The 57,060-nt window shown below is 66.1% G+C and carries 51 protein-coding genes (2 of these 51 running past the window's edge); 28 read left to right on the forward strand and 23 right to left on the reverse strand.

Features of this window, described 5'->3' with window-relative positions:
• Window positions 1-320: the beginning of a PQQ-dependent sugar dehydrogenase gene (locus HGI30_RS00850; protein ID WP_168905974.1), read on the reverse strand. Its footprint begins 883 nt before the window's first position; only the first 320 of its 1,203 coding nucleotides appear in the window; its start codon is at window positions 318-320; its stop codon lies off the left edge, out of view.
• A gap of 85 nt (window positions 321-405) precedes the next feature.
• On the reverse strand, window positions 406-1,125 hold the full coding sequence (locus HGI30_RS00855; protein ID WP_168905975.1) for a DUF8817 family protein: 720 nt from the start codon (window positions 1,123-1,125) through the stop codon (window positions 406-408).
• Between the two features lie 157 nt (window positions 1,126-1,282).
• Between HGI30_RS00855 and HGI30_RS00860 the strand changes: the two genes are divergently transcribed.
• A complete protein-coding gene (locus HGI30_RS00860) occupies window positions 1,283-1,993 on the forward strand; it encodes a MerR family transcriptional regulator (protein WP_168905976.1) in 711 nt (236 codons plus the stop codon).
• A 141-nt stretch (window positions 1,994-2,134) separates the two neighbouring features.
• Here HGI30_RS00860 and HGI30_RS00865 read toward each other — a convergent pair whose 3' ends face one another.
• Entirely contained in the window at window positions 2,135-2,575 is a 441-nt protein-coding gene (locus tag HGI30_RS00865) for a collagen-like protein (RefSeq protein ID WP_168905977.1), read from the reverse strand.
• Window positions 2,576-2,588: 13 nt separating this feature from the next.
• Window positions 2,589-2,915: a hypothetical protein gene (locus HGI30_RS00870; RefSeq protein ID WP_168905978.1), complete on the reverse strand. Its 327-nt coding sequence runs from the start codon at window positions 2,913-2,915 to the stop codon at window positions 2,589-2,591.
• Window positions 2,916-3,292: 377 nt separating this feature from the next.
• On the opposite strand from HGI30_RS00870, the gene HGI30_RS00875 reads away from it, so the two are divergent.
• The 9 genes from HGI30_RS00875 (at window position 3,293) to opp4C (ending at window position 15,845) form a co-directional block, all read left to right on the forward strand.
• Window positions 3,293-4,099: a TerC family protein gene (locus HGI30_RS00875; protein WP_168905979.1), complete on the forward strand. Its 807-nt coding sequence runs from the start codon at window positions 3,293-3,295 to the stop codon at window positions 4,097-4,099.
• 247 nt (window positions 4,100-4,346) lie between these two features.
• Entirely contained in the window at window positions 4,347-5,063 is a 717-nt protein-coding gene (locus HGI30_RS00880; protein WP_168905980.1) for an ABC transporter ATP-binding protein, read from the forward strand.
• Window positions 5,056-6,657 carry a hypothetical protein gene (locus tag HGI30_RS00885; RefSeq protein WP_168905981.1) on the forward strand — a complete coding sequence of 534 codons (1,602 nt, stop codon included), beginning with the start codon at window positions 5,056-5,058 and terminating at the stop codon, window positions 6,655-6,657. The genes HGI30_RS00880 and HGI30_RS00885 overlap by 8 nt, the downstream gene beginning before the upstream one ends.
• Before the next feature lie 125 nt (window positions 6,658-6,782).
• Window positions 6,783-10,028, forward strand: a complete 3,246-nt coding sequence (locus HGI30_RS00890) for a DUF7507 domain-containing protein (RefSeq protein ID WP_168905982.1) — start codon at window positions 6,783-6,785, stop codon at window positions 10,026-10,028.
• Between the two features lie 248 nt (window positions 10,029-10,276).
• A complete protein-coding gene (locus HGI30_RS00895; RefSeq protein ID WP_168905983.1) occupies window positions 10,277-11,164 on the forward strand; it encodes an alpha/beta fold hydrolase in 888 nt (295 codons plus the stop codon).
• Entirely contained in the window at window positions 11,161-11,949 is a 789-nt protein-coding gene (locus tag HGI30_RS00900; RefSeq protein ID WP_168905984.1) for a DUF1684 domain-containing protein, read from the forward strand. Before HGI30_RS00895 ends, HGI30_RS00900 begins: the two co-directional genes overlap by 4 nt.
• Window positions 11,950-12,202: 253 nt before the next feature.
• Complete coding sequence (locus HGI30_RS00905; RefSeq protein ID WP_168905985.1) at window positions 12,203-13,828, forward strand: ABC transporter substrate-binding protein; 1,626 nt, start codon at window positions 12,203-12,205, stop codon at window positions 13,826-13,828.
• 35 nt (window positions 13,829-13,863) lie between these two features.
• A complete protein-coding gene (locus tag HGI30_RS00910) occupies window positions 13,864-14,838 on the forward strand; it encodes an ABC transporter permease (RefSeq protein WP_168905986.1) in 975 nt (324 codons plus the stop codon).
• Window positions 14,835-15,845, forward strand: a complete 1,011-nt coding sequence (gene opp4C / locus HGI30_RS00915) for an oligopeptide ABC transporter permease (protein ID WP_235680275.1) — start codon at window positions 14,835-14,837, stop codon at window positions 15,843-15,845. Before HGI30_RS00910 ends, opp4C begins: the two co-directional genes overlap by 4 nt.
• A gap of 485 nt (window positions 15,846-16,330) precedes the next feature.
• Here the strand turns inward: opp4C and HGI30_RS00920 are convergent, their stop codons facing one another.
• A complete protein-coding gene (locus HGI30_RS00920; protein WP_168905987.1) occupies window positions 16,331-16,516 on the reverse strand; it encodes a hypothetical protein in 186 nt (61 codons plus the stop codon).
• 104 nt (window positions 16,517-16,620) lie between these two features.
• Window positions 16,621-17,139 (reverse strand): hypothetical protein, encoded by a 519-nt coding sequence (locus HGI30_RS00925; protein ID WP_168905988.1) that lies wholly within the window; start codon window positions 17,137-17,139, stop codon window positions 16,621-16,623.
• Between the two features lie 227 nt (window positions 17,140-17,366).
• On the opposite strand from HGI30_RS00925, the gene HGI30_RS00930 reads away from it, so the two are divergent.
• Both HGI30_RS00930 and HGI30_RS00935 read left to right on the forward strand, forming a co-directional pair.
• On the forward strand, window positions 17,367-17,846 hold the full coding sequence (locus HGI30_RS00930; protein WP_168909650.1) for a DUF6530 family protein: 480 nt from the start codon (window positions 17,367-17,369) through the stop codon (window positions 17,844-17,846).
• Entirely contained in the window at window positions 17,843-17,986 is a 144-nt protein-coding gene (locus HGI30_RS00935; protein ID WP_168905989.1) for a hypothetical protein, read from the forward strand. Before HGI30_RS00930 ends, HGI30_RS00935 begins: the two co-directional genes overlap by 4 nt.
• Window positions 17,987-18,066: 80 nt before the next feature.
• On the opposite strand, the gene HGI30_RS00940 is transcribed toward HGI30_RS00935, so the two are convergent.
• A complete protein-coding gene (locus tag HGI30_RS00940; protein ID WP_168905990.1) occupies window positions 18,067-19,071 on the reverse strand; it encodes a BadF/BadG/BcrA/BcrD ATPase family protein in 1,005 nt (334 codons plus the stop codon).
• Window positions 19,072-19,096: 25 nt separating this feature from the next.
• A complete protein-coding gene (locus tag HGI30_RS00945; RefSeq protein WP_168905991.1) occupies window positions 19,097-20,371 on the reverse strand; it encodes a 6-phospho-beta-glucosidase in 1,275 nt (424 codons plus the stop codon).
• Window positions 20,372-20,647: 276 nt separating this feature from the next.
• Between HGI30_RS00945 and HGI30_RS00950 the strand changes: the two genes are divergently transcribed.
• The 15 genes from HGI30_RS00950 to HGI30_RS01020 all read left to right on the forward strand — a co-directional run bounded on the left by HGI30_RS00950 (window position 20,648) and on the right by HGI30_RS01020 (window position 36,591).
• Window positions 20,648-21,514, forward strand: a complete 867-nt coding sequence (locus HGI30_RS00950; protein ID WP_168905992.1) for a MurR/RpiR family transcriptional regulator — start codon at window positions 20,648-20,650, stop codon at window positions 21,512-21,514.
• 1,315 nt (window positions 21,515-22,829) lie between these two features.
• A complete protein-coding gene (gene murQ / locus HGI30_RS00955; protein WP_168905993.1) occupies window positions 22,830-23,744 on the forward strand; it encodes an N-acetylmuramic acid 6-phosphate etherase in 915 nt (304 codons plus the stop codon).
• 71 nt (window positions 23,745-23,815) lie between these two features.
• The gene (locus HGI30_RS00960) at window positions 23,816-25,261 is read left to right on the forward strand and encodes an ABC transporter substrate-binding protein (RefSeq protein WP_168905994.1); all 1,446 of its coding nucleotides are present in this window, start codon (window positions 23,816-23,818) and stop codon (window positions 25,259-25,261) included.
• Window positions 25,262-25,362: 101 nt separating this feature from the next.
• Window positions 25,363-26,271, forward strand: coding sequence for a carbohydrate ABC transporter permease (locus HGI30_RS00965; RefSeq protein WP_168905995.1), 909 nt, complete (start codon window positions 25,363-25,365; stop codon window positions 26,269-26,271).
• Between the two features lie 18 nt (window positions 26,272-26,289).
• The gene (locus HGI30_RS00970; RefSeq protein ID WP_168905996.1) at window positions 26,290-27,150 is read left to right on the forward strand and encodes a carbohydrate ABC transporter permease; all 861 of its coding nucleotides are present in this window, start codon (window positions 26,290-26,292) and stop codon (window positions 27,148-27,150) included.
• Window positions 27,151-27,252: 102 nt separating this feature from the next.
• Window positions 27,253-28,239, forward strand: a complete 987-nt coding sequence (locus HGI30_RS00975) for a GNAT family N-acetyltransferase (protein ID WP_168905997.1) — start codon at window positions 27,253-27,255, stop codon at window positions 28,237-28,239.
• Complete coding sequence (locus tag HGI30_RS00980) at window positions 28,236-28,943, forward strand: PIG-L deacetylase family protein (protein WP_168905998.1); 708 nt, start codon at window positions 28,236-28,238, stop codon at window positions 28,941-28,943. Before HGI30_RS00975 ends, HGI30_RS00980 begins: the two co-directional genes overlap by 4 nt.
• Before the next feature lie 3 nt (window positions 28,944-28,946).
• On the forward strand, window positions 28,947-30,095 hold the full coding sequence (locus HGI30_RS00985) for an exo-beta-N-acetylmuramidase NamZ family protein (protein ID WP_168905999.1): 1,149 nt from the start codon (window positions 28,947-28,949) through the stop codon (window positions 30,093-30,095).
• 21 nt (window positions 30,096-30,116) lie between these two features.
• On the forward strand, window positions 30,117-31,061 hold the full coding sequence (locus HGI30_RS00990) for an N-acetylglucosamine kinase (RefSeq protein ID WP_168906000.1): 945 nt from the start codon (window positions 30,117-30,119) through the stop codon (window positions 31,059-31,061).
• The gene (locus tag HGI30_RS00995; RefSeq protein ID WP_168906001.1) at window positions 31,055-32,242 is read left to right on the forward strand and encodes an anhydro-N-acetylmuramic acid kinase; all 1,188 of its coding nucleotides are present in this window, start codon (window positions 31,055-31,057) and stop codon (window positions 32,240-32,242) included. Before HGI30_RS00990 ends, HGI30_RS00995 begins: the two co-directional genes overlap by 7 nt.
• Before the next feature lie 194 nt (window positions 32,243-32,436).
• Window positions 32,437-34,047 carry an ATP-binding protein gene (locus tag HGI30_RS01000; RefSeq protein WP_168906002.1) on the forward strand — a complete coding sequence of 537 codons (1,611 nt, stop codon included), beginning with the start codon at window positions 32,437-32,439 and terminating at the stop codon, window positions 34,045-34,047.
• 67 nt (window positions 34,048-34,114) lie between these two features.
• Window positions 34,115-34,912 (forward strand): SDR family NAD(P)-dependent oxidoreductase, encoded by a 798-nt coding sequence (locus HGI30_RS01005; RefSeq protein ID WP_168906003.1) that lies wholly within the window; start codon window positions 34,115-34,117, stop codon window positions 34,910-34,912.
• Between the two features lie 161 nt (window positions 34,913-35,073).
• A complete protein-coding gene (locus tag HGI30_RS01010; RefSeq protein WP_168906004.1) occupies window positions 35,074-35,526 on the forward strand; it encodes an SRPBCC family protein in 453 nt (150 codons plus the stop codon).
• Window positions 35,527-35,799: 273 nt separating this feature from the next.
• Window positions 35,800-35,949 (forward strand): DUF1540 domain-containing protein, encoded by a 150-nt coding sequence (locus HGI30_RS01015; RefSeq protein ID WP_084137598.1) that lies wholly within the window; start codon window positions 35,800-35,802, stop codon window positions 35,947-35,949.
• Window positions 35,950-36,153: 204 nt separating this feature from the next.
• Entirely contained in the window at window positions 36,154-36,591 is a 438-nt protein-coding gene (locus tag HGI30_RS01020) for a PH domain-containing protein (RefSeq protein WP_168906005.1), read from the forward strand.
• A gap of 77 nt (window positions 36,592-36,668) precedes the next feature.
• On the opposite strand, the gene HGI30_RS01025 is transcribed toward HGI30_RS01020, so the two are convergent.
• From HGI30_RS01025 to HGI30_RS01065, 9 genes are all read right to left on the reverse strand, one after another.
• Window positions 36,669-37,802: a FecCD family ABC transporter permease gene (locus tag HGI30_RS01025; protein ID WP_168906006.1), complete on the reverse strand. Its 1,134-nt coding sequence runs from the start codon at window positions 37,800-37,802 to the stop codon at window positions 36,669-36,671.
• Entirely contained in the window at window positions 37,799-38,815 is a 1,017-nt protein-coding gene (locus HGI30_RS01030; RefSeq protein WP_168906007.1) for a FecCD family ABC transporter permease, read from the reverse strand. The genes HGI30_RS01025 and HGI30_RS01030 overlap by 4 nt, the downstream gene beginning before the upstream one ends.
• Window positions 38,816-39,038: 223 nt before the next feature.
• Window positions 39,039-40,325 (reverse strand): ABC transporter substrate-binding protein, encoded by a 1,287-nt coding sequence (locus HGI30_RS01035; RefSeq protein WP_168906008.1) that lies wholly within the window; start codon window positions 40,323-40,325, stop codon window positions 39,039-39,041.
• Window positions 40,326-40,745: 420 nt separating this feature from the next.
• A complete protein-coding gene (locus HGI30_RS01040; protein WP_168906009.1) occupies window positions 40,746-41,288 on the reverse strand; it encodes a hypothetical protein in 543 nt (180 codons plus the stop codon).
• An 853-nt stretch (window positions 41,289-42,141) separates the two neighbouring features.
• Window positions 42,142-43,956, reverse strand: a complete 1,815-nt coding sequence (locus tag HGI30_RS01045; RefSeq protein ID WP_168906010.1) for an alpha/beta hydrolase — start codon at window positions 43,954-43,956, stop codon at window positions 42,142-42,144.
• Window positions 43,957-43,969: 13 nt separating this feature from the next.
• Entirely contained in the window at window positions 43,970-45,094 is a 1,125-nt protein-coding gene (locus HGI30_RS01050) for a FecCD family ABC transporter permease (RefSeq protein ID WP_168906011.1), read from the reverse strand.
• A complete protein-coding gene (locus HGI30_RS01055; protein WP_168906012.1) occupies window positions 45,087-46,094 on the reverse strand; it encodes a FecCD family ABC transporter permease in 1,008 nt (335 codons plus the stop codon). Before HGI30_RS01055 ends, HGI30_RS01050 begins: the two co-directional genes overlap by 8 nt.
• Before the next feature lie 7 nt (window positions 46,095-46,101).
• Complete coding sequence (locus tag HGI30_RS01060; protein ID WP_168906013.1) at window positions 46,102-47,121, reverse strand: ABC transporter substrate-binding protein; 1,020 nt, start codon at window positions 47,119-47,121, stop codon at window positions 46,102-46,104.
• Window positions 47,122-47,290: 169 nt separating this feature from the next.
• On the reverse strand, window positions 47,291-48,955 hold the full coding sequence (locus tag HGI30_RS01065) for a helix-turn-helix domain-containing protein (RefSeq protein ID WP_168906014.1): 1,665 nt from the start codon (window positions 48,953-48,955) through the stop codon (window positions 47,291-47,293).
• A 197-nt stretch (window positions 48,956-49,152) separates the two neighbouring features.
• Here HGI30_RS01065 and HGI30_RS01070 point away from each other — a divergent pair, with 197 nt between their 5' ends.
• Complete coding sequence (locus tag HGI30_RS01070; protein ID WP_206109991.1) at window positions 49,153-50,082, forward strand: 3'-5' exonuclease; 930 nt, start codon at window positions 49,153-49,155, stop codon at window positions 50,080-50,082.
• Window positions 50,083-50,890: 808 nt separating this feature from the next.
• Here HGI30_RS01070 and HGI30_RS01075 read toward each other — a convergent pair.
• From HGI30_RS01075 to HGI30_RS01100, 6 genes are all read right to left on the reverse strand, one after another.
• A complete protein-coding gene (locus HGI30_RS01075; RefSeq protein WP_168906015.1) occupies window positions 50,891-51,661 on the reverse strand; it encodes an exodeoxyribonuclease III in 771 nt (256 codons plus the stop codon).
• A gap of 88 nt (window positions 51,662-51,749) precedes the next feature.
• Window positions 51,750-53,027 carry an ABC transporter permease gene (locus HGI30_RS01080; protein WP_168906016.1) on the reverse strand — a complete coding sequence of 426 codons (1,278 nt, stop codon included), beginning with the start codon at window positions 53,025-53,027 and terminating at the stop codon, window positions 51,750-51,752.
• 136 nt (window positions 53,028-53,163) lie between these two features.
• A complete protein-coding gene (locus HGI30_RS01085; protein WP_235680276.1) occupies window positions 53,164-53,886 on the reverse strand; it encodes an ABC transporter ATP-binding protein in 723 nt (240 codons plus the stop codon).
• Window positions 53,883-54,851, reverse strand: coding sequence for a hypothetical protein (locus HGI30_RS22995; RefSeq protein WP_206109993.1), 969 nt, complete (start codon window positions 54,849-54,851; stop codon window positions 53,883-53,885). Before HGI30_RS22995 ends, HGI30_RS01085 begins: the two co-directional genes overlap by 4 nt.
• Entirely contained in the window at window positions 54,848-56,920 is a 2,073-nt protein-coding gene (locus HGI30_RS01095) for an alkaline phosphatase (protein ID WP_168906017.1), read from the reverse strand. Before HGI30_RS01095 ends, HGI30_RS22995 begins: the two co-directional genes overlap by 4 nt.
• A gap of 104 nt (window positions 56,921-57,024) precedes the next feature.
• Window positions 57,025-57,060: the 3' portion of a M15 family metallopeptidase gene (locus tag HGI30_RS01100; RefSeq protein ID WP_235680277.1), read on the reverse strand. 642 nt of this gene lie beyond the right edge of the window; only the last 36 of its 678 coding nucleotides appear in the window; its start codon lies off the right edge, out of view; its stop codon occupies window positions 57,025-57,027.

A 57,060-nucleotide genomic window follows, 5' to 3' on the forward strand; every position in this document is an offset into this window, starting at 1 on the left:
GGCTTCTCGCGGAGCCGTCCCTCCTCGATGACCCGCAGCGCTCCCGGGCGCTCGGTGAAGAAGATGCGGCCGTCCGGAGCGAAGGCGATTTCCCACGGCAAGTCCAGTCCTTCCGCGATCACGGACGGCTCGTAGGGAAAGCGTCCCGCGTCGCCAGCGGCCCCCGAGGGCGGCTGCGCGGCAGGCGCCTCGCTTGGCGAGGCGGCAGGAGGAGGCGAAGCTCCACCGTCCTGCCGAAGCTCGTCGGCCGGGGCGCAGCCGCACAGCAGCAGGACGGCGGCGGCCGCTCCGAATCCTTTGCGGCGAATAGTCGTCAGCAAGTTCCATCTCCTCCTGGCCTGCGCAAGCGGGTAGACCGTTTGCCCTCATTTTACCCGAACGGGCAGGAATCAACCAGCAGCCGGCTCACTCCTCGGCCAGGATGGACTGACGCTGCCGGGAAATACGGCTCCAGTCTTCGGAGGCGGTTCCATGAGCGGCGATCAGCTCTTCGAGCTTTTCGCCGAGCCGCGAATCCGCGGCTTGATGCTGGTGCAGCTGGATATCCATCGCCACCAGCAAGAGCTTTGCCAGATCGAGCTCCTCGACCTCCATCGATGTCAGGTCTGCCGGGAAAAACTTGTTCAGCATGGCAGCCGCTGACGAGACATCCTCCTTGGAATACAACAGATCGTAAAGGATGCCGAAAGAGTCGGAATGCTCTTCGCTGGCAAGGCTCCGAAGAAAGGCGGAAGTTTCGGGGAGCTCCTCGTTCGGCGTGCCGATAAAGAGCGTATTTCCCCCCATATCCGTTAGGATGAACCGCCTATCCTCCTTCAAATGCTTCAATTTGGATATTCTTGGAATTCCGGTACGGGGAACTTTTCCGAGCGACTGTTTAAGCGCGTTCGTGAACTGCTCGTAGACACGATCGACTTGATCCACTCGTACATAGCACATCAGAGGGTTTTCGCCCGGAACCATCTTCTTGCTGCTGTAAAAATGCAGCTCGAGCGAGTCGAGCTGGAGAACCGCGTAGGAATAGGGACGATGGGAGAAGTAGGACAAGGTGAAGCCCAGCTTCTCGTAAAAGGAAACTTGATCCTTCATGGACGGACAAGGCAAAATGGGAATGATCTTGTTCATGCGAATAGGCACCTTCCTTGGGGGAGACTGTACCTTCATCGTACATGATTCGTGCAAATGCTAAGGTGGGGCGGATGGCAATCCGGCGCTGCCTTGCCAAACGGCTGAAAAGCCGTCATGTACTTGAACCTTTCATGATAGGGGGAAAGGAGACGGGATGAGAGGAATCGACATCGCCCGGAGCCTGAACATCAGTACGAGCGCGCTGCGGCACTACGAATCCTGGGGGCTTGTCCCTCGCATCGAGCGGTCGGCGAGCGGATATCGCATCTATACCCGGGAACACGAAGCCTATTTTCAATGCATCCGCGCGTTGATACCCGGGTTCGGCATGGAGCTGGTCCGACGCATCATGCCGCTCGTCCAGCAAGGGAAGAGGCTGGATGCGCTGTGGCTGCTCAACCGGGCCCAAGTCCATCTCCATGCGGAAAAGGAAACGGTGCAGCGAACGGTGGAGATGCTTGGCCTCCAAGCGCTGCATGAACCGTCCCTGCGCCGTGGAAAAAGCGCCTATACGATCGGAGAAGCCGCTGAGGAGGCCAAGGTGTCCGCTTCCGCCATTCGGCATTGGGAGAAGGAGGGACTGATCCGGCCCGAGCGACGGCCCGACAACGGGTACCGCATCTATCGCCCCTCGGACATCCGCAAGCTGCTCGTCATCCGTACGGTTCAAAGAGTCGTCTATTCCCTGGACGTCGTTCGCGAGGTCTTGTCCGAGCTGGACAATCATGACGTGGCTCAGGCCAAGGAAATGGCGATGCAGTCCCTTCATTACCTGGACGGCGCTCTCGTCGAGCAGATGCGGGGCATCGCCTGCCTGCAGACCCTGCTCGACTCGGCGCGCGAAGAAGAAGGGCAGCAGGAATGACCTCGCCGCAATCCGTTCGGGCGGGAGCCCGTTGCAATCGCGTTTCGGGTCCCGCCTTTCCGATCTCGGCAAAGCCCCTGCTGCCGGCGAGAGCCAGGCAGACAGGGGCTTTTGCCGCGGCCAGCGGCCAGGCCGCCTCGGTCAGTAGCAGCTGAACGAGTCGATGCGTCTCAGGTCGAAGCCGGAGAACGTCCAGAACAAGCCGTTCCACCGGAAGCCGGACACCGAGGTGCGGCCGACGAAAATCGGATAGAACCAAAAGCCGGGGCCGTTCGACGGCCAGATATAGGTGTAGCGCAGCACGCAGCCGGAGATGGCGCCCGGGTCGATCGCCAGCGTTCCGACCGTCAGCGGCTTGACCGGGATCGCTTGCGGGGGCGGAGAGGATGGCGGCTGCGGCCCGCCTGCCGGTCCGCCCGGCATTCCGCCGGGACCGGGGAATCCGCCGGGACCGGGAAATCCTCCGGGTCCCGGAAAGCCTCCCGGCAATCCTCCGCCCCCGGGAAACGGGGGCTGGCCCGGCGCCCCCGGGAACAGGCCGCCGAGGCCGCCCGGCTGGTTTTGAGGGAACAATACGGCCATGACAGATTCCTCCTTAGATCAGCGTAATGGCAAGCAGGTCGAACAGGACGAGCGGCAGGATGACGTTGTTGTAGAAGTACGGGTTGGGCGCACCGGGCAGGAAAGCCCTGTGGCCTTCGTTCGACAGCTGCAGGAACAGGATGCTGCGGTCGCAAAGCACGATCTTGCCTTCGTAGACGTCGCCGTCCATCGTCTCGACTTGGACGAGACGGTAGGCGTGCTCCGCGCACAGAGCATGCAGGCGCTGCTTGACGTCGAGCAGCGTTTCGTGATGGGCGGTCTCGCAGTGGTAGACGCGGCTCAGGGCCGGCGATTGCGGACCGGTAGCGTACGGATGCATGGACATGACCTCCGTTTTCTGGGCATAGCCTAGCGTATGCGCTCGCCCAGAAAGAGGTGCCGCTCGGGTTTGAGCGGCTCGGCCGGCGGGTATCAAAAAGAAGAATCTTTTTTTTGCTGAAAGTGAAACCAAGCTTCGCGAGCGGCGTATATCGACCTGATTCGCATCGCTCGGCCTAATTGCATAAGACTCCAAAGGGGAGTAACTGGTACAGTAAAGTCGTCAATCCGAGAGCGAGAGCTCTCCGGCTTTATTGGCAGCGCCGCATCATTTGGCGCTGTTGGTGAGACCTTTGTCCATGAAGCGTCTTTTCTCATGGGCAAGGGTCTTTTTGCCTTCATCCGGGCACATCGTATTTCATTAGGGGAGGAAAGAACATGGATTTTGCATTGCTGATGGAGTACGGATGGGTGCTGCTCGTCCTGATCGCGCTGGAGGGCTTGCTGGCGGCGGACAACGCGCTCGTGCTGGCCATTATGGTCAAGCATCTGCCGGATGAGCAGAGAAAGAAGGCGCTCTTCTACGGCCTGGCGGGAGCGTTCGTATTCCGCTTCGCGTCGCTGTTCGTCATCTCGTTCCTGGTCGACGTCTGGCAGGTGCAGGCGATCGGCGCGCTCTACCTGCTGTTCATCGCCGCCAACCACATCTTCCGCAAGGTCATCGTCAAGAGGGCGAAGCAGGAAGTCGAACCGCACACGGCCAACGAGCCGAAGAAATCCGGCTTCTGGGGCACCGTCATCAAAGTCGAGCTCGCCGACATCGCTTTCGCCGTCGACTCCATCCTGGCGGCCGTCGCGCTTGCCGTCGCCTTGCCGGAGACGACGCTGCCCAAGATCGGCGGCATGGACGGCGGCCACTTCGTCGTCATCTTCCTCGGCGGATTCATCGGCCTGCTGATCATGCGCTTCGCGGCCAACGCCTTCGTCAAGCTGCTGGAGGCGCGGCCGTCGCTCGAGATCGCGGCGTTCGTCATCGTCGGCTGGGTCGGCGTCAAGCTCGCGGTGCATACGCTGTCGCATCCTTCGCTGCATGTCATCCCGCATGACTTCGCCGAGTCGACCGGCTGGAAGCTCGTGTTCTACGGCGTCCTGGTCGCGATCGCCGTCACCGGCTGGTTCATGTCGGGCCGCAAGACCGGCAAGCAAGACGAAGCGAAGCCGGTACCGGCCGAGTTTCCGGAATAAGCTTTCTGGATTCAAGTTGGAGCTCTCCTCGCGCAGATGCGGGAGGAGAGTTTTTTTTATCTGAATTAAAGAGGAAGGACTCGCGAACGGCATCATCGCAGCTTGGGCCTAGCTTCGAACACGTTCAAGAACCGCGCTCCCCTGGCCAGGGGACCGCGGTTCTTTCCATTTCCGATCCTGTTTTCTGCATCGCCGGGCGCCGCTCTTGCGTATTCAACACGATCAGGATCCAGAAGGAGGAATGGACATGAAGCTCGTCCTGGAGCAGATCAGCAAGACGTTCGACAGCAAGCCGGTGCTGAGGGAAGTATCCTACACGTTCGAGAAAGGCAAGATCTACGGCCTGCTCGGCCGGAACGGAGCGGGCAAGACGACGCTGTTCAACAGCCTCAGCCGCGAGCTGAAGATGGACGGCGGCGAAGCGTATCTTGAGGAGGACGGGATCAGGCGGCCGCTGCGCGAGACGGATGTCGGCTACGTCTATTCGCTGCCGATCCTGCCCGAGTTCCTGACCGGGTACGAGTTCGTGAAATTTTACCTCGAGGCGAACCCGCAGCGGCGGGAGGGCGCGGCGGACATCGATATCGATGCCTGGTTCGACCGGATGCGCATCGACGCCCAGGATCGGCACCGCCTCATCAAAGGCTATTCGCACGGCATGAAGAACAAGGTGCAGATGCTGCTCTTCTTCCTCGCCGACCCTCCGGTCATCCTGCTCGACGAGCCGCTCACCTCCTTCGACGTCATCGTGGCGCTGGAGATGAAGCAGATGCTCCGGGAGATGAAGCAGGACCATATCCTCATCTTCTCTACGCATATCCTGCAGCTCGCGACCGATCTGTGCGACGAGCTCGTCGTGCTGAACCAGGGCTCGCTCTCCTCCGTGCCGTCCGAGCTGCTGCGCAGTCCGGAGTTCGAGCAGGAGGTCGCCCGGCTGCTTCAGGACGGATCGGCCGATGAGTAGCGTCTACCGGCTGATTCGCGCCATCCAGGTCGTCTCGTTCGCCAACCGCTTGCTCTATTACGTGCGGCGGCTGCCGTGGATCGGCCCCCGCGTGCCGGAGTCGCTCTATGCCCGCAGCGGCTGGAAGCGGGCCGCCTCCTGGGCGGCGATCGTGCTGGAGCTGATTTGGGCCGTGGCTAACAAGCTGATTTACGTCGGGCTCTGCGTCGTGCTGCCGGCGTTCTGGTTGCGGGATGCCGGACATGCGGCGGATCCGCTGCTGTCCTCGCTCGCGATCCTGCTGCCGCTCAGCTTCTTCACCGCCTGCATCTGGAACGCGCGTGCGCTTGAGCCGAGACGCGACAAGTTCGTCGCCGTCAAGCTCATGCGGATTCCCGGCGAGCTGTACATGAAGGCGACGCTGACGTACCGGTACGTCTTCTTCTTCCTGTCATTCCTGATCGCCCTCGTCCTCCTGCTTCCGTTCGTCGGAGGCTCCATGCTCGGCGGAGCGCTGCTGGCGCTGTCGATCGTGCTGTGGCGGCTCGCGGCCGAGTATGGGCATCTGCTGCTGTTCGAGCGGACCGGGATCGTGCTGATTAAAAAGAACGGCATCGTCTGGGCGTCGATCCTGCTCGGACTCGCGCTCGCCTACGGCCCGCTGCTGCTCGGCATGGAGCCGGACCTGCGGCAGCTCGCCTCGCCGGGCGGTGCCGCCGTCGTCGCGGTGATCGGCGCGGCGGCCGCATGGAGGCTCGCCCGCTATCCCCGCTACCGCGAGGCCGTCGAAGCCGCCACCCGCCGCGACGATCCGCTGCTTGATCTCGGCCGGATGATGGCGGAAGCGAAAAAGGCAGATGTCGCCGTCAAGAAGGGCGACCTCGATGGATCCGCAGCGGCCGGAGGCGGCCGCGCCCCGGGCTCGAGCGGATATGCCTACCTGAACGCGCTGTTCTTCGCCCGTCATCGCCGGCTCGTCCGCCGCCCGCTGTGGATTCGCCTCGCCATCGTGGCGGGAGCGGGGGCGGCCGGATGCGCCGTGCTCGCCGTGCTGCGCCCGGATCCGGGCTCTTGGAATCCGGCTTCGCTGGCCGTCTACCTGCCGTTCGGCCTTTATCTGCTCTCCGCCGGAGAGCGGATCTGCCGGGCGCTCTTCTACAACTGCGACATGCCGCTGATGCGGTACTCCTTTTACCGGGCGGCGGCGCCCGAGCACTTCCGTCATCGTCTCGTCCGCCTGGCCGGCATGAATCTGCTCACGGGAGCGGCCGCGGCGGCCGCGCTTACGGCTGCGGCGGCCGTCGCGGGAGCCGCATTGCCGCTCGCCGAGCTGCTGCTGGTGTGGGCGGTCGTGCTTTCGCTGGCGCTGCTGTTCTCGGTGCATCATTTGGCGCTCTACTATTTGCTTCAGCCTTATACGACAGAGATGGATGCCAAGAATCCGCTGTTCCATGTCGTCAACATGGCGCTCTCGGCAAGCTGCTGGCTCGTGCTGCTGCTGCGCCCCGAGCTTCCCGCGCTGGCGGCCGGCTCCGCGCTGGTGCTGGCGCTGTATGCGGCGGCGGCGCTGCTGCTGGTGCGCCGCTTCGGGCCAAGAACGTTCCGGATCAAGTAAGCCGTCGTCCTGGACGGCCGAAGCAGGCGCCCTTCGACGCGTACTAGGCCAACCCGCCGCCGTCATACGCATAGGAAGATGCACGGCCCGCGGAGCGGCCGGGGACAAGGGAGGGCTCGAAGCGGATGACGGCGATAGGAGAGCAATTCATATTTGACTTCACGGGAGCGCAGCAGACGTGGAATGTGCCGGGAGACGTGGGCGTGATCCGGATCGAATGCTGGGGAGCGCAGGGCGGGACAGCCACGACGCGGGGCATCGGCGGACTCGGCGGCTACGCCGCCGGCACGTTTCGGGTGACGCCCGGCGAGCCGCTCGTCGTGGCCGTAGGCGGTATGGGGGAGAACGGCCGGCTGAACGGGCCGGCGACGGCGGGAGGCTTCAACGGGGGCGGAAGCGGCGGCCCGGGCTTCAACAATTCCGCCTCCGGCGGAGGAGGCGGCGGGGCCAGCGATGTCAGGCAAGGCGGCAATGCGCTGGCGAACCGGATTCTCATCGGCGCGGGAGGCGGCGGCGGGGTCGGCACCTTGACCAGCCCTACGCAGGGCTTTCGGGGAGCTGTGGGCGGCGGCTTGCAGGGTGCGGACGGCACGGGCGACGATACGGCGGCGCCGGGCAAGGGCGGCACGCAGACGTCCGGCGGAGCCGGGGGAGTCGGAGGAAGCAACCGCGGCACGCCGGGAGTCCTCGGTCAAGGCGGCAGCGGCACGGGAAATCAATACGAAGGCGGGGCCGGAGGAGGCGGCGGCTTGTACGGCGGCGGCGCCAGCGGAGCCGGCAACGGCAACGACGGATCGGCAGGCGGCGGCTCATCGTTCCTGGGCGCCGCTTATGACGCGCTGACGACGGCCGGCGTGCAGGAAGGCAACGGCCGCATCGTCATCACCGCCCTCGGCGTGCTGACGTTCGACGTCGTCAAGACGGGCGACCGCAACGAGGCGGCGCCGGGGGATACGGTGCAGTTCTCGATCGTCGTGACCAATACGGGCAATTTCCCGATTGCCAACATCGCCGTGAACGACCCTCTGATCGGCATCAGCACGACGCTGCCGCAGCTCGCCCCGGGCCAAAGCGAAGCCGTCGCGGGCATGTACACGATCCCGGCGCAGGCACCGCCCGGCGTCCTGACCAATACCGCGACCGTCCAGCCGCAGGATATCGCTCCCAAGACCGCGAGCTTCGACGTGCTGATCTCGGAGGCGCCGTCGCTGCTGTTCACCAAATCAGTCAATCGCGCGCAGGCGGCGCCGGGCGATACGGTCATCTTCACGATCCGGGCGCAAAACCTCGGCAACGTCGACTTCGTCAACCTGACGCTGACCGATCCGCTGCTCGGACTGGAGCAGCATATCAACCGGATCATCGCGGGCGAGGAGTTCGTGCTGACCTGGCCGTACGTCATCCCTCCGCTGACGCCGCCCGGCTTCCTGACGAATCTGGCGCGCATCCAGGGCGACAATCTGAGCCCGCAGCTCGTCGGCGTCTCGCTGACGATCGAAGGCGCCGCGCAGCTGAGCGCGGTCAAGACGACGACGCCGAACGTCGTCCGGCCGGGTGATACGCTGACGTATGTCGTCACGGTGACGAACATCGGCAACGTCGAGCTGACGAACGTACGGGTCGTCGACAGCCAGGTCCTGCTCGACGAGACGATACCCGTACTTCGTTCGGGAGAAGCGCGCGAGGTGACGGCGACGTATTTCGTACCGCTCAACACGCCGCCCGGCGTGTATACGAATACGGCCTTCGTCACATCGGACCAGACGCCGATCCCGCTGCCTGCGGAGTCGTCGGCCGAAGTGCTCGCCGTGCGGGCGATCGGGCTCGTCAAGTCCGTGACTCCCGCTGCAGCCGCGCCGGGCCAGACGGTCGAGTTCCTCATTCAGGTCGGCAATCTCGGCAACGTGCCGCTCGGTCCGGTCCGGCTCGTCGACCGGCTGACCGGCCTGGACGAGACGATCCCGGGGCTTGCAGTCGATGAAATCGTCGACGTGGAGGCGCCGTACGCGATTCCGATCGGGACGCCGATCGGCTCGAGAGTGTTCAACTTCGCCGTGGCGACGTCGGAGGGAGCCGACCCGGCCGAGGCCTCGACGTTCGTCGACATCGTAGCGGCCGGGCTTGCGATCGCCAAGTCCGGCGACCGTACGGTCGCCGCTCCGGGCGATGCCATCGCCTATACGCTGACCGTCGTCAATACGACGTCGCTGACGCAGACGAACGTGCTGCTGTCCGATCCGGCAGCAAGCTTTGCCGAGACGGTTCCCGCACTGGCTGCGGGAGCGACGATCACCCGTACCGTGGGCATCGTCGTGCCTGCCGGGGCGGCGAACGGCAGCGTCGTGGAGAACGTGCTGACCGTCTCGTCGGATCAGACGCCGGCTCAGCAGGCGGCGTTCCAGACGGTCGTCCAGACCGTTCCGCCGCAGCAGACGACGCTCTCGATCCGCAAGCGCTCCGACCGGCTGGTCGCCGGGCCGGGAGAGCCGATCCTGTTCACCGCCGAGGTCACCAATACCGGTCCGAGTCCGGCGACATCGATCCTGGTGACCGACATCCTCGCCGGCTATACGCAGGCGATTCCGGCGCTGGCGCCGGGCCAGACGGCGGTGACGAGCTTTATCTACACGGTGCCGCCGGGCACGCGGCAAGGCACCGTGCTCGTCAATACGGTGACGGCCGCCGCGCCGGAGGTGCCGCAGCAGCTGCAGCCGGTGACCGATTCCTTGTCCGTGCTCGTCGCGCTGCCGGATTTCCTGCTGGAGCTCGCGAGCCGCGCCGTGCCCAATCCCGTTCCGTACCGGGGCAGCACGCTGATCGAGATTACGGTCCGCAACATCTCCGGCCAAGCGCTGACAGGGGTGCGCGTGCTGGAGTCGCTGACCGAGTTCGCCACGGTCATCCCGGTGCTGCCTGCGGGCGACAGCCGCACGTTCTCGGTGCCGTTCACGCCGCCGTCGGGCACGCGCGGGGGGACGGTGTTCGACAGCTTCGCTACAGCGTTCTCCAACGAGACGGCGCTGCGCCAAGTGCTCGTGCCGATCGTGGCTGCCGTGCGGAACGACGCGCTCCTGACGGAAACCGTCTCGCCGCAGGTGGCGTCTCCCGGAGGCGTCGTCGTCTTCTCGGTCCGCATCGCCAACACGGGCAACGTGCCGTTCGTGAACGGCGTGCTGCAGCTGCCGCTGTTCGGCCTGCGGCTGACGACGGAGTCGTTCGAGATCGGAGCGGACCAGACGCTTCGGCTGCCGTACCGCATCCCGGACGACGCGCCGGAAGGACTTATCGTGAGCGAGGCGATCGCCTCCTCCGACAACGGCCCGACGCTGCGGGCGACCGCTGCGGTACGGGTCGTGCACGAGGAAGAATAACCCTCAAGCGACCGCTCGCTGCAGTCGCCTCCTTGCGGACAGCAGGCGGCAGGGCGGCTTCAATGCTCGGCGATCATCCGTCCAGGCCAGGCGCCTGGACGGATTTTTTTGTGCGTGCATGGAAATTTAGGGATGCTGGCGGATTGAGTTGACTTGGTTCGTGTTTTTTCGACATAATTTATGAAGATTGCTTTCAGCCGGCGGCTGAAGCTCAAGCCATAACGCAGAGGGATCGTGAAGCGACAAAGATGTTTGCGACAATCAACGGAACGAGGCTGTATTTTGATATGGAAGGCTCCGGCTACGTGCCGGTCGGGGAGCGCATGGAAGCCCGTCCGGTGCTGTTCGCCATCCATGGCGGACCGGGGAGCGACCATTCCGACTTCAAGCCGTGGCTGACGCCGCTGGCGGACCGGCTGCAGATCGTCTATCTCGATCAGCGCTGCAACGGCCAGTCGGAGCGCGTCGATCCGGCGACCTGCACGCTGGAGCAGCTGGCCGACGACATCGAGGAGCTGCGGCGGTACCTCGGCTTCGGGCGCATCCATCTGCTCGGCCACTCCTTCGGCGGCATGGTGGCGCAGGTGTTCGCGGCGCGCTATCCGGACTCGCTGGACAAGCTGCTGCTCATCTGCACCGCGCCGAGCCGGGAGTTCTACCCGGCGGCGCTGGAGTTCGCCTCCCGCATCGCGACGCCGGAGCAGCTCGCCGTCATTCCCGAGCTGTTCGAGGGAAGGATCGAGGACGAGGCGCATCTGATCCGCTGGTGGGACGTCAACTACGACCTTTACTTCCATGTGCGCGACGAGCAGGTGATGCGGGAGACCGGCAACCGCCCGATCGGCTCGATGGAAGTCGCCAACTATACGTTCAAGCATTTCATTCCGCAATATGACGTGCGCGCCTCCTTGCCGGGCTTCGCGATGCCGACGCTCATCGTCGGCGCGCGCCACGACTGGATCACGCCGCTTTCCCAAGCGGAGGAGATGCACCGGCTCATCCCCGGCTCGGAGCTCGCCGTGTTCGAGCATAGCGGGCACATGCCGTTCATCGAGGAGCACGAGGCGTTCCTGGACGAGCTGAGGCGGTTCCTGGACGGGGAAAAGGGTTCGGCTTCGGCGGAGGGACCGCGATGACGAGCGCGATGGACCTGGCCGCCTGGCGGCAGTGGAGGCTCGATTCGTCGACCGGCGACCTCGGCGACTTGTCGCTGATCGCGCTGCATGAGCTCGCGGAGCCGTCGCGCCTCGAAGGACTGCCCGGCGTCTGGTCGCCGGCGGACGGAGGCCTGCTCGCCGAACTGTCGCCCGAGGACGGAGCGTGGATGAACGGCCGTCCGGCAAGCGGCGAGATTCGGCTGGAGGAGGATGGGGCGGCCGTTCGGTTTCCTTCCGGACTCGCCGCCGCCGCGACCTCCCAGCCGGGCTCGCCCCATCTGCTCGCGGTATGGGATCCGCGGGCCGAGCGGCTCGGGCGCTTCGACGGCATCGACGTGTATCCGGAAGACGAGATGGCGGTGTGGACGGGAGTGTTCGAGGCGTCTGCGGACGGCACGGCCGACTTCCGCCACCAGGGCGACCGGGATGGCGCCACGCGCCGCCACGGATCGCCCGGCGAGATCGTCGTGCAGCGCGACGGAGAGACCTTCCGACTCGTGCCGTTCGGCTCGGGAGAAGGACTTGTCGTGACGTTCGCCGACCGGACGAGCGGGCCCGAGACGTACGGACCGGGACGGATGCTGCTCGTCGCCGGGCCGCTGGAGGACGGGCAGCAGGTGAAGCTCGACTTCAACCGCGCTTTCCTGCCGCCGTGCGCGTTCTCGCCCGCTTTCAACTGTCCGCTGCCTCCGCGCGCCAACCGGCTGCCGCTTGAGATTCGCGCCGGAGAGAAAAACGCGCTTTGGAAAAGCGAACAGGCGTGAGCGCCGGATTCCCAGGCGGCTTCGAAACAAAGAAGGACCGGATGGCTGCATGCAGCCCTCCGGTCCTTCCCTGCGCTCGGAGGAAGGAAGAATTTTCTTCAGAGCGGGATGTTTTCGACAAAATAACCCAAAAATAAAGATCATTCGACAAATTTCACGGTTCTTCTATTGACAAGACGTCCAGAAAGACCCGATACTGAATAAAATCAAAGCTGTTTGATCGGAATTAAGGTCAGAAGGGGAGTCGAGAGATATGAAACGAATCGGAAAAGGGGCGCTTGCGCTGGTGCTGTCCGCCAGCCTTGCGCTCGTATCGGCTTGCTCGAACGCGAGCAGACCGGCCAATGAGCCATCCGGAGAAGCTCCGGCTGCCGGAGGCGCCAAATCGGTGACGGTCGGCGTCACCTACGCCCCGAGCAACATCAACCCGCTCGCGCCGGTAGGGCTCGTCTCGACCTATGTCGCAAGCCTGCTGTTCCCGCCGCTGGTCGATCTGGACTCCGACCTGCAGTACAAGCCGATGCTGGCCGACTCGATCGAGACGAGCGACAACAAGACGTTCACAATCAAGCTGAACGAGAAGGCCGCCTGGACCGACGGCAAGCCGGTGACGGCGGATGACGTCATCTTCACGCTCGGCCTCATGTCGAATCCGAAGGTCGCCTCCAACCTGGCCTACCAGTTCGCCATCATCGAGGGACTGGACGACGCCGGCTACCTGCCGGAGGGCCAGAGCGCGATCAGCGGCGTCAAGAAGGTAGACGAGCGCACGCTGACGGTGACGACCAAGGCGCCGACGACGCTCAGCATCTTCCAGGATACGATCGGCAAGAACCTGCTGACGCTCCCGCAGTCCGCGCTCGCGGGCATCGCGCCGGAGGAGCTCGCGAAGAGCGACTTCATGCAGCGGCCGGACGTGACGAGCGGCCCGTTCAAGCTGGCCGAGTACAATCGCGACCAGTTCGTGCGCCTGGAGGCGAACGACGCTTACTTCAAGGGCGCTCCGAAGCTGGACGCTCTGAACTTCAAGGTGCTGCAGGGCAACGCGGTCACCGCCCAGCTGCAGAGCGGCGAGATCGACATGAACATTCCGTCGGCGGGCGTCATCCCGGTCGGCGACTACGAGAAGGTCAAGGGACTGCAGGGCATCCGCACGGTCGAGGCGGCTCCGCTCGCGACGCAGTTCATGTACATCAACGAAAAGGCCGTCCCGGATGCGAAGCAGCGCCAGGCGATCAGCTACGCGATGAACCGCCAGCAGATTGTCGACAAGCTGCTGCATGGCGCGGGCGAGGTCGTGGACAGCTATTTCACCAGCTATAGCCCTTACCGCGACGAGAGCGTGCAGCCGGCCGTCTACGATCCGGACAAGGCCAAGTCGCTGCTCGCCGAATCCGGCTGGGACAGCGGCAAGACGCTGCGGCTGTACGTCCTGTCGGGCGACGCGACGCTCGAGCAGGCGGCCAGCATCGTGGCCGAGAACCTGCGCGCCGCCGGCGTGCAGACGAAGATCCAGATGATGGACCTCGCGACGCTGATCGACAATCTCGTCAAGATGGACTATGACCTCGGCATCCTCACCGTCTCGCTGACGCCGATCAACCCGCTGCCGGACATCGCCTATTTCCTCAAGGAAGGCAATCCGAGCGGCTACAAGAACGCCGAGGCGGAGAAGCTGCTGGACGCCATCGCCGCCGAGACCGACGAGGCGAAGATCAAGCAGTCCTACAGCGACCTGCAGAAGATCATCGCCCAGGACGTGCCGATGCCGGCGATCTATGCGACCAAGGCGCTCGGCGCGGTGAACGAGCGGGTAACCGGAGCGGAGCCGAAGGACTTCGGCATGTTCATCAACGTATATGAATGGGACGTGAAGTAGACGCGAGCGGGCGTTAACGATTCGAGGTGCAGGCATTGCTGACTTATGTGCTGCGGCGGCTGCTGACCGCCGTGCCCGTGCTGCTGGGCGTCACGGTCATCAACTTCATCATCATGCGCATGGCTCCCGGCAACCCGGTGGACATGCTGGTCAGCCCCAAGCTGCCGGCCGCGGCGGCCGAAGCCCGGCGGCTGGCGCTCGGGCTGAACGAGCCGGCCTACGTCCAGTACGGCCTGTGGCTCAAAAATCTCGTGCTGCACGGCGATCTCGGCTATTCGCTCATCACCTACGAGCCGGTGACGCGGATGATCGCCGAGCGCCTGGGACCGACGCTGCTGCTCATGGGCACGGCGCTCGCGCTCGGCCTGCTCGTCGCGGTGCCGCTCGGCGTGCTGAGCGCGACGCGGCAGTACTCCAAGCTCGACTATCTGGCTTCCACCGGGTCTTTTCTGGGCTTGTCGGTGCCGAGCTTCTTCCTGGCTCTCGGCCTCATCTATGTGTTCGCTATCCAGCTGCAGTGGCTGCCCTCGGGCGGCATGACGGAGCTTGGCGGCTCCGGCGGCTGGCTCGACCGGCTGCGCCATCTGATCCTGCCGGCGCTCGTGCTGGCGGCGGCGGTCGCAGGGCGCATCATCCGCTATGTCCGCTCCAGCATGCTGGAGATTCTCGGCCAGGACTATCTGCGCACCGCCCGCGCCAAAGGCGTGCGCGAGACGCTCGTCGTCGGCCGCCATGCGATGCGCAACGCGCTCATCCCGATCGTCACCGTCATCGGGCTGGAGATGTCGGTGCTGCTCGGCGGCGCGGTCGTCGTCGAGCAGGTCTTCGCCTGGCCGGGCATCGGGCAGCTGATGCTGTCGTCCATCATGAGCCGCGACTACTCCACGCTCATGGGGCTGAACCTGATGGCCGCGGTGTCCGTCATCGGCGTCAATCTGGCGACCGACTTCATCTATGCGGCGGTCGATCCCCGCGTCCGCACGAGCTACGAGGGGGAGGGCGCGGGATGAATCTTTTCCGAAGGTATTTCGCCGTTGGCCGGGGCCGGGGTCCGGCGATGCCGGGCCGGGCAGGGCTTGGACCGGATTCGCCAGGTGCGGGTCCGGAAGGACCGGCTGGGCCGGAGCCAGGCACGCCGGGGCCCGCAGGCCCGGAGCTGGCTGCCGACCCCGGCGCCGTGTCGGGCCGGATGTTCCTCCGGCGCTTCCGCCGCCACAAGCTCGGCGTCGCCGGCGCGATCGCGCTCGGCGTCATGGCTCTCGCGGCGCTGCTGGCGCCGCTGATCGCGCCGTACGATCCGGCGGCCGTCACCGACTCGTTCGGCGAGGGGCCGTCGCTGCGCCATTGGCTCGGCACCGATCCGATCGGCCGCGACATGCTGAGCCGGCTCATCTACGCCGCTCGCGTCTCGCTCGCCGCAGGCCTCGGGGCGATGGCGATCGCGGCGGCCGTCGGCACGCTGCTCGGCCTGATCGCCGGCTACGCCGGCGGCTGGATCGACGGCGTCATCATGCGCATCACCGACATCTTCATGGCGTTCCCGTACCTGATGCTCATCCTCGTCGTCGCGAGCCTGATCGGACCGGGTCTGACCAACATCATCCTCATCCTCGGCCTGCTCGGCTGGCCGGCGGTCGCCCGCCTCGTGCGCGGCAACGTGCTCGCGATCAAGCAGGCGGACTACGTGACCGCGGCGGTCGCGCTCGGGCTCAGCCGCACGCGCATCCTGCTGCGCCACATCCTGCCGAACACCGTCGCGCCGATCCTGATCTATGCGACGAGCGGCGTCGCCGGCGCGATCCTCGACGAGGCGGCGCTCAGCTTCCTCGGCCTCGGCGTGCAGCCGCCGGACGCGAGCTGGGGCAACATGCTGGCGAGCGCACAGTCGCTGACCGTGCTCACCTCGCAGCCGTGGCTGTGGGTGCCGCCGGGCGTGGCGATCATCGTCACGGTGCTGGCCGTCAACTTCGTCGGCGACGCCCTGCGCGACGCGCTCGACCCGCGCAACCGGCACTAGCGGGACGCGCCCGACCCGCGCAACCGGCACTAGCGGGACGCGCCAAGGAAGGGCGAGGAGCTTAAGCGCCGCAGGCGCGCTGAATGCGTTCGGCCGCCTGCCGCCCCGCTCCTACCGCGCTCGGTCCTGGCCGCCTGCCGCCCCCGCTGCGCTCGCTCCTGGCCCGCATCTTGTCCGAGCTCTAACGAAACCACACGACGTTATTCGGCCCAAATGGCGTACATCGATCGTTTAACGATATGGAGAGACGCTATCGGCCAGGAAACGGCAGTTTTTCGTCCGAATCAGCAGCGATAGTGCGTGACCGTTTCGTTTGAATTCCAAAACAAGCTTTTTGGGTGAAATAGCGCTTCTCGGTTTCGTTAGAGTCGTCATGACGCGGAAGCTTCCGCGCTGCCACGTGCAGCAAATTTTGATTTTCCTCTATAAAAAGAGCATCGCCTCGGCGCAAGCCGAAGCGATGCTCTTTTTGGGTTGCCGAGGGTTCATCCTCCGGCTGCGAGGACGAGCAGCATGGAGAAGATCCACATGATCCCGCCGAACAGCAGCGACGCCACGAGCTTCAGCCCATCGGACTTGTCTTTGGCGAACAGCTGCAGCATCGCGAGCAAAAAGAAGAAGGCAAGGAAAGGCATGGCGTAAAAGGCGCCGAATATAGCGATGAATTCCACCTGAGCAAGCTCCTTTCGCGCCCCTTTGCCGAAGAGAGAGGGGAGTCTTGAATCGAATATCCTTCCATTTCAGCATAATCGCCTAAATTCGGCAAGTACGCGCGCTACTCGAACCAGCCGGCCACGACGCTCCACCAGCGCTCGAGCCGCGCGATCCAGCGGTCGGCCTGCCGGCCTTGCTGGACGAGATGGATGATCCAGTCCCAGTCCGAGAGGAACTGGATGACGGTCAGCACGAGCATCGCGACGACGAAGCCGAACGTCAGCGTGAACAGCAGCTGCAGCCGGAAGTAGCCGATCAGCAGCCGCGACAGCTTGCGCACCTCGTCGGGCGACTCCGCCGACTGTTCGATTCGCAGCGCCTGCGAGGCGAGCCTCAGCATCCACACGGCGGCGACGACTTCGAGCAGGCCGGCGAGCGTGCCGAGGCCGAAGTTCATCATGCCGACGACGCATTGGAACAGGCCGAAGAAAAGCGTGGCGATCGCGGCGCTCCTCATCCAGAAGGCGAGGCGGCGCCAGTCGCTTTTGGCGGGGGAGGGGGCAGGAGCGCTCGCAGGCGAGAGGCGGCGGAGCGGATCGGAAGCAGAATCAGAAAGAGGCGGCAGCATCGGATCGTTCATGAGAGGCGATGGGCTCCTTCGTTCAGTGGGTTGGGTGGAGCAGATGCAGATGAGCAGGCCGGGCGCCAAGATGAAGAAGGATCTATCTTCATCCGGATGGTCGGATCCCGCAGCCTATGCTTGACATCGGATTTCCCGTTGCCTATAGTAAGAGCAATTCCCTCTTTATTTAGTAAATGACTAAATCATAAACCTTGCTTTCTCACGAAGGAGGATCAGCCGTGAACATGAAGATTCCGACGACGCTGAAGCACAAGCCGGTGCTCGTCTCCGAGAACTACAGCCAGGTCGACGGCCGCTACGCGCCCGACTCCGAGGCGAAGGGGCTGTCGCTCGGCCTCGCGCAGTGGAACGACCGGGGCAAGGTCGACATCTCGGCCAAGGTATGGCGCCATACCGGCGGCAAGTGGTCGCGGCAGTCCGAGGAGCTGCCGCTGCACCGCGTGCTGGATCTGGCGATCCTCGTCGCGAGCGGCATGGTCCACTTCCGCGAGGCCTACCGCCATGAGGGGCTCTACGACCCCGAGCAGCCGGTGCTGGACCGCATCGGCCTGCAGGGAGATGCGATGACGGTATCGGTGTGTACGGACAACGAGCGCATCGGCGAGGACATCCGGCTGTTCAGCCAGGCGCTGAGTGACGACGGCGAGCTCATCGGCGAGCGGCTGCGGGTGCTGTCCGGGCTGCTCAAGGAAATGGGTTATTGAGCAGGCACCGGGAGACGATCGCGCCCAGCGAGCGGCTGGCCGACTGGGCAGGCTGCGTGGCCGGACTCACCCAGGTGCAAAAAAGAGGCTGCAAGCGATTCGCCGAAGCGAATCTAGGCTTGCAGCCTTTTTTCCTCTGATGTAGCCGAGCATCCGGCGCTCCGCGCATCGCTTCCGGCAGGGGCGAAAGAAGCGGTCAGCCGCCAGGCGGCGCCCCCGCTTAGCGCATCGCTTCCAGCACGCGCGCCCGCAGCGTCTCCGAAGCGGGCCGGCCATGGACCAGCTCCAGCGCCCAGAGCACCGCGCCGGACGCCGGCGGCTCCTCCAGCAGCCGGAACCGCAGCTCCGTCTGCGGCAGCAGCGCGCGTGCCTCCTCCATGTACAGCTCGCGGAGGATCGGCGGCGACGCCTTGACCCACACCGAGCCGGCGAGCACGACATCGACCGGGCCGCTCCCGAAGTCGAGTCCGCGCACGCAGCCGGCCGTCGACATCGCCATCTGCCGCGCGGAATGCCGCACGGCCGCCAGAGCCGCGGCGTCGCCCGACGCGGCCGCCTCCAGCAGCAGCGTCGCCAGCTCCGTCGCCGGCAGGGAGCGCGAAAGCATCGCCTCCAGCGCCCGCTCCAGCAGCTCCTCCGGGCCGGCTGCGCCGACCAGACGCAGCGCCGGCGCGGTCAGCGCGGTGCGCGGGCCGACGCGGTACAGCTCGTCGTACGCGAGGCGCACGGCGCGACGGGCCAGGTAGGCGCCGCCGGACTCGTCGCCGGACAGCTCGCTGCCGACGCCGCCGACCTGCAGCCGCCGGCCCGACGGATCGATGCCGCCCGTGCAGGCGCCGGTGCCGTTGATCGAGCAGATGCCCGCGCCGGACGGGCTGCCGGCCTTGATGCCGAGGAAGCTGTCGTTGTCCATCTCGAAGCGGCCGTAGCCGAGCTCGCGGATGACGCGGTCCAGCTCCCGCTTCTGCGAAGGGATGTCGGCTCCCGCAAGGCCGAACGCCGCCGCTGCGAGGTCTGCCGGCTCCAGGCCGTAGCGGCCGAGCAGCTCGCCGGCCTGCTCGGCGAGCGCTCTTTTCGCCCCGGCGTAGCCGTCCTTGAACTGCTCGTGACTGCACGTGCCGGTGCGGAGAGAGCCGACCCTCCGTCCGTCGAGGTCGAACAGATAATAGTCGGTCTTGGTGTTGCCGCCGTCGACGCCGAGCACGTACGAAGGGGTTCCATTCATGGGCGATGCTCCTTTCGTCGCCTGCTCAGGCACGGAATTGCGGGAGGTGCTCGCGATGCGCTTCCTTCAGCTCGTCGAAGCAGGCGCGAGCCGCGTCGTAATCGCCGACGAGCGGGTTCATGAGCAGCGCGCGCATCGCCGCCTCCTCGCTGCCGGCCACCGCCGCCGCTACCGTCTCGCGCTCATACGCCTTGACCATGCGCATGTAGTCGCGGATATGGGCGTTGTCGAGGCCGCGGACCGGGATCGGCTTGGCGCCGTCCTTGCCGATGACCGCCGTGATCTCGACCGCGTCCGTATCCTCCATGAAGTCGAGCGCGCCTTGGTTCAGCAAGTTCACCACATGCTCCTCCTGCTTGTCGTTCCAGATGGCGTCGACGAGGCTGATCGCGACCTCGGAGTAGTTCGCTCCGCCGCGGGAGGCGAGCAGCTCCGGCTTGACGTGGAGCTTGGCGTCCTCGTACAGGCCGAGCAGCTCCTCCTCGATCTCCATGCAGCGCTGGCCGCGCGACTGCTCGGCGTTTTTGAGCAGGTCGAGCTTCTTGTTCTTGAAGTAGTAGTACTCCAGGTACGACGAAGGGATCGCGCCGACCGCCTGCACCAGCTCCTGGCTGAAGCCCGACGCCGGGATGTTCTTCATCGTCTCGCTGTTCAGCCCCTGGGCGAGCGCGTCCTGCAGATAGTCGCGGCCGTCCTGCTCGATGCCGGTGATCCAGCTCAGATGGTTGAGGCCGACGTAGGTGAGGCGCGCCTCCGGCAGCTCCATCTTGGAGCGGATGCTCTTGGTCATGTTGTAGGGCACGTTGCAGAGGCCGAGCATCTTGATCTTGCTGTGGTTCAGGATCGCTTCCGTGAGGATGCCCGCCGGGTTGGAAAAGTTGATGAGCCAAGCGTCCGGACAAAGCTGCTCCATCCTGCGGGCGATGTCCAGCATGACCGGAATCGTCCGCATCGCCTTGAAGAAGCCGCCGATGCCGCAGGTTTCCTGGCCGATCATGCCGTATTTCAGCGGGATCTGCTCATCGAGCACGCGCGCAGGCAGCTTGCCGACGCGGATCTGGCCGAGCACGAAGTCCGCTCCGCGCAGCGCCTCGTCCAGCTCCTGCGTCTTGACGACCCGGCAGTCCATGCCGGCCGCCGCGGCCATGCGCGCGCTCAGGTCGCCCACGATGTCGAGCTTGCGCGCGTCGATGTCCATCAGCGCCAGCTCCCGGACCGGCAGCGAGCCGCTGCGCTTGATGATGCCCTCCATCAGCTCCGGGGTGTACGTGCTGCCTGCTCCGATAATCGCGATTTTCATCCTCTATCCATCCCTTTCCCTCTGGCGGCGAGGCCGCCTGAATGCTCGCTCCGTGACGCTATTGTAGCACAGGAGGCGATGGAGTCGAGCGAAAAGTTAAATTATTATTTCATGACATAATAAAAAACCAAAATTTAATTTTAGGTGCGGAAAGCGGCGATTTTCGTGTCCCAATCGGCTTTTTTCTCGGTTTTTCCCCCTCTGCCGCTCTTGTAATTCCCTGTCCTAGCGTATACGATTATGGCGCTGTATCAGATCAGCGGCAGGAGGCGGCTTATGGCTATCAACGACAACGTATTGATTAAGATCCGGGAACGCAAGGACAGTCTCACTCCTGTCGAGCGGCGAGTCGCCGAGTACATCCTGGAGAACAAGGAAGAGATTCCTCATCTCTCCATCAAGAACCTCGCCATGGGCAGCCGCACGAGCGACGCTTCGGTGCTGCGCTTCTGCAAGACGATGGGCTACAGCGGCTACCGCAGCTTCATCGTCAGCATCTCGGCGGCGATGGGCGGCAAGGAAGAGCCGGACAACGGACAGTACACGGATATCCAGCCGGGAGATGACCTGCAGACGATCATCTCCAACACGGCACGCAACAATATACGCTCCATCGAGGACACGCTGAGCCTGATCGATCGCGAAGCTGTCGACCAGGCGGTGCAGGTTCTCCGCACCTGCAGCCGCATCTTCCTGTTCGGCATCGGGGCTTCCGGGCTCATCTGCCTGGATGCCGAGCAGAAGTTCACGCGTATCAACAAGAACTGCCACGCCTATCTGGACGGCCACAGCCAGCTCACGGCGGCGACGCTCGTCTCCGACAAGGACGCGGCGATCTTCATCTCCAATTCCGGCGGCACGGAGGAGATTCTCGACGCGCTCGACATCGTGTCCAAGACGGGAGCGAGTACGATCGCCATCACCAAATACGGCAAAAGCGAGCTGTCCGAGCGGGCCGACCTGCTGCTCAGCATCTCGACGCCGGAGGTGACGATCCGCAGCGGCGCGATGGGCTCGCGCATCGCCATGCTGACCGTAGTGGACATGCTGTTCACCGGCGTGGCGAGCGCCGACTACCAGGAGGTCAAGCATTACTTGACGCGCAGCCGCAACATCATCTCCAGCAAGCGCCGCCGCCGGTAAGGGCTAGGCCCATCATGCGGCTCCAGCCGGGCATACGAGGGCTTGGGGGCGTTACGGTTTGATAGAGCGGCCCGATCGGGGCCGTGCGGTTTAGTAGAGCGACCCGATAGGGCCGTGCGGTTTAGTAGACCTGCTCCGGGCCGATCCAGTTAGATAGCAGCCTGCTTGGAGCCATGCCGGTCTAGTTAGGGCGACCCGCTGGAGGCCGTTCGGTTTGAATAGGGCGGCCTGCTCCGAACCGATTCAGTATGATCGCAGCCTGCTTGGAGCCATGCCGGTCTAGTTAGGGCGACCCGCTGGAGGCCTTTCCGCTTCAAATGGACGGTTGGAGTCGAAGCGGAGCCAGCCAGCAGGAATCGCAAGCATCTGCCGTCCGGGACGGCAGATGCTTCTTTTTGTTGGAGGCAAGCCCGAATTCGGGTGAGCGAAGGGGCGACGGGGTCGAGCCAGACGACAGCGTGTGCGGCAGGTTGTCGTATTGTCGTGCGAAGAGGATGGGATGTCATGCGAACGTTACCCGCTGCAGGTGGGGACGTATCGGGGCCCGGAAGCACGCAGCAGAGCAGGCGATGAGCGGGCTAACGACGTTTCAGAGCGTTAGAAGGCCATTTAGAGCCATGCCGATCTGCTAACGACTCACGAGAAGCTTAGAAGCTGCGAATGAGGATGAAAAGGCATAAAAAGGATCGAAAAAACGGCCTAAGCGTCTCAGCAGTCGTTAGCATGGCGACGACTCTAAAAAATGGCTTCTAAGCGTCTGAGGAATCGTAAGCGCCATGAGCGCCCTGCACGAAAAAACTCAAGTGCCTTGATGATGCGGCAGACGAGGATAGGCGGGCACGGACGAGGAACGGCATGCACGAGGGAACTCGAAGTGCCCTGGTCGAGCGGCGGACGAAGATCAGCATGCACGAGGGAACTCAGAGTGTCCGGGTCGAGCGGCAAGCTAAGATCCGGCGGTCACGAAGAAACTCCAACTGGCCCCGCACGCACCGTCAAGTCCGCACGTTTTCTGCCGCGTTTCCTGCAACCGCTTCCCTTATCTGCGCGCAACCGTTTCCCTGAAATTCCCGATCCGACAGAGACGGACAGCCAGCGCGAACTATGTTAACTTAACTTCCACAAACCCTTTCCTTTTGACAGATTTCTGTATGAAAACTCCAATAATAAGTTTCATGTTAAAAATAAATTTCAAAAACTATTGACCAATTCGGAGCGTTTCGATACGATTGGGGTACGTCAAACGAAGTTTATCAAGATCGGACGGACGCTTGAGGCAAGCGCTTCCAGAAGATCGCAGGTTAGGGGAATGAAAATGAACGAATACCTTGCCGGCCTGACTACGGAAGGGATTAATCCCGATACGATGTCGATCGACGAGTGCTCCACCGAGGAGATGCTGCGGCTGCTCAATCGGGAGGACTCGAAGGTGCCCGCGGCAGTCGAGGCCGAGATTCCGCGCATCATGGAAGCGGTCGACGCCATTCATGCCGCTCTTGCGCAGGGTGGCAGATTATATTACATCGGAGCCGGTACATCCGGCAGGCTCGGCGTGCTGGACGCCTCGGAGTGCCCGCCGACCTTCGGCACGGATCCGGCGCTCGTCCAAGGCCACATCGCCGGCGGAGACGTCGCGCTGCGGACGGCGGTCGAGGGCTGCGAGGACGACGGCGACGAGGGGCGCGCGCTGATCGACCGGATCGGCGTCACCGGACGCGATGCGGTCGTCGGCATCTCCGCCAGCGGCAGCGCGGCGTTCGTCATCGAGGCGCTGCGCCGGGCGCAGGAGATCGGAGCGGCGGCGATCGGCCTCGTGAACAATAAAAATACAAAAGTCGCCGAGGTATGCGACATTTGCATCGCTCCGGTCGTCGGTAATGAAGTGATCGCCGGCTCGACCCGCCTCAAGGCGGGCACCGCGCAGAAGCTCGTGCTCAACATGCTCAGCACATGCACGATGGTGAAGCTCGGCAAGACGTACAACAACCTCATGGTCGACCTCAAGGCGAGCAACAAGAAGCTGCACGACCGCTCGCTGCGCATCATCGTCCGGGCGACCGGCGCGAGCGAGGGGCAGGCGGCCGACGCGCTCGAGCGGGCGTCGAAGGATACCAAGCTCGCCATCATGATGCTGCAGACGGGGCTTGGCCCGGAGGCGGCGCGGCAGGCGCTCGAGGGCAGCTCCGGCAATCTCAAGGAGGCAATCCGCATTTGCGCCGGAGCGGGCTGAACGAAGCCGGCGACAGCGTCATGCGATTCCCATATACGAACTTGTCTATTGAAAAGGGAGGATCTTGAACCATGACAAAAAGATCAAGATTGACGGCAAGTGTACTCGCTCTCACCGTCGCGGCCGGCGTGCTCGGCGCCTGCGGCTCCAACAACGGCAACGAACCCGCCGGCAATGCGGCCGGCAACGCGGGAGGAGAAGGCGCCGCTGCGGCGAAAGATACGATCACGGCGCTGCTGCCTCCGGTATCCGCGAACTTCCAGGCCAACTTCAAGCAGATGGAAGAGGAGTTCACCAAGCAGTACCCGAACCTGACGCTCAAGATCGAGCCGGCGAGCTGGGAGGACATGACCCAGAAGCTCGACACCCAGGTGAACGCGGGCAGCCCGCCGGACATCGCCTTCATGGGCTCCGAGGGCATCGCCAAGTACGTGCCGATGGGCATGGTTATGGACATCAAGGACGCCGTCACGCCGGAGATGGTCGCCGACTTCGACGAAGGCCCGCTCAAGTACATGTACAACGGCGAAGGCCTCTACGGCTTCCCGGCCTACATGGAGGTGCACGCGATCGGCGGCAACAAGCCATTCCTCGAGGAAGCGGGCATCGACTGGAAGAAGATCCAGCAGTCCGGCTGGACGTTCGACGAGTTCCGCGAGGCGATCAAGAAGGGCGTCGTCAAGGAAGGCGACACGACCAAGCGCTACGGCTTCGTCTTCGCCACGGCCGGCGTCACCTCCAAGGACTACCTCGGCATCCTCGTGAAGAACGCCGGCATGCCGGCCGCCTTCGACAAGGACCTGAAGTACGCCTATACGAGCAAGAACTACCTGACGCTGCTCACGAACATCCGCCAGATGATCGACGACGGCTCGATGCCCAAGGAGCTGAGCTCCATCGACGCCGGCAAGCGCTGGAACATGTTCCTGACCGGCCAGACGATGATTACGGGCAAAGGCATGGCGGTGTTCGAGAACTCGTCGCGCCTCAACAACGAGAAGCTCGACGCCAATGACGGCAGCGCCGTCAAGGACAGCATCAAGACCGACTACGTCGTGCTGCCGGTCCCTTCGTTCGCCGGCCAGCCGGCCGTAGCCAACGCGATCGTCGACGGCTACGTCACGTTCCGCGGCAAGAAGGAGCCGACGGCCGAGCATAAGGCGAACGTCGCCAAGGCCGCCTACTTCCTGGCCAGCGGCCAAGTCGCGGCGACGACGAACAGCGAGCTGTTCTCCGCGCCGATCGCCAAGTCTTCCCGCGAAGCGATGAAGAGCATCGAGAGCAAGCAGAGCGACTACAACAAGGCCGCGGTCGAGCACCTGCTCACTACGGCGGCGCCGGCCCGTCCGGACATCCCGGCCGAGCTCGCCGCCAAGGCGATCAAGCTGGAGACGGAAGTCATCGTGCCGAAGCTGCAAGCGCTGCTTGCAGGCGAGTCGACGCCGGAGAAAATGTACGAGGACGTGAAGAAAGCCGCGATCGATACGTTCGGAGCGGACGGAGTCGTGCAAGACTGATTTCCAGCCTCGGATAGCCGCCCCCGCGGCTATCCGATCTCTTTTATCGGACCAATCGTCCTCTATGCACGATCAGCGGAAGCGGAAAGGAGTCCTGCATCATGGCACGAGAAGCATCTACCATCAAAACCCGTAACCGGCTGAACCGAGGAGACGGCGGCTGGGCTTATGCCTTCATCGCCGTTGCCCTCGTCGTCTACGCCATGTTCACGGCTTATCCCGTCATCAGCGCCTTCATCATCAGCTTCCAGAACTATCAGCCGCTCGGCTCCACCTATGTCGGCTTCGAGAATTACGAGAACGTCTTCAAGAGCGCGCTGTTCTGGAAAGCGATGGGCAATACCGTCATCTACACCGTGCTCACCGTGCCGGTGGCGCTGCTGCTCAGCTTCGGCGTGGCGATCCTCATCATGCCGCTGCGCAAATGGATGCAGACCAGCTTCAAGGCCATCTACTACCTGCCGGCAGTCGCCTCCGGCGTCGCGCTGTCCGTCGTCTGGCTGTGGATCTTCGACCCGATGCAGGGCGGCATCCTCAACCAGCTGCTCGGCGTGCTCGGCATCCCCAGCCAGAACTGGCTCGGCTCCAGCTCCACCTCGATGTTCTCGCTCGTGCTCATGAGCTGGCTGTCCAGCCACGGCACCAGCATCATCATCTACGTCGCCGCCCTGCTGGGCATCGACAACAGCTATTACGAGGCGGCCGACATCGACGGCGCTTCGTTCCTGCAGAAGATGTGGCATATCGTCGTCCCGTGCCTCAAGCCGACGACGCTGTTCCTGCTCGTCACCGGCGTCATCGGGTCGTTCCAGGTCTTCCAGAACGCCTACCTGATGACCGGCGGCGGACCGGACCACAGCACGACGATGGTCGGCCTGCTCATCTTCGACACGGCGTTCAAGTACTTCGAATTCGGCGACGCAGCCGCGCAATCGCTCGTGCTCGCGCTCGTCATCGCCATCATGGCCTTCGTCCAGTTCAAGTTCCTGGGCAAGGACGTGGAATATTAAGCGGAAGGAGGCCGGGACATGGGCTTATACAACAATCACTTAGGCAACTCTTTCCTGAAGGGCGCACGCAATACGGCCATCATCATCCTCCTTCTGCTGTTCGCGCTGGCGACGCTGTTCCCGATCTACTTCATGATTATGTCGTCGTTCGGGGATCCGATCGAGGCGGGCGCGGTCAGCTATTCGATCTGGCCGGAGAAGTTCTCGCTGGAGTCCTACAAGTTCTTCTTCGACTACAGCGAGTACTCGTACCGCTGGCTGGGCAACTCCCTGCTCGTCGCGACCGTGACGATGGTGTCCAACGTCGTGTTCGCCACGATGGCGGGCTACGCTTTCGCCAAGATCAATTTCCGAGGCAGCAAGCTGCTGTTCGCCATCCTGCTCGGCGCCATGATGATTCCGTATCAGGTGACGCAGGTGCCGCTCTACATCCTGATCGTGAACGTGTTCGACATCTCCAACACGTACACGGCGCTCATCGCGCCGAGCCTGGTCACGGTGTACAACATCTTCCTGGCCAAGCAGTTCATGAGCTCCATCCCCAAGGAGATTCTCGAAAGCGCCAAGGTCGAGGGCTGCAGCCAGTGGCAGATCCTGACGCGCATCGTCATGCCGCTGTCCAAGACGGTCATGGCCGTCATGGCGATCCTCACCTTCATGGAGTCGTGGAATACGTTCTTCTGGCCGTTCCTCGTCACGAACACGATGGACATGCAGACGATCCAGGTCGGCCTCAAGAACTTCCGCTTCGCCAACACGACCTACTTCGCGCCGATGATGGCGGGAGCGACCGTATCGGCGCTGCCGATGTTCATCCTGTTCTTCAGCCTGCAGAAATACTTCCTGGAAGGCGTGACGGTCGGCGCGGTCAAAGGCTGAGCCGAGTGGTGCGGAGGGCGGCTCTTGGCGAGCCGCCCTTCAGCTTGATGCAGCCGGCGCATCGCCGGCCGGACCGGCCGCGCCGGCAGGAGGGAACCCATCATGAAGATCCGCAACTGGAACGAGCAAGACCGCCGGGGCGCGCTCGGGCTCTGGAACCGGGAGGCCGTCCGCGATGGCTACAAGCCGCTGGATGAAGCGGGCTTCGCGGCGCTGATCGCGGACCACCCGCAGTTCGATCCGGGAACCGCGTTCGTCGCCGAGGGCGGCGGCGAGCTGCAGGGCCTGGCGATCGGCTGCACGGGCGACGAGCTGCCGCTCGGGGCGCAGGCGGGCTACATCACCTGCGTGCTGGCGGACTCCGCGCTCGGCGAGGCCGAGGCGGACCGCTTGCGGCGGGAGCTGCTGACCCGTCTGGAGGAACGGTTCGCCGAGCTCGGCAAGAGCCAGGCCGACGTGCTGTTCTTCAACCCGATGCGGCTGCCATGGCTCGTGCCGGGCACGCCCGGCCATGAGCACAACAACGCGCCGGGCGCGCCGGAGGGCGGCGCGCTGCACGGGCTGCTGCTGGAGGCCGGCTACGCCGTGCGCTCGCTGCAGCACGGGATGCACCTGGACCTGACGCGGTTCGAGGTGCCGGAGTCCATCCTGGTGAAAAGATCGCGCGCGTCCGCCGAAGGCTACGCCGTCGAAAGGCTCGACCCGGCCCGCCACGAGGGTCTGGCCGAGCTGCTGGACGCGCTCGGCAATCCGCTCTGGCAGCGCGAGATCGCGGACTGCGCCGCGCGCGGCGTGCCGGTCGTGGCGGCCGTCCACGGCAGCCGGCTCGCCGGCTTCGCCGGACCGGTCGTGCGCGAGCCGAGCGGGCGCGGCTACTTCGCCGGCATCGGGGTCCATCCGCAGCATGAGGGGCACGGGCTCGGCAGCCTGCTGTTCTTCTCGCTCTGCGAGGCGTTCCGATCGATCGGCACCGACTATATGACGCTGTTCACCGGGAGCGAGAACCCCGCTATGCGCATCTACGACAAAGCCGGATTCAAGACGGCGAAAACATTCGCCGTCATGAGAAAGGAAGGGATCGGATCATGAGCGAACGAAAGCAGCGGACGATACTGGGCATCGGAGCGCATGTCGGCGACGTGGAGCTCGTCGCCGGAGGCGTGCTGGCCAGCCATCATCTCCAGGGAGACAAGATCGCGACGCTGGCGCTGACGGCCGGCGAGCGCGGCGTGCCCGAGGGGCAGGACGTGCAGGACTACCGCGAGCAGAAGGTGCGCGAGGCGAACACGTTCGCGGGCATGCTCGGCGGCGAGGCGCGCGTATTCGAGATTCCGGACGGCGAGATTCCCGACGACGAGGCGATCCGCCTGCGCGTCTGCGACGTCATCCGCGAGGTCAAGCCGGACATCATCATCACGCACCATTGCAACAGCATGCACAAGGACCACGCGACGACGCACCGCATCGTGAACGACGCCCGCTTCTTCGCAGGGCTCAAGGCGATGGAGCGGGAGCGTCCGGCGCACTTCGCCGGCAAGCTCTACTACGGCGAGAACTGGGAGGACGCGGTCGGCTACGTGCCGTACGTGTATGTCGGCTTCGACCAGCAGGCGTTCGACCTGTGGATCGAGGCGCTCTCGACGCACTGGTTCGTCACCGGCAGCAAGTCGTTCGCCTACATGGATTACTACAAGAGCCTGGCGCGCGTGCGCGGCTGCGAGATGCGCGGCCTGTACGCGGAGACGTTCATGATCCCGGCGGAAACGATGCGCCTCCGCCAGCAGGAGCTGTAGCTCATGGCGATTGAATTCGGAATCGACCGGATCGGCGAAGCCGCTCCGGTGCTGCAGGGACGGCGGATCGGGCTCATTACCGGCCCGACCGGCATCGATGCCGAGTGGCGGTCGACGATCGACGTGCTGCAGGAACGCTTCGGGCTTGCGGCGATGTTCTCGCCGGAGCACGGCGTACGCGGCGACATCGCCGCCGGGGGGCTGGTCGACACCTATATCGACGAGCGGACGGGCGTGCCGGTATACAGCCTGTACCGCAAGGACTCCAAGCGGATGACGCCGGACATGCTGGAGAAGATCGACGTGCTGGTCTACGATATCCAGGACATCGGCACGCGCTATTATACCTATATCTACACGATGCTGTACGCGATGCAGGACTGCGCGGCGGCGGGCATCCCGTTCGTCGTGCTCGACCGGCCGAACCCGCTGGACGGCGTCACGGTCGAGGGCGGCCTGCTCGACCCGGACTTCCGCTCCTTCGTCGGCGACTATCCGCTGCCGGTGCGCTACGGCCTGACGGCCGGCGAGCTGGCCGTCATGGCCAATGCCGAACAGGGCTGGGGCGCGGAGCTGTACGTCGTGAGCTGCCGCGGCTGGTCGAGGGAGGCGCGCTTCCCGGCGCTCGGGCGCCCGTGGATCGCGCCGTCGCTGAACATCCCGCGCTGGGAGACGGCGCTGCTCTATCCGGGCACCTGCCTGTTCGAGGGCACGAACCTGTCCGAGGGGCGCGGCACGGCCGCCCCGTTCGAGCAGATCGGGGCGCCGTTCGTCGACGCCGAGCGTCTCGCGGCCGAGATGAACGCGCTGCGGCTGCCGGGCGTCCGGTTCCGCCCGGCCTACTTCCAGCCTAGCTCGTCCAAGCATGCCGGCACGCTGTGCCGCGGCGTCCAAGCGCATGTGACGGATCCCGCCACGGTGCGCCCGGTCGAGGTCGGCGTGCGGCTGCTGCTCGCCGTGCGCTCGCTGTTTCCGGAGGCGGAGTTCCTCGCTCCGTACCGCGAGGGCGGCCGGCCGTTCATCGACCTGCTGGCCGGCGGAGACTTGTACCGGGGCATGCGGAGCGCGGCCGACGCGGATGCGCTGCTGGAGCGCTTCGCCGCCGACAGCGCGGCCTTCGCCGAGCGCAAGGCGGCGTATCACCTGTACTAGAGCGGAGAGGGAGGAGCAGACATGGAGTATTGGCTGGGCCTGGACGGCGGCGGCACGCGCACGACCGTATGCGCGGAGGACGCGGCCGGTTCGGAGCTGGCGCGCTTCGAGGTCGGAGCGCTCAACATCAACGGCCAGCGCGCCGGCGCGGCCGAGGAGGCGCTGGCGGAGGCGGCGCGCGAGCTGGAGCGCCGCGGGCTGCCGCTCGGCGGCTGCGTCTCGCTCGCCGTCGGCGCGGCCGGCATCAGCAACCCGCAGGCGCGGGAGCGCCTGGCGGCCGCGCTCGCGGAGCTTGCGTTCCGCGGCGAGCTGACGCTGGCCGGCGATCAGGAGACGGCGCTCGCCGGCGCGCTGGAGGGACGCCCCGGCATCGCGCTCATCGCCGGGACGGGCTCGATCGCCTACGGCCGGAGCGAGGCCGGAGAGACGCATCGCGCCGGCGGCTTCGGCCATCTGATCGACGACGAGGGCAGCGGCTACGCGATCGGCCGCGACATGCTCGCCGCGATCGTGCGTGCCGCCGACGGGCGCTCGCGGCCGACGGCGCTGGCGGAGCCGGCGTTCCGGCAGCTCGGCCTGGAGCCGGGCCGCCTGCCGGAGCTCGTGCGCTGGGTGTACGACCCCGCGCGTCCCAAAAGCTCCGTCGCCGCGCTCGCGCCGCTGCTCCAGCCCGCCTGCGAGGCCGGCGACGCCGCCGCGCTCGCCATCGCCCGCCGCGCGGCCGGCGCGCTCGCCGAGCTCGCCGAGGCGGTCGCCGCCCGGCTCGGCCTCGGCGGCGGCGAGCTGGCGCCGCTCGGCAGCGTGCTGCTCCGCTGCGCGCCCGTGCGGGACGCCTTCGCCGAGCGGCTGGCCGAGCGGCTGCCGCAGCTGAGCCTGACGGCGGCCCGCCGCGATGCGGCAAGCGGCGCGGTGCTGCTCGCCCGGCGCGCCCGGCCCGCAAGCGGGGAGGAGGGCTCGCCATGCTGAGCTGGCGTCCCCGCAGGCCGTACGCGCTCGCCGTCGGCCTCATGTCCGGCACCTCGCTCGACGGCGTGGATGCGGCCGTCGTCCGCTTCGAGGGCGAGGGGCTCGGGACGACCGCCGAGCTGCTGCATTTCCATACGCAGCCGTATGACGAGCCGCTGCGCGAGGCGCTGCGGCGGCTGTGCGAGCCGGGAGCGGCGGACGTGCAGGACCTGTGCGGCATGAATGCCTGGCTCGGCGGCCGCTTCGCGGAAGCGGCGCGCGCCGCCGTGAGCGAGGCCGGGCTCGCCATGGCCGACATCGATTTCGTCAGCTCCCACGGCCAGACCGTCTGGCATATGCCCGAGCCGCCGGCGAATTCGCCGTTCCTCGCGCCGTCCACCCTGCAGCTGGGCGACCTGTCCGTGCTGGCTGCGCGCACCGGCGTGCCGGCGGTCGGCGACTTCCGCCCGGCCGACATGGCCCATGGCGGCCAGGGAGCGCCGCTCGTGCCGTACGGCGATCTCGTGCTGCTGCGCCATCCGGATCGCGGCCGTCTCCTGCAGAACATCGGCGGCATCGGCAACTGCACCGTGCTGCCGGCCGGAGCCGGTCCGGACGACGTCGCCGGCTTCGATACCGGGCCCGGCAACATGGTCATCGACCGGGTCGTGCAGCGGCTGACGGATGGACGCCTCGCTTATGACGCGGACGGCGCGCTGGCAGCCCAGGGCACGGCTCACGAAGGGCTGCTCGCCGAGCTGCTGGCGCATCCGTACTTCGTGCAGCCGCCGCCCAAGTCGACCGGCCGCGAGCTTTTCGGCTCCGACTACGCCGCGGAGCTGCTGGCCCGCGCCGAATCGCTCGGGCTGTCCACGGCCGATGCGGTCGCGACCGCGACCGCGCTGACCGCCCGCTCCATCGCAGACGCCCTGCGGCGCTTCGTCCTGCCGCATCTCCGCATCGACGAGGTCATCGTCAGCGGCGGCGGGGCGCGCAACCGTACGCTCATGCGGATGCTGGCGGAGCGGCTGCCGGAGCAGCGCGTCGCGGACTCCGGCGAATTCGGCCTGCCGGGCGATGCCAAGGAGGCGGTGCTGTTCGCGCTGCTCGGCTACCATTTCCTGCTGGGCATCCCGAACAGCCTTCCCTCCGTGACGGGAGCCTCCCGCGCGGCGGTCATGGGCAAGCTCGCGCTGCCATGACCGGCTCCGTTTTTTTCCAAGCCCGGCTCTGCCGGGCTTTTTTTCGTTCCCCGGACCGATTCTTCAGGGCGCCAAGCGCCCCGCGGCCCGGCGGATCGAGGAATTTTCCCCTCATCGATGCCTAGGAAGTATGGTATGGTTATCCTATTCAAGACGAAAGGCGGAGCCATCCGCCGCTTACAGGAGAAAGAATCATGATGACCTTGAAGGAATGGAAGCAGGCCTGCCGGGATTCCGGCATGGATGCTTCCGTAATGCCGCCCTTCGCGCGGCGATATGGGCCGGAGCGGCTGCAGGAGCAGCTGGAGCGCTATGCCGAGCTGCTGGACGTCTGCCGCTCCTTCACCGAGGAGCTGCTGGAGTCCGTGCCGGACGAGCCGATTCTGGTCGCCGTCAACGATGCGGAGGGGCATGTGCTCGCCTTTTTCGGCAACCGCGCGATGGAAGCGCCGCTCAAGGAGAAGTACGGCATCGTGCCGGGAGTCGGCTACGGCGAGGAGCTGGGGCCGAGCTCCGTCCATGCCTGCATGGCCAGCGGCCGTCCGGCCCAGCTCATCGGCAAGGATCATTACCACGAGCCGCTCCATGATTCCGCCTGCATGACGGCGCCTCTTTTCCGCTCGGAGGACGGGAGAGGCCGACCGTGGGCGGGCATCAGCTTCCTGCTGCAATCGGACAGCGTGCATCCTCATCTGATGGCGCTCCTCCGCTCCATGACGGCTTCCATGGAGAGGGAGCTGGAGCTGAGGCGGCAGAACGCCCGTCAGGCGATCCTCACTCAGGTGCTGCTTCAGACTTCTTATTATGGTGTCGTGCTGGTCGACCCGTCGGGGCGCATCGTCTCGATGAACGAGCGCAGCGTCGAGCTGATGAAGCTGAAGCATCCGGCCGAAGGAGAGCTTTGCGGAGAGCTGCCGATCATCGGCGCTTCCCTGCACGAGATGCTCGTGCAGCAAGGGACCGAGCCGATCCTCGCCTGCGCGATCAAGGAGCGGGGCAAGGACGGCCTCCGGCACTACATGTGCGACTTCCTGCCCGTGACCGACAACGACGGGCGGCTGCTCGTCATCGTCGCCATGCTTCGCGACATGACCGATGCCAAGCGGGCCGACGACATGCTGCACGGGTCCGAGAAGCTCGTGCTCGCCGGACAGATCGCGGTCGGCCTTGCCCATGAGATCCGCAATCCGCTGACGGTCATCCGCGGCATGCTGCAGTTCACCGCGGACCGGATCAAGCGCGAGCACTATGAGCTGATTTTGAGCGAGCTGGACCGGATCGGCCTGATCGTCACCGACTTCATGGCGCTCGGCCAGCAAAAGGCGCCTCAGCTCCGTCCGGAGCCGATCGACGCGATCGTCGAGGAGACGCTGCAGATGGTGGAGTTCCAGATCAAGAAGGACGGCATCCGGATCAAGAGGCAGTACGAGGGAGCGGAGATCGTCTACGGCGACCGCAACCAGATCAAGCAGGTGCTGCTGAACGTGCTCCGCAATGCCGCCGAGGCGATGCCGCAGGGCGGCTTCATCGACGTGCGGCTCCGCGCCGTAGACGGCCGCCAGCGCATCGAGATCGCCGACACCGGCATGGGCATGGGCGAGGAGCAGCTCGAGCGCCTCGGGGAGGTGTTCCACACGACCAAAAAAGGCGGGAGCGGCCTCGGCCTCGCCATCGTCAAGCGCATCATGGACGCGCACGGAAGCCGGATTCGATTCGAGAGCGAGCCGGGACGGGGCACCACTGTCGTGCTGGACTTTCCGATCCATCCGATTCGCAGGCTCAGTTATCCGTTCCTCTCCTCCTGAGCGGACGCCTGCAAGCGGCCGGACGGGAAAGAGGGACATTTTGGCCGGGAGAAAGGAGACGAGACGCATGAAGCAGCAGCAAAGCGGCACAACGGCGCCGATCGGGGCACCGGACTACAGCATCGACGGACGGATCGCGATCGTCACCGGCGCGAGCCGGGGCATCGGACGCGGCCTCGCCGAGGCGCTTGCCGCGGCGGGGGCGGTCGTCGTAGCGACGGCGCGCAGGCTGGACGATCTAAGGCCGCTACTGGACGACATCGAGGCGGCCGGCGGTCGCGCGGCCGGGTATGAGCTGGACGTGCGCGACGTCGGCGCGATCGGCCGGACGTTCGGCCGGATCGCCGAGGAGCATGGGGCGATCGACATTCTCGTCAACAACGCCGGCGTCGGCGACGGCATGGCGGCCGAGGACATCACCGAGGCATACTGGGACGAGATGATGGACGTCAATCTGAAAGGGCTGTTCTTCTGCTCGCAGGCGGCGGGACGGATCATGCTGAAGCAAGGCCGCGGCAGGATCGTGAATGTCAGCTCGCAAGTGAGCATCGTCGGCATCCCCGACGGGGCCGCCTACTGCGCGTCCAAGGGCGGCGTCAACCAGCTGACCAAGGTGCTGGCGCTGGAATGGGGCGCGCGCGGCATCGGCGTGAACGCGGTCGGACCGACGTTCATCTATACGCCGGGCACGGCCGACCGGCTGGACGAGCCCGAGTTCCGCCGCTCCGTGCTGGAGCGCATCCCGGCGGGGCGGATCGGCACGATCCAGGACGTGGCGGGAGCGGTCATCTATCTCGCTTCGCCCGCGTCGGATCTGGTGAACGGCACGCTGCTGCTCGTCGACGGAGGCTGGACGGCGCGCTGAAAGCGGCGCAGCCTGGAGGGGAGCCGAGCGAGAAGCGGCTCCCCTTTTCGGGCGGACCGGTATTGCTCGGAGCCGGGCTTGTCGCGTTTTTCCAATCCAGGGAAGCGGCCCTCGCGATATGCTGGTCGTGAGGACGAATTCAGCGACGAGGAGATGGAATCATGGAAGAGCTTCGCTATACGATCTACGTCAACGCTTCTCCGGAAGCGGTATGGAAAGCGTTCATCGAGCCGGAGGGGACGCGCGCGATCTTTTTCGGCTCCGTGCTGGAGTCCGACTTCAAGCCCGGCTCCGAGTACCGCTACGTCGGCCCGGGAACGGACGGGGACCGGACGGTCCACGTGTACGGCAGCATCCTGGAGTTCGAGCCGCACTCGCGCATGAGCTATACCGAGCATCCGGGTCCGTCCTACCGGGACAACCACGCCGAGCTGGAGACCCGCATCACGATGACGCTCGAGCCGGCCGGAACGGCGACCAAGCTCACGCTCGTCAACGACCGCTGGCCCGAAGGACATCCATCGTACGAAAAGACGCGCGAGAGCTGGCCGATGATTCTGAGCAGCGCCAAGACGTTCGTGGAGACCGGCAAGACGATCGATTACGGCTGGTAAGCGGAGCGGACGCGTCGGACCCCGGCAAAGGGGACGGCGCGTCCGCTTCTTCGCATCTTCGCCGCGAGTCCGCAGTCCCGATTCTCCGGAGCGGCGGCTCCGGTGGGTGGGGTAGCGGCAACAAGCAAGCAGCCTTGCGCGATGCCGGCGAATGGACTATGATGGAAGGGACACCGATCCGATGGAACGACAAAAAGCCTGCCCGGAATCTCTTCCGGACAAGCTAGAATCGTAGCATGGGAGCGGCTATCCTCGCGACAGGAGGTGAACCTCATGGCAAAAGACGTACTGTGCGAAGTAGACAGCTGCAAAAACTGGGCTTCCGGCAACAAATGCAACGCTTCGTCCATCTATGTGACCAGCAATCGCGGACAAGCGAGCAACTCCGAAGAAACCGACTGCAAAACCTTTGAAGCGAAATGATCCGATCCATTTTTCATCAGGCAGCCGTGCCAGCGGCTGTCTTTTCGTTTCGCTTTCTTTACTATACTCAATAATGATTATTGTTATCAAGTCCTTTTTGAGAAAGTTTTTCAAAAAGTTCTTCCCCGCCGCCTCCGGTCCTATGGTACAATCAAGCCTTGGTACTGGTAATATTTTACGGATAAGGAGCGGAAGGGAAGGGAAATGAAATTTGTTCCAAAAAGAGAGCTGGCTCCGGCCTGCTTGAGCTGGCTGGCGATCGGCCTCTTGCTGCTCGGAGGCGGGGTCGGCTGGACCGAGGGCGAAGGAGTGGCGTCCAAGGCGGCCTCGTCCGTAGTGCTGCTGACCGGCGGGCTGCTCGCCTGGATCTGGCTCGGCACGTCCTATCGGCTGGACGAGGACGAGCTCGTGCTCCAGGCCGGGCCGATCGTCAAGCGCCTGCCGTATCGCAGGCTGGTGCACCTGAGGCCTGCGGCGGCATGGCCGATCGGGCTGTTCTCCTTGCGGGGCCATGAGCTGGCGGCGGGTCCGTACGACCGGTATTCGATCGCGCCTCGCGACATGGAGCGCTTCGTCCGGGAGCTCCGGCAGAGATGTCCGCAGCTGGTCGTCGATCTGGAGCGGGACGGCAGGGCTTCTTGACGGGGCGGCAGCCAAGCGGGAGAAAAGACAAGGGACGAAGCGGCAGACCGCTTCGTCCCTTTTTTCGTGGAGCCGGATCAGCGGACGGACCGCCGGTTGCGGTAGAGCAGGTAGAGGAAGAACGGCGCGCCGACCGCAGACGTGAAGACGCCGACGGGAACGTCGTACGGCAAGAAGGCGGTGCGCGCGACGAGATCGGCGAGCACGACGATCAGGGCGCCGCACAGCGCCGACACCGGCAGCAGCCGCGAGGCGGCCGGTCCGACGAGCTGGCGCGCGAGATGGGGGCCGATGAGGCCGACGAAGCCGATCGACCCGCCGATCGCGACCGCCGAGCCCGCCAGGCCGACGCTGATCGCGATCAGCCCTCTGCGGCTGCGCTCGACATGGCTGCCGACGCCGGCGGCCGACTCGTCGGACAGCATGAGCACGTTCAGCGTACGGCCGCTGCGCAGGGCGAGCAGCAGGAACAGGGCGGTCCAGGGGAGCAGCGTAAACACATGCTGCCAGGACGTGCCGTAGACGGTGCCGGTGAGCCAGATGTACGCGTCCGTAGCGGTGTAGACGGAGCTCAGCAGCAGGATCGCGCTCGTGAAGGCCGAGGACAGCGCGCCGATGCCGATGCCGACGAGGATGAGGCGTCCCGGCTCGATGCCGCGCCTCCAGGCGGCGGCGTAGACGAGGACGGCGAGCAGCGCCGCTCCCGCCATCGCGGCAGCCGGCAGCCAGTGGATGCTGACTCCCGGCGGGCGGAATGTGAGGAATGCGGCTGCTGCGGCGGCGGCGCCGCCGGTGATGCCGACGAGGTCGGGCGCGGCCAGCGGATTGCGGAACACGCCCTGCAGCAGCGCGCCGGCCGCAGAAAGCGCCGCTCCGGCCAGAGCGGCGACGACGAGGCGCGGGAGGCGGAATTCCCGCACGATGACGACATGCTCGGCAGCGCCGGCGCCGCCGAGCGCCCGCAGCATGAGGGAGGGACGGATGTACGTCTCTCCGAGCAGCAGATAGGCGATGCCGGCGACGAGGAGCGCAGAGCCGAGCAGCAGCGGCCACATCCACGCGCTGCTGCGGGCGCGGTCGCGCCAGGATGAGCCAGGCGGGCCCCCTGCCGCTCGGGCGGCGAAGTCCGTCCGTCGATCAGGGCTGCCGAAGGGAGGGGCGTCGTGCCTGCTGTCCTCGGCGGCAGGCTTGGGCGATGGACGGCGGCTCATACGATGCGTCTCCTTTTGCGGGCGATATAGAGGAAGAAGGGCGCGCCCACGACCGCGGTGAGCACGCCGACCGGCAGCTCGCGCGGCAGGATGACGTAGCGGGCGGCGACGTCGGCGACGAGCAGCAGCACGGCTCCGAGCAGCATGCTGTACGGAACCATCCAGCGATGGTCCAGGCCGGAGAAGAAGCGCGCCACGACCGGGATGACGAGGCCGATGAAGCCGATCGGCCCGGCGACGGCGACGGAGCCGCCCGCCAGCAGCACGATTGCGGCGCCGCCCGCGAGCTTGACGAGGGAGATGCGCAGGCCGAGGCCTTTGGCCGTCTCCTCGCCGGCGGCGAGCAGGTTGAGATGGCGGCCCAGCAGCCACGCCGCCAGCATGCTGGCGAGCATGTAGGGCGCAACGGCAGCGAGGATGCCGAGCGGACGCCCGGCGATGGAGCCGCTCAGCCAGAACAGCACGTCCTGCAGCGAGGCCTGGTTGCGGACGAGCAGACCTTGCGTGCCGGAGGCGAACAGCGCGCTCATCGCCGCGCCGGCGAGCACGATGCGCAGCGGGGACAGGCTGTCGCTGCCGAGCGCGCTCAGCGCGTAGACGAGCGCCGCCGCGACGGCCGCTCCGCCGAAGGCCGCCCAGGCGAGCCCGGTCTGGCTTTCGATGCGGAGCACGGTGAGGGCGAAGACGACGGCGAGCGCGGCGCCGGAATTGATGCCGAGGATGGACGGCGAGGCGAGCGGGTTGCGCGTGATCGCCTGCATGACGACGCCGGCGACGGCGAGGCTCGCGCCGACGGCCGCGGCGATGAGCGCGCGCGGCAGCCGGGTGAGCCGGATGACGGCCTGGCTCATGGACGTCTCGTCGTAGCGCGTCATGGCCGCCCAGGCGTCGTCGAAGCTGACGCGGGTGTAGCCGAGCATGATGTTGGCCGCAAAGGCGAGCAGCAGCAGCGCCGCGCCTGCGGCCAGCCCGGCGGCCTTGAGCGCCGCGCCGGGCAGTCCGGTTGGATTCATCTGGTGGAATCGCTCCTGTTCTGGTGCCGCTCCGGCATGGACGGGCGGCCGTCTCGCGCGGCGGAGCCGGCCGGAATCGGCCCGGGCGGTCCGGGAGGCGCGGAAAATCCCGCCCCGCGCAAGTCGGCGCGAGGCGGGACGGCAAGCGGAATGACCTTTCCCCAGTCCGGTTCGGGCCGGTTGCTGCGGAAAGCGGGGGCTTGTCCCCGGTCAGGCGGCTAGGCTAGTCGATATTGAAGTAGAAGTACAGGTCGTCGAGCATCTTGTCGGCCGCGATCGGGCCGCCGGAGAGGTTCCAGTTGACGGCATTGACCTTGTAGTACTTCTTGTTCTTGACGGCGCGCAGGTTGGACCAGAGCGCGTTGTCGATCCATTCCTTCTGCGTCTTGTAGATCGCGCCGTCGCCGTCCCAGTCGACCGTGAAGTCGAAGATGTAGTCGGCGTCGAGCAGCGGCGTCTGCTCCTTGGACGGAATGTTGAAGATGTCGGTCGCGATGTCGGTCTGGGCTTTCGGGAAGCGGAAGCCGAGGTCGCTGAGGATGTTGGAGGCGAAGCCTTCCAGGTAGAAGCGTGCCGTGCCGTTGTAGTTGATGCGCATGACGGTCACTTCGGTGCTGCGGATATCGGCGCCCATCTGTTTTTTGAAGTCGGCGGTGCGGGAGGCCCACTTCGTGAGGTAGGCGTCGGCTTTGCCTTGCTTGTTCAGCACGTCGGCGGCGAACTTCAGGTTCTCCTGCCAGCTGAAGACGTCCTCGGTCATGACGGTCGGCGCGATCTTGCTCAGCTGGCCGTCGATCTTCTCATGGCGCATCTTGGAGCCGATGATGAGGTCCGGCTTGAGGGCGGCGATCGCCTCGAGGTTCGGCTGCGTCTCGTCGCCGAGATCCTTCACCCCGATCAGGCTCGGACGCAGGTATTCGTAGAAAGGCTGCTGCAGGTACGATTCGACGGCGCCGACGGGCTTCACGCCGAGCAGCACGCTCGTGTCGACCATGCCGTTGAACAGGATGACGACGCGCTGCGGCACGCTTTTCAGCGTCGTGGAGCCCATGGCGTGCTTGACGGTCTTCTGCGTCAGGACGGACAGCGTTTTGGACGAGCCGCTCCAGGACGTCCAGACGCCGAGCGCGTCGGACAGGGAGGCGGCCGGCACGAGCACGTCCTTGCCTTTGGCTACCGGCACGGCGGCGAGCGTGTAGGCTTTGCCGTTCAGCGTCGCCTTGACGCTGCCGGGGGTGAAGCCGATCGAGCGGGCGCCGCGCTTGATGACCCATTTCTTCGTCTTGGCGTCGACTTGGTAGGTCGCGTTCAGCTTGACGGCGAAGGCGGCTGCAGGCAGGTACACGCGGCCGTTGATGATGGAAGGCTTGACGGAGCCGAAGCTGGCGGCGCTGCCGTTGATCTTGACGGAGACGGCGGGAGCCGCCGCGGCCGCTGCGGCCGGGAGCAGCCCGAGCGCGAGCGCGAAGCTCAGGAGGAGGGCGAGGATGCGGTTGCGGACGAGAGTCATGGGTAGAAGATCACCTTTCTGCGAGTGGATTGGGCGGTGCTAGGAACGGACCGGCAGGACAGCATCCGGGAGAACGGCAGACCGCGAGCTCGGCGAAGCTGTTGTGCAAGCGCGAGGTAAGGCACGGAGCCTGCAAGGGACAAGTAAGGGACAGGTAAGGAGCAAGCGCGGAGCAAGCGCGAAGCAAGCACGGAGCAAGCACGGAGCAAGCACGGGCAAGCGCGGAGCAAGCACGGAGCAAGCACGGAGCAAGCACGGGCAAGCGCGGAGCAAGCACGGAGCCTGCACGGAGCAAGCGCGGAGCAAGCGCGGAGCAAGCACGGGCAAGGCCCGTTGAAGGCTCGAGCGCAGCCGCCTGGGCTAGGCTCCCGCGCAGGAGCGAGAGCCGATGCCGGAGAGGGCGCGTTGCGCCATGCCGGATCACGATGCCGGACCGAGCAGCTGCTCCTGCAGGTCGCGGTACGTCTGGTACAGGCGGTACGACACGTCAACGGGGCTTTCCGGCTCGGCGGCGTCGGGCTTCAGCAGTCGGCCTAGGTCGGCGCGCGCCGCTTCCGCTTTGGCCGCATCCAGCTCCTTCAGGTCGGGCTCGATCGTCAGCCAAAGTCCGGCGAGGCGGACGGTCAGCTCGCGCGATTCCGCCTCGTCGCCGGCTTCGGCTGCCTGCTTGAGCTCCTTGACCGCATCGCGGCTGAGCTGAAGTCCTTCGGCGGCATCGGCGGCCGGCAGCGGCTCGATGCCGCTCCAGCCCGCCGCGTCCGCCTCGGTGCCGCTGGCTGCGGCGTCCGCCTTGGCGGCTGCGGCTGCGGCGTCTTCGCCGCCCTCCGCCCGGCCGGAGCCGGACGGCGCGCCGGTGCCTGCCGAGCAGCCGCCGAGCAGCAGCGCGATCGCCAGCAGGGCGGCAAGTGCGGCAGCGCGAGCGGTTGCGCAGCCTTCTTGAAGCAGACTTATCTTTTGAAGCAAGGACATCCCCCATTTGCAGCGAAAGCTGAAATTGAAAATCATTCTCAATTCATTTTAGACAGAATGGATGCGATTGGGTATGCACGCCATTGTCTCAGTTGCATGGACTGGGTTGTCCGGCTAAGGCCGATGAAGGGGGGGGGATGGAACGCTGACTTCAGCTGCAAAGCGAGGCTCGCGAAGGGTGAGAGCAGGAGCTTTTGGGTCGATTCGTACGGAGTGGCGGAGGAGAGAAGGAGACGGGGAAAAGGCCTGTCGACGCGCGCAAGGGGGCGGGTCGACAGGCCGATCGCACGGCGGGCGGGGCGAACAAAGCGCGGCTGCAGCAGGGCTTCCCGCAGATTGCGGGCAAAGGCAAAACAAGCCGATTGCCGGATGGAGGCCCGTCATCCCTGGATGCGGGAATGTCCGGCTGTTTTTCAATAAGCCCAAAGGAGGTCGGACTTTACCGGCGCCGGGCCGGCTCGAACCAGGAAGCCCTCTTCACCGTAACGATTCCTGGCGTGCTTAGCGGCCTTTTTTTTGCGTTCATGACCAGCTAACGACGCGTCAGACGCTTAGAACCATCCGACGTTCTCGTTCCGCTCGTTTTCCTCGATGATTTCAAGGCTAAGCCCGCCACACGTCGTTGGCTGGCTCGGCGTCTGGATTCATGCTTGCTGCCGAGCTGATTCGTCGTTAGCTTTGGCTTTCGGCAGGATGCGGCGCGGCCAGAGCTTTGGGAGACAGCCTATGGGCGGACGGCACAGAAGCCGGCAAGCGAACGGCGGCAAGCGTACGGCCGCAAGCGTACGGCCGCAAGCGCGGCGCGAGGACGGAATCGTCCATCCATGCCAAGGATGCCGGCCGGCGGCTAGCGGCTGAGCTCTGCGCCCGCTTCTTCCCAGAAGGAGAAGCGCAGCATCGGGCTGAGCAGCGGATGGAGCACGCTCACATGGCCTTCGCCCTCGAATTCCGCATACGACAGCCGGAGGCGGCCGGATTCGGCTAGAGGCAGCAGGCGCCGCTTCAGCTCGCGCGTGTCCTGCAGCATCGAGCCTTTCTCGCCTTCCCCGATGGCGAGCATCAGCGCCGCCGAGCCGCCGGAATTCAGGCGGGCTTCCAGCTCGGGCAGCAGCTCCAGCAGCATCCGCTCGTTCCACCAGAGCGACGGGCTGCCGGCGATGTGGGAGCGGAACAGCTCGGGACGGCGGATGAGCGCGTAGAGCGAGAAGAAGCCGCCGAGCGAATGGCCGAACAGCGTCCGGCGCTGCGGATCGAGCGGATAGCGCCGCATGAGCTCCGGCAGCAGCTCCTCCTGCATGAAGTCGAGGAACGCTTCGGCGCCGCCGTTCGCGGGCCAAGGCGTGCCGTCCGGGCGCCGCCCCTGCATGTCGGCCGGGACGGTCAGGTCGACGAAGCGCCGATCGGTGGCGAACGGCTCGTCCGTCGGGTACCCGATGCCGACGACGAGGCCGGGCGGAAGCCCTTTGGGATGGCGGGTCTGCAAGCGCATCGCCTCGGCGAGCGAGGCGAAGACGGAATTGCCGTCGACGGCGCACAGCAGCGGATACCCGGAGGGCGGCGCGGGCTTCTTCGGAACATGAACGAAAATGCTGTAGTCCAAGCCGGCTCGGCTCGTCATGGCGAAGCATTCCGTGCCCGGCACGGAGTAGCGGACCGGCAGCGCGACGCAAGGCGTGACGGAGGCATGAAGATCGGCCGCATCCGCCGGCAGCAAGGCGGAAAGTTCCGCTTCCCGCCGGCCCGCCGCTCGCGCCGCCGCATCGATCGAGGCTGCCCGCGAAACGTCGGCGATGGGCGCCGCTGGCGCAGCGCCGACGGCCCGCCCGCTCCATGCTCCGACGTCTGTGGGGCGGCCGTCAGCCGCCGCCGGGGCCGGCCTGGACGCTTCGGCCGCGCCGCTGCGCGCCAGGTCCGCCGGCTCCGCCTCTGCCGCGCCGAACAGGAAGCGGAGCGCGGCCGGGAAGCGCAGCGCCATGAACATGGCGTCATGCGTGCCTCCCGGCTCCAGCTCCAGCCTCAGCCGCTGCGGCGGGAAGCCCTTCGCCAGCAGGATGCGGGCCGCCTCCGGCACGGAGGCGGCCATGCCGCGCTGGCGGTTCGTCTTGAGGCTGCCCTCGGCGGTGCCGACCGACAGGTACAGCCGCAGCCTCCCATCCGGCGCAGCCTCGCGCCGGATGTAGTCGAGCGCTCCCTCGTACCAGAGCGAGGGGGAGATCGCGGCGGCCGAGCCGAAGGCGTCGGGCCGCCAATAGGCGGCGAACAGGGCGATCAGCCCGCCCAGCGAGCCGCCGCCGATGCCGGTATGCTCCGGCTCCGGCATCGTGCGCAGATGTGCGTCGAGCGCGGGCTTGATGCGGTCCGCGAGCTCGTCGACGTAGGCGCGCCCCGCGCCGCCGAAGCCGGGCCGGCCGGGAGCGACGGCAGCGGCCGGCCATGGCGTGTAGTCGTCGTTGCGGCAGCCGGACGGCACGCCGGCGACGATGAGCTCCGGCAGCTCGCCGGAGGCGTAGAGCGAGTCGATGTAGTTGACGCTATGCTCCATCAGCTCGGCGTCGTCCTGCACGTACAGGACAGGGTAGCGCCGGCTGCCGCCGCCGTCGTACGACGGGGGCAGGTACACGGACAGCATGCGGCCGGCGGCGGGAATGGATTCGAATTTCATGGATGGTCTCCTTTCAGCGCGCCGTCTTCTGACGGATCAGCAGCCAGACGAAATAAGGCGCCCCGATGATCGAGATGACGATGCCGGCCGGCAGCTCCGAGGGCGAGAAGGCGGTGCGGCCGACGTAGTCTCCGGCCATGACGAGCGCCGCGCCGAGCAGGGCGCTCAGCGGCAGGAGGCGCCGATGCGACAGTCCCGCCAGCCGCGCCGCCATATGGGGCGCGATCAGGCCGACGAAGCCGATGCTGCCGCTCACGGCGACGCCGGCCGCGACGAGTCCGGCGGACAGCAGCAGCAGCGTGCGGCGCTCCCGCTTCAGGGCGACGCCGAGCCCGCTCAGGCTCTCGTCGCTCAGGCGCATCAGGTCGAGCATGCGCGACTTGGCCCACAGCGCCGGCAGCAGGAGCAGCACCCAGGGCAGCACGGCGAGCACGTACAGCCAGTTGGCCGAGTTCAGGCTGCCGGACAGCCAGACGGCCGCCCGCTCGAAGTCCTGCGGATTCATTTTGAGCGAGAGGTACAGCGTCGCCGCGCCGAATCCGGAGGTGACGGCGATGCCGACGAGCAGCAGCTTCTGCGGATCGAGGCTGCCGCGCGAGCGGGCAAGCGCGAAGATGAGTCCGCCGGCCGCGAGTCCGCCGACAGTGCCGTACAGCGGCATCGTCATGACGGCGGCAAGCCCCTCCAGACGGACGATATCGCGCAGCGCGAGCATGAACAGCACGACGGCGAGCCCGGCTCCGGCGTTGATGCCGAGGATGCCGGGGTCGGCGAGTCCGTTGCGCGTCAGGCTCTGCACGGCCGCTCCGGCCGCGCCGAGCGACAGCCCGACGAGGGCGGCGAGCACGATGCGCGGCAGGCGGAAGCCGAACACGACGAGCCGCTGGTCGGCGTCGGCCGCGCCGCCGGCCAGCGTGCGCAGCGCGTCCGGCACGGACAGCGCGAACTCGCCGGTCGTGACGCCGAGCAGGGCGATGAGCAGGATCGCGGCGGCCGCGCCAAGGACGGCAAGCCGGAAGGCGCGGCGGGAGCCTTTGCCGGATGCGGGCGCAGCCGCGGACGCGAGCAAGGCTGTCCGGCGGCCGCTCTCGCCGACGGCGCGGGCGTCGTCCGGATGGCGCTGGCTGGACTCAGGCATGGCTGGACGCCCCCTTTCGCCGGATGAGGTAGAGGAAGAACGGCACGCCGAACAGCGCGGTGACGATGCCGATCGGCGTCTCGAACGGCGCGTTCATGAAGCGGGAGAGCAGGTCGCAGAACGTCAGGAACAGCGCTCCGAGCACGGCGGACAGCGGGATGATCCAGCGGTAGTCGCTGCCGGCGATGAACCGCGCGATATGCGGGATGATGAGGCCGATGAAGGCGATCTTGCCCGCGATCGCGACGGCGGTGCCGGTCAGCAGCACGACGGCGAGTATGGAGAGCAGCTTGACCCGGCGCACGTTCTGGCCGAGGCTCGCTCCGGTCTCCTCGCCGAGGGCGAGCGCCGAGACGGGACGGGCGAGCAGCAGCGCCAGCGCGAGGCCGATTATGGCGAACGGCAGCGCGAGCTGCACGAGCTCGGGGTCCATCTGATGCAGCCGCGCGTTGTACCAGAAGCTGATCTTTTGCGGGATGCGGAAGTACATGGCGAGGGCGTCGGCGATGCCGCCGAGGAACATGCCGGCCAGCGCCCCGAGGATGGCCAGCTTCACCGGGGAGCTGCCGCCGGGCACGAGCGAGGCGATGCCGAACACGATCGCCGCGCCGAGCGCGGAGCCCGCCATCGAGACGAAGATGAGGCCGGTCCCGCTCAGGTCGGGGAGGAAGACCATCGCCAGCGTCACGGCGAGCACGGAGCCGTCCGCCACGCCGAGCAGGGACGGGGAGGCGAGCGGATTGCGCGTGATGCCCTGCATGAGCGCGCCCGACACGGCGAGGAAGGCGCCGACGAGCAGCGCCCCGAAGCCGCGCGGCAGCCGGGAGTGGCGGATGATCTGATGGTCCACGTTGCCGGGATCGAAGCGCGTCACTGCGGCCCACACATCTGCCGCGCCGATCGATTTGGCCCCGTACAGCGCCGAGAAGACAACGAGAAGCAAAGCAGCTGCCGGAGCCATCAGGAGGATGGCCGCCGGCAGCGTTTTGGATCGCTTCATGGAAAGGTCAGGAGCCGGCCTTTTCCAGGAAGGCCTTGAGGAACTGGACTTTGCTGTAGGCGGTGCCGCCCTGGGCCAGCGGGTCCACGAGGTTGACGTGCATATTGCCGTTTTTCACGGCGCCGAGGCTTTGGAAGATCGGGTTCTTCTGCAGCTCGTCGAGAGCTTTCGGAGACTTGCTGTTCTCGTCTTCCGAGAACTGGACGAACAGCACGTCCGGGTTCATCTCGGCCAGCTTTTCGATCGACAGCACCTCTTGCTTCTTGGCGGCGGCGATCGCCTCCGGCAGCTTGAAGCCGAGGTCGCCGTACAGCACCGGGTTGAAGAACAGGTCCTTGCCGTAGACGTACACTTCGCCTTGGCGGATGCGGACGATCGCGGCGGTCTGGCCGCTCCGCTTGTCGCCGAGCTTCGCCTTGGCCGCCTCGAGGTCGGCCTTGAAGGCGTCGGCCTGAGCGGTTGCTTCCGCCTGCTTGCCGCTCAGCTCGCCGAGCAGCTTGAGGTTGTCCTCCCAGTGGGTCGACACGTGGGAATACGGGATGACGGTGGCGATCTGCTTCAGCTTCTCGACGACGGCCGGATCGAACTTCGTCGAGGCGAGGATGACGTCCGGCTTGAGCGACAGGATCTTCTCGAAGTTCGGCTCGGTCTTCTCTCCGACCATCTCGGCCTTGTCGGTGATGGAGGCGAACAGCGGAGGGAATTTGCCGGAGAAGCTGATCGCGCCGACCGGATGGAGGTCGAGCAGGATGGAGTCCTCCATCGCCTCGACGGCGCCGGTGATGACGATGCGCTCGGTGGAGGCGGGCAGCTCGTACGACTCGCCGAGGTAGGTGACGGCTTTCGTGCCGGAGGCTTCGGGAGAAGCGCTCGGTTCGGCGGACGGCGATGCCGACGGAGCGGCGGACGGCGAGGCGGTCGGGGCCGGGCTGGAAGCAGAGCCTCCGTTATCGGATTCGGAGCTGCCGCAAGCGGCGAGCGCTCCGATCGCAAGCAGCAGCAGAGCGGCGAGCAGAACTTTTTTCATGGTGGAACCAGACTCCCTTCGATATGGACCTTCTATGATAATGATTCTCAATGTCACTTTCATCATCGTAAAAGATCGTCCTCGTTCCCTCCATAGACAAAGGGACGAAAAAGCATGGACAATCGGGAACGCAGGGTCGTCCGTCCATCGGGAATGCAAGGTCGTCCGTCTAACCATGCCGGCCGAGCAGGGCCAGCGTCTCCTCGCGGATGCGGTCGAGCGCGATCGGCGAATACTCGCGCCAGGGGCTGGAGGCGAGCATCCTCAGCCCGCCGGCCCGCACGGCCGGCAGCCCGAGCCACTGCGGAGACTGGCTGAACCGGCCCCAATGCTCGAGCGTCTCCGATTCCTGGCAGACGAGCAGCCAGATCTGGCCGATGTCGGGATCGCGCAGCCTCTCCAGCGGCAGCGGCGTTCCGCTGTCGCGATGGTCTAAGGAAGCGGCTGGGCGGGGCACGCCGAGCTCGCGGTGCACGAAGTCCATCAGTCCCTCGCAGCCGTGCGGATAGAGCTGGCCTTTGAGCAGGCGCACGATCAGCACGGAAGGGGTCCCGCTGCCGCCCACCGCCGCCCGAGCCGCTGCGACGCGCCGGTCGAAGGCGCCGATCCATCGCTCCGCGTCCGCCTCCAGCCCGAGACGCCGGCCGATGTCCGTCAGGCCCTGCCTCCAGCCGTCCGGCTGCTCCTTCGGCAGCCGGACGATCGGGCCGATCGCTTCCAGGTGGCGCCGCACGTCCTCCTCCAGATCAGCCGAGCAGACGGTCAGCTCCGGCCGCAGCTGCCGCAGCTGCTCCAGATCGTCCCGCACCTGCAGCTCCGTCAAGCCATAGCTGAGGTGCTGCGGCACGTCGGTTCCCCAGCGCTCGAGGTAGTAGCGCATCCACTTGGGATGCATCGGGGCCGCATGCGGCAGGGCGCCGAGCGGCAGCAGGTAGCCGAGCGGAGAGGCGTTGCCGTAGGCCGCGATCCGCTGCCGCCGCTGCTCCATATACCGGGTCGGGGAGACGCCGTGCGCTTTTTTGAACAGGCGGCTGAAATAAAACTCGTCTTCGTATCCGACCGCATGGGCGACATCTTTGAGCCGGCTGTCCGAGCGCAGCATGAGCTGCTTCGCCTTGGCCAGACGCAGCCGGGTCAGATGCTCGCGCGGCGTGCTGCCGTACGCTTTTTTGAAGCTCGCGGCAAAATGCTTGGGGCTGCAGCCGGCCAGCTCGGCGAGCAGCTCCAGCGACAGCGGCTCCCGCATATGCTCCTCCATGTAGGCGCGCACCGGCTCCAGCGGCTCGTCCGCCGCCGGGTCGGGCGCGGCTTCCTCGATCGTCTCCAGCAGCAGGTGCAAGGCATCGGCCTGCGCGCGCAAGCGGCCGAGCGGCCGCTCGCCGCCGAATCCGGCGCAGATCGCGCGGCAGCGGTCCTGCAGCTGGGCTGCGGCAGGCAGCCGCGCCTCGCGCGGAAGCGCGGCGGCGACCGCATCGGCTTCGACCGGGCGCAGCCGCCCCGGCAAGGCCGGATCGGGCGCATGCAGCTCGATCCGCAGCAGCGCCGCCGCTCCTCGGCCGCCGCCGTCGGCAGCCAGCGCGAACGTGCTCTCCGGCGGACACAGGTAGACGACGCCGGCGCCCATCCGGGCGGAGCCGGCTCCGCGCTCCAGCCGGACCTTGCCGTCCAGCAGCACGAGCAGCGCGGTCTGGCGCAGCAGCTGCTGCGTCATGCCGGGGCGGTCGGGTCCGACCTGCAAGACGGACGCGTCGCGCAGACGGATCGTCCAGGCGCCGATATCGATCGGCTGCGGCGCGGGGCTCTGCGGATGGGACGGCAAGGCGGGGCGGATCATGGCGGTCTCTCCTTCAATCAATGAGAATCGTTATCAGTCTAGTGTAAAGCAGATCGTCCCGACCGGCAAGCTTCCTTCGTCGAGCAGAGCCGACGGAAGCCTAAGGGGGGCCGCAGACGCGTCCGTCCTGCCTGGCCGCTGTCAATCGGGTACCGCTTTCGTGTATGATGGAGAGACCTAATTGTTGGAGGGTTCCGATGGATTACATCATTCTCGATATCGAGTTCAACGGGAGGAAGTTCGCGAGCGACAAGCCGATGGAGGTCATCGAGATCGGCGCGGTGCGGCTCGACGGCTCCCTTCGCCACGTCGACGAGTTCAGCTCCTTGATCCGCCCGGTCTATTTCGCCAAGCTCAACAGCTTCATCCGGGAGAAGACCGGCATCCCCCAGGAAGACATCGACGCGGCCAAGGGCTTCGTGCCCGTCATCCGCGCGTTCCTGCAGTGGCTGGACCGGAGCGAGGCTTGCACGTTCGTCACTTGGGGCGGCGAGGACCTGAAGCGGATCGTGCTCGACACGAGGATGCACAAGCTCGACGACGCATACTGGCTCCAGGCGGACTACTACGATCTGCTCAAGATTTATCTGCGCACGCGCGGACTGACCAACGACGTCAGCGTGGAAAAGGCGCTCGAGGAGCTCGGCATCCCGGCGGAGGGCTCGGCGCACCGGGCGCTCGACGACGCGCGCATGACGGCGGAGATTTTCCGCCGCGTCTTTCCTGAGATCATGCCGGAGGCCGACGTCCGCCGCTACAAGGACACCTACTCCAACGCGAAGGAGCGCCGCATGGTCAAGAACGCCATCCGCACCCTCCATGCGCTGAAGATCGCTCCGACGTGGGAGCTGGTGGCGGATAAGCTGGCCAAGGCCAAGGTGGACCTGGACAACGTCAAAAAAGCCGCCGAGCTGAAAGCCTACTACGAGGTCGAGGCGGCCAAGCCGGTCAAGCCGCGTCCTCCGCGCCCGGAGCGGCCGGCCGGCGCGACGGACGAGTCGGCGGCTGACGCCGCCGGCTCCTCCGCGGCGGACGCGGCTGACGACGCCGGCGCTGCAGGAGCCGCCGATGCTGCAGATGCAACCCACGCGACGGACTCCGCCGCCGCGGCGAAATCCGCCGATTGAGCGTACCGCTCTTTCTGTCCGCGTCAAATCAATAGGCTCATGATGAGCCGCGAGACCGGCCTGAAAAGGACCGGCCCTTCCGCTGAACGGCGGAGGGGCCGGTCCTTTTCGCATGGCGCTGAATCGAACGGCTGTAGATGCGCGGAAAAACCGAGCAATTCGGGTGCGTGGAGGACCGGGTGGTCGGAGATGCGCGGAAAAACCGAGCAATTCGGGTGCGTGGAGGGCCGGGTGGTCGGAAATGCGCGGAAAACCCGAGCAATTCGGGTGCGTGGAGGCTGAATGGTTGGAGATGCGCGGAAAAACCGAGCAGCTCGGGTGCGTGGAGGCTGGATGGTCGGAGATATGCGGAAAAGCCGAGCAACTCGGGTGCGTGGAGGGCCGGGTGGTCGGAGATACGCGGAAAAACCGAGCAGCTCGCGTAGCGGAGGGGACGGAAACCTCTTGGAGAAGCGGGAGCGGTTCCCTTGAAGGCCGGATTCCTTCCGTATTGGAAAGGGAGATGAGAGGAATCTGGGCTTCAGCGGAATCGGAAAGAGGTTCCGTCCCCGGAGCGATGCCGATTGGCCGGCTTCAGCGGAATCGGAAAGAGGTCCCGTCCCCGGAGCGGTGCCGATCGGCCGGCTTCAGCGGAATCGGAAAGAGGTTCCGTCCCCGAAGCGGTGCCGATCCGCCTGCCTCCGCAGGCAAGGTTCCGTCCCCGGAGCGATGCCGATCGGCCGGCTTCAGCGGGATCGGAAAGAGGTTCCGTCCCCGGAGCGGTGCCGATCCGCCTGCCTCCGCAGGCAAGGTCCCGTCCGCAGCCGTTTCAACCCGCAGCCGGCTCCTCCGTCAGCTCCAGCACGACCGGGCAATGGTCGCTGCCGAGCACCGCGCTGTCGATCTCCGCTGCGGCCAGCAGCGGGCGCAGCCGGTCGGACACGAGGAAATAATCGATGCGCCAGCCGATGTTCCGCTCGCGCACCTTGGGCATGAACGACCACCACGTATAGGCGTCCGTCCGGTCCGGATGCAGATGGCGGAACGTATCCGTGAAGCCGGCCGCCAGCAGCGCGCTCATGCAGCCCCGTTCCTCGTCGGTAAAGCCCGAGTTGCCGCGGTTCGGCTTGGCATTCTTGAGATCGATGTCCTGATGGGCGACGTTGAGGTCGCCGCACAGGATGACCGGCTTGACCGCGTCCAGCCCCTTGAGATAGGCCAGCATGCGCGCCTCCCATTCCAGCCGGTAGGGCAGCCGCGACAGGTCGCGCCTGGAGTTCGGCGTATAGACGTTGACGAGGTACCAGCCCTCGAACTCCAGCGTCAGGATGCGGCCTTCCTCCTCGAAGTCGTCCTCCAGCCCGTACCGCACGGACAGCGGCTTCCGCCGCGTCCACACCGCAGTGCCCGAGTAGCCCTTGCGCGCGGCGTAGTTCCAGAACAGATGGTAGCCCTCGCCATGGGCCAGCTCGATCTGCCCCTCCTGCAGCTTCGTCTCCTGCACGCAGAAGACGTCGGCGTCCAATGCCTCGAAGTAGTCGGCAAAGCCTTTCTTGACGCAGGCCCGCAAGCCGTTGACGTTCCATGATGCCAGCTTCAATTGCGATTCTCTCCCCGTTCTTGGTCGTCCGTCCAGTGTAGCACGGGGCGCGGGGGCCTGTCAGCGGAAGGGAAAGGAAGCGCCGGCTTCAGCCCGCGCCCAGATGGCGGGCCGTCTCGCTGCGGTAGGCGCCGATGGCCGGAGCGAGGCCGGACAGGACTCCGGCGGCCAGCACGAGCGCGGCAATGCCGATCCACGACCAGTCGAAGCCGAGCTGGACGGAGATCGACACTTGCGAGCCGGCGTAGTCCGCCAGCACGGCGGCCAGCCCGTAGGCGCCGAGCACGCCGAGCGTGCAGCCGAGCGCCGTGACGAGCGCCGACTCCAGCAGCACGATGGCCATCACCTGGCGCCGACGGGCTCCGAGCGAGCGCAGGATGGCGACGCTGCGCCGGCGCTCGACGGCCGAGCTGTACAGCGACAGGCAGACGGTGAGGCCGGCCATGCCGAGCAGCACCCAGCCGATGCCGCGCAGCGCCTGCTCGGCGCTGCCCATCATGTCGAACAGCCGCGCCAGCGTCTGGCCGGGCAGGACGGCTTGCGCCTGCTCTCCGGCATTGGTCTGCTGATACAGCTTCATCAGGCCGATGTAGCTGCTCGGCTTGACGAGCACCGCGGTGACGCCGCGCGACTCTTCCGGCGACTCGTCCCCACGGGCTTCGCGGCTCGCCGGCGATTCGTCCCCGTGAACCGCGCCGACGCCTTCCGCAGTCTCGTCGGCCTCATGGGCGTGGCTCTGCCAGTAGCTGTCCATGCTGACATAAATGCCTTGATCGGAAGGAGCTCTTACCCGCTCCAGGACGCCGACCACCGTATACGGGTGGTTGCCGTGCTCCTCCGGCTCGGCCGACGCCGCGACGCCGTGCTCGGAGACGAACGTGTCGCCGACCCGCAGGCCTTCGCGCCCCGCGACGTCGGCTCCGATGACCGCCTCGAACGGCTGGTCGAACCGCCTGCCTTCCCCCAGCTTGAAATAAGCCGGGTCGGACGGACGGCCGCGCAGGTCGAAAAAGTCCGGCGTCGTCCCGACGATCCTCCTGCCCCGCGCCTGGTCGCCGAGCGCGAACGGAACCGCCGTCTTCACCTCGGGATCGGCGGCAAGACGCTCGTAATAATCGTAGCTCAGGTTGGCCAGCGGCTTGTCCATGAGGAAGATCGTGTTGAACACGAGCTGGTTGGCGCTGCCCTTGGAGCCGATGAGCAGGCCGAACGGCTCGCTTGCCCGCTCGATGCCTTCCTTCGCTCCGCTGGAGAGCATGAGCACGGCGAGCGTCACGGCCAGGCCGATCATCACGACGGCGGCGGTAATCAGCGTCTGCGCCCGGCGCGCCATCAGGCCGCGCCAGGCCATGGAGAACAGGGACATGACGATCGGGCCTCCTTTTTGCAGGGGGATGAGGATGAGCGGTCGATGCGGAAGGCGGGACGGGGAAGTCCGACGATCGTCCGCCCAGGCCATCCGTGCGAGTCGGAGGACGCGCGGCCTTCCGGACGGTCCGTCGTCAGCCGATGGCCGCGCGCGGCCTTTCCGGCGGCATGGGAGCCGCCGAGCCGCGTGCCGAAATCTCTTTCATCGTGACGATCCGCTCCATGCGCGCCGCCAGGTCCATATCGTGCGTGCACAGCAGCAGCGCCGCACCGGATGCCGCAGCGGAGCCGGCCAGCAGCTCCATGACGCGATCCGCCGTCTCGGGGTCGAGGCTTGCCGTCGGCTCGTCCGCCAGCAGCAGGGACGGCTCGTTGACGAGCGCCCGGGCGATCGCCACGCGCTGCTGCTGGCCCTGGCTCAGCTGGCGGGGCAGATGGTCGAGACGGTCGGCGAGGCCGGCGTCTGCGAGCAGCTCCGCCGCCCGCTCCCGCTGCCGGCGCTTGCTCAGCGGGCTGCCGAAGGCGGCCGCCGCCAGCACGTTCTCGAGCGCGGTGAAGCCGGGCAGCAGCTGAAAGCTTTGGTGGACATAGCCGACCTGCGAGGCGCGCAGCCGGTCGAGGGAGCTTTCCTTCATGCGGTCCAACCGCTCGCCGAGCAGCTGGACCGAGCCCGAGCTCGGGCGCACGATGCCGCACAGCAGATGCAGCAGCGTGCTCTTGCCGGAGCCGCTCGGCCCGACAAGCGCGACGCGCTCGCTCCGGCCGAGCTCCCAGCGGGGCACCTCCAGCACGGTCAGCTCCCCGCCGTCCGGAGCCGGGTAGCGCTTGACGACATCCTCGAGGCGAAGCAGCGTCACGAGAGCACCTCCGTGTCATCCGCGACGATGCGGATGAGGCTGACGAAGCCGGTGTCCTCGTCGGTCTGCGAGCCGATGCTGAGCGTGCCGGTCACTTTCACCTGATGCTCGGTCGGCGTGAGCTCCTTGCCCTCGGGCAGCTGGACGACGACGATGTCGGTCGGCCAGTCGGCGTCCGTGGAGCAGAACGGGCAGACGGCGAGCGGAATGCGGGTCAGCACGAAAAACCGGACGGTCGCCGTCAGCGGCGGCGCCATGTAGCCGGTCATCTCGACCTTCATGCCGTCCAGCTCCTTGAGCTTGTCGGAAAAGGCCAGGCCGCGCACGCTTTCCTTGCCGTACAGCTCGGAGAAACGGATCGTCGACGGTCCGTCCAGGCTCTGCCGCACCGTAGGCTTGGCCGTGGGGGATGCCGCAGGAGCGGCCGTCCGCAGCGGGCTCGCGACCGGCGAAGCGGAAGCGGCAGGGGACGTCGAAGCGGGAGCGGCGGACGGCACGGCAGTCGGAGAGGCTGCGGCTGGAGCCGCGGACGGAGCGGAAGCCGCTGGAGGCGAGCCGGACGGAGCCGCGGTAGCGGCGGCAGACGGGGCGGAAGGCGCAGCGGTCGAGGCTCCCGGGGCGGCGGAGGCAGGCGCGTCGCTCGCGGACGGAACCGGCGAAGGCGAGGAGCCCGCGCTCGCAGGAGCGGAGCTAGGCGACGCGCCGTCAGCCGGCGACGCCGTCTCGGACGCAGCGGGGGCGGACTTGCCCGCCCTGCCGCCCTCCGCGAGCGCGCCGGCTCCGCTCTCCGCCGCTGCGGCCTGCGGCTCCGCCTGGGCAACGGCGGACGGCCCTCCCTCGGAAGGGAGAGCCGGTGACCCGCAGCCGCCCAGCAGCAGTCCGGCCGCGGCGAGCCCCGCCAGGATCGCGGAGGCGCGGCGCGGAACGAGGCTGCAGGCGGCAGTGCCTGTGCTGCGGCTCCTCATCGGGCGAGGGAGGCCAGCAGCGAGTCGCTGGTGACGATCAGCTTGCCGGACTCGGTCTTGAACTGGAGCGGCACCGTCTGATTGCCTTTTTTGGCGATGCCTTTGCCGTGATGGAGCACGAGCGTCGTTCCGCCGGCCTTGACGGTCGAGACGCCCTTCTTGGCGTCGTACGAGCGGCTGCCGCCGAACGAGCGCAGGAATGCGTCCAGCTCGATCCAGTTCCGCTTGGCGTCGAGCTTGCTGCCGTCGAGGCGCAGTCCGAGCGCTTGCGCCATGCCGAAGAAGAGTTCGGTATTGTCCAGCGTGCCCTTGAAGTACTCCGCGCCCGGGCCATGCGCCATCAGCGGCACGTCGTCGGCGGAGTGCACCTCGGTGCCCTCGGACTTCGGCAGCGTGCCGGTGTGCAGGTACTTGTCCTTGTCGGCGGCGTTCGGATTCGCGAGCGTGCCGGGATTGGCGATGTAGGCGTCGCCCGACAGCACGGCCGGCGCTTGCGGGACGGCGCTGAACTTGTAGTCTTCATAATAGTCCGGCGTCGCGCCGAAGACGACGGCCAGCTTGCGGTCCACGTCCGGCGTATCCGGGAAGCCGTCCTTGTCGGAGTCGGCGTACGTCGGGAACTTCGACTGCTCGTACGTGCGCACCGCCTCGCGGCCGGTCTTGCCGTCTCCTTCCCAGTACGTGCCGGCGATGCTCGTGGAATGGGAGTGGTCGGCCGTAGCCAGGACGAGCGTGTCGCCGCTTTCGTCCGCATAGGCGCGGGCGATTCCGATCGCCTTGTCCATCTCGATCGTATCGTAGGCGGAGCGCTCCCAGTCCATCGTGTGCAGCTGCTTGTCGATGCTGGCCCCTTCGACGACGAGGAAGAAGCCGTTGTCGTTTTTCTTCAGCACGTCGATCGCCTTTCTCGTCATGTCCCACAGCGTCGGCTGGTCGGTGAACGACTTGATCGCCGCCGCATTGTTCGTGGAGCGGTCGTAGTAGACGTTCATGTCGCCGGTGTGGAACAGGCCGAGCAGCTTGTCCGGCGTGCCGGAGCTTTTCAGGCCGGCCGCGTTTTCGACGAACGTGTAGCCCTCTTTCTCGAACGAGCCGATCAGGTCCTTCTCATCCTTGCGCTTGGAGCCCGGCACGGACTTCGGCAGGAAGTACGCCGAGCCTCCGCCCATCACGACCTCCGGCTGCAGCTGGAGCATCATGTCCGCGATCTCGGCCTTGTCGGCGCGGCGGCGCGTATGGGAGACGACGGCGGCTGGCGTGGCGTCCTCGATCTCGGATGTCGTCACGATGCCGACCGACATGCCGCGCGAGCGCTTCAGCATCTCGGCCAGCGTCTCGACCTTCGGATCGTCGAGCGAGTTCTCGGTATTGTCGGGGTAGATGCCGAGCGCGTTGACGGCCGACTTGTGGCCGGTATTGTAGGCGCTGGCGCTGTTGGCGGAGTCGGTGACGAGCGAGTCCATGCCCGACGTCGTCACGACGGCGCGCTGCTCCAGCTTGTCCAGCTCGAGCATGCCGTCGTATTTGCCCTCGGTCAGTCCCTTGGACATGACGCGGGCGATCGTGATGCTCGGCTGGGCCATGCCGTCGCCGACGAACAGGATGACGTTTTTGGCTTTGCGGCCGGCTTGTTCCGTATTCACGACTTCATACTGCACGGTGCGCTTCAGGCTTCCGGCCTCGACGGAGACGGCGACCGGGCCGACCTTGGAGAAGGAGACATCGCGGACGGTGAACTCGCGGCTCTTGCTGGTGGAGGTGAGCTCGAGCTTCTTGCCGAAGACGGCTTCGGGGCTCTTGCCGTTGATCGTGATGCGGACGGTCGAGGCGTCGCCCGTCCAGTCGTTCAGCTCCACGCGGAAGTCGAACTTCGAGCCGGCGAGGAACTTGGCCTGATGGATCGGGGCGATATAGATGGACGGCGCGGCCGATGGGGCAGGAGCCCCGGCTTCCGCGGCAGCCGCAGGCGGGGAGCCGCCGAGCTCGGCCAGCCCGGCTCCTCCGACGGCCGTCGCGGCGGCCAGCACCGCGCCAAGCAGGATACGGCTTGTCTTGCTCTGTGTGTTCATCCGAAAAAACCCTCCCAAGCGTATGGTATGAACGAATGCTCATCCGTAATCTTAGAAGGGCAATATGCGGGGGATGCTAACGCGATGTGAATAAATGGTAAAGATTAGTCGATTGCGGCTTCCGAATCCCCGCTGACGGT

Origin of the sequence: Paenibacillus albicereus (assembly GCF_012676905.1) — a bacterium.
Taxonomy (GTDB): Bacteria; Bacillota; Bacilli; order Paenibacillales; family Paenibacillaceae; genus Paenibacillus_O; species Paenibacillus_O albicereus.

What these genes read in the sequence shown, in the direction of transcription:
- HGI30_RS00985 (WP_168905999.1), top strand. Translation starts at nt 28,947, where the DNA reads ATGGCGATTGAATTCGGAATCGACCGGATCGGCGAAGCCGCTCCGGTG.
- HGI30_RS01030 (WP_168906007.1), bottom strand. Translation starts at nt 38,815, where the DNA reads ATGAATCCAACCGGACTGCCCGGCGCGGCGCTCAAGGCCGCCGGGCTG.
- HGI30_RS01015 (WP_084137598.1), top strand. Translation starts at nt 35,800, where the DNA reads ATGGCAAAAGACGTACTGTGCGAAGTAGACAGCTGCAAAAACTGGGCT.
- murQ (WP_168905993.1), top strand. Translation starts at nt 22,830, where the DNA reads ATGAACGAATACCTTGCCGGCCTGACTACGGAAGGGATTAATCCCGAT.
- HGI30_RS00925 (WP_168905988.1), bottom strand. Translation starts at nt 17,139, where the DNA reads ATGAACGATCCGATGCTGCCGCCTCTTTCTGATTCTGCTTCCGATCCG.
- HGI30_RS01035 (WP_168906008.1), bottom strand. Translation starts at nt 40,325, where the DNA reads ATGACTCTCGTCCGCAACCGCATCCTCGCCCTCCTCCTGAGCTTCGCG.
- HGI30_RS00895 (WP_168905983.1), top strand. Translation starts at nt 10,277, where the DNA reads ATGTTTGCGACAATCAACGGAACGAGGCTGTATTTTGATATGGAAGGC.
- HGI30_RS00860 (WP_168905976.1), top strand. Translation starts at nt 1,283, where the DNA reads ATGAGAGGAATCGACATCGCCCGGAGCCTGAACATCAGTACGAGCGCG.
- HGI30_RS00865 (WP_168905977.1), bottom strand. Translation starts at nt 2,575, where the DNA reads ATGGCCGTATTGTTCCCTCAAAACCAGCCGGGCGGCCTCGGCGGCCTG.
- HGI30_RS00950 (WP_168905992.1), top strand. Translation starts at nt 20,648, where the DNA reads ATGGCTATCAACGACAACGTATTGATTAAGATCCGGGAACGCAAGGAC.
- opp4C (WP_235680275.1), top strand. Translation starts at nt 14,835, where the DNA reads ATGAATCTTTTCCGAAGGTATTTCGCCGTTGGCCGGGGCCGGGGTCCG.
- HGI30_RS00970 (WP_168905996.1), top strand. Translation starts at nt 26,290, where the DNA reads ATGGGCTTATACAACAATCACTTAGGCAACTCTTTCCTGAAGGGCGCA.
- HGI30_RS00965 (WP_168905995.1), top strand. Translation starts at nt 25,363, where the DNA reads ATGGCACGAGAAGCATCTACCATCAAAACCCGTAACCGGCTGAACCGA.
- HGI30_RS01005 (WP_168906003.1), top strand. Translation starts at nt 34,115, where the DNA reads ATGAAGCAGCAGCAAAGCGGCACAACGGCGCCGATCGGGGCACCGGAC.
- HGI30_RS00945 (WP_168905991.1), bottom strand. Translation starts at nt 20,371, where the DNA reads ATGAAAATCGCGATTATCGGAGCAGGCAGCACGTACACCCCGGAGCTG.
- HGI30_RS00990 (WP_168906000.1), top strand. Translation starts at nt 30,117, where the DNA reads ATGGAGTATTGGCTGGGCCTGGACGGCGGCGGCACGCGCACGACCGTA.
- HGI30_RS22995 (WP_206109993.1), bottom strand. Translation starts at nt 54,851, where the DNA reads ATGAGGAGCCGCAGCACAGGCACTGCCGCCTGCAGCCTCGTTCCGCGC.
- HGI30_RS00900 (WP_168905984.1), top strand. Translation starts at nt 11,161, where the DNA reads ATGACGAGCGCGATGGACCTGGCCGCCTGGCGGCAGTGGAGGCTCGAT.
- HGI30_RS00870 (WP_168905978.1), bottom strand. Translation starts at nt 2,915, where the DNA reads ATGCATCCGTACGCTACCGGTCCGCAATCGCCGGCCCTGAGCCGCGTC.
- HGI30_RS00905 (WP_168905985.1), top strand. Translation starts at nt 12,203, where the DNA reads ATGAAACGAATCGGAAAAGGGGCGCTTGCGCTGGTGCTGTCCGCCAGC.
- HGI30_RS01050 (WP_168906011.1), bottom strand. Translation starts at nt 45,094, where the DNA reads ATGCCTGAGTCCAGCCAGCGCCATCCGGACGACGCCCGCGCCGTCGGC.
- HGI30_RS00975 (WP_168905997.1), top strand. Translation starts at nt 27,253, where the DNA reads ATGAAGATCCGCAACTGGAACGAGCAAGACCGCCGGGGCGCGCTCGGG.
- HGI30_RS00960 (WP_168905994.1), top strand. Translation starts at nt 23,816, where the DNA reads ATGACAAAAAGATCAAGATTGACGGCAAGTGTACTCGCTCTCACCGTC.
- HGI30_RS01010 (WP_168906004.1), top strand. Translation starts at nt 35,074, where the DNA reads ATGGAAGAGCTTCGCTATACGATCTACGTCAACGCTTCTCCGGAAGCG.
- HGI30_RS00940 (WP_168905990.1), bottom strand. Translation starts at nt 19,071, where the DNA reads ATGAATGGAACCCCTTCGTACGTGCTCGGCGTCGACGGCGGCAACACC.
- HGI30_RS01000 (WP_168906002.1), top strand. Translation starts at nt 32,437, where the DNA reads ATGATGACCTTGAAGGAATGGAAGCAGGCCTGCCGGGATTCCGGCATG.
- HGI30_RS01045 (WP_168906010.1), bottom strand. Translation starts at nt 43,956, where the DNA reads ATGAAATTCGAATCCATTCCCGCCGCCGGCCGCATGCTGTCCGTGTAC.
- HGI30_RS01065 (WP_168906014.1), bottom strand. Translation starts at nt 48,955, where the DNA reads ATGATCCGCCCCGCCTTGCCGTCCCATCCGCAGAGCCCCGCGCCGCAG.
- HGI30_RS00855 (WP_168905975.1), bottom strand. Translation starts at nt 1,125, where the DNA reads ATGAACAAGATCATTCCCATTTTGCCTTGTCCGTCCATGAAGGATCAA.
- HGI30_RS01020 (WP_168906005.1), top strand. Translation starts at nt 36,154, where the DNA reads ATGAAATTTGTTCCAAAAAGAGAGCTGGCTCCGGCCTGCTTGAGCTGG.
- HGI30_RS00930 (WP_168909650.1), top strand. Translation starts at nt 17,367, where the DNA reads ATGAAGATTCCGACGACGCTGAAGCACAAGCCGGTGCTCGTCTCCGAG.
- HGI30_RS01070 (WP_206109991.1), top strand. Translation starts at nt 49,153, where the DNA reads ATGGATTACATCATTCTCGATATCGAGTTCAACGGGAGGAAGTTCGCG.
- HGI30_RS01060 (WP_168906013.1), bottom strand. Translation starts at nt 47,121, where the DNA reads ATGAAAAAAGTTCTGCTCGCCGCTCTGCTGCTGCTTGCGATCGGAGCG.
- HGI30_RS01080 (WP_168906016.1), bottom strand. Translation starts at nt 53,027, where the DNA reads ATGTCCCTGTTCTCCATGGCCTGGCGCGGCCTGATGGCGCGCCGGGCG.
- HGI30_RS00995 (WP_168906001.1), top strand. Translation starts at nt 31,055, where the DNA reads ATGCTGAGCTGGCGTCCCCGCAGGCCGTACGCGCTCGCCGTCGGCCTC.
- HGI30_RS00980 (WP_168905998.1), top strand. Translation starts at nt 28,236, where the DNA reads ATGAGCGAACGAAAGCAGCGGACGATACTGGGCATCGGAGCGCATGTC.
- HGI30_RS01095 (WP_168906017.1), bottom strand. Translation starts at nt 56,920, where the DNA reads ATGAACACACAGAGCAAGACAAGCCGTATCCTGCTTGGCGCGGTGCTG.
- HGI30_RS00875 (WP_168905979.1), top strand. Translation starts at nt 3,293, where the DNA reads ATGGATTTTGCATTGCTGATGGAGTACGGATGGGTGCTGCTCGTCCTG.
- HGI30_RS00880 (WP_168905980.1), top strand. Translation starts at nt 4,347, where the DNA reads ATGAAGCTCGTCCTGGAGCAGATCAGCAAGACGTTCGACAGCAAGCCG.
- HGI30_RS01025 (WP_168906006.1), bottom strand. Translation starts at nt 37,802, where the DNA reads ATGAGCCGCCGTCCATCGCCCAAGCCTGCCGCCGAGGACAGCAGGCAC.
- HGI30_RS00885 (WP_168905981.1), top strand. Translation starts at nt 5,056, where the DNA reads ATGAGTAGCGTCTACCGGCTGATTCGCGCCATCCAGGTCGTCTCGTTC.
- HGI30_RS01055 (WP_168906012.1), bottom strand. Translation starts at nt 46,094, where the DNA reads ATGAAGCGATCCAAAACGCTGCCGGCGGCCATCCTCCTGATGGCTCCG.
- HGI30_RS00890 (WP_168905982.1), top strand. Translation starts at nt 6,783, where the DNA reads ATGACGGCGATAGGAGAGCAATTCATATTTGACTTCACGGGAGCGCAG.